Genomic DNA, 57,671 nt, shown 5'->3' with positions numbered 1-57,671 from the left:
TCGTCGTAGAGTTTTTTTGACTCACGATAGAAAGCTTCAAGATCGGAAAGTTCCATTGAAACTTCGTTACCAGATTCTTGTTGCACACGTTCAAGGTTGGCTATCAACATACCAAATTGCGTGCCCCAGTCACCGATGTGGTTGGCGCGGATCACTTTATGGCCTAAAAATTCCAAGGTACGCACAACAGCGTCACCAATAATGGTTGAGCGTAAGTGACCTACATGCATCTCTTTGGCAACGTTAGGCGCTGAGTAGTCTGCGACGATCGTCTTCTGCGCTTCTTTTGTTACGCCAAGGTGCTCATCTGCTAGGGCGATATCAGCTTGTTTAGCAAGAAACGCTTCACTGAGGAAAATGTTGATAAAACCTGGGCCTGCAATTTCCGTTTTGCTCGCAATGCCATCGAGGTCCAGAACATCCAATACTTTTTGAGCAAATTCTCGCGGGTTGGTACCCAGTTGCTTAGCTACGCCCATAATGCCATTGGCTTGATAGTCACCAAATTGCGCTTTGGCCGATTGGCGAACAGCAGCAGGACTGCCAGCTGGTGCGCCTGCGGCTTCAAGAGCCTGAGATACTTTGTCATTAATCAGTGCTTGGATATTCACACGCGTTTCCTTTAATTCTTGGAATTGCAAAGGTATGCATTTTATTCACCATTTAGTGCCAATACATATCTTAATTTTGTTCATCATTTGGCGCACATAATACCAATTTTATTGAGGCGCTTATAGGGACTAAATTAGGAAATTTTCTACTTTTCGAAGAGTTGTTGGTACTATTAGACGATAATCATCATTTTGGACCATTTAAATGCTTGAACCATTAAAGAATGCAGCGCTTCATCCTGAACAGCTTAAGCAGAATTTAGATAAATTTATGCATAAAATTCAAGAATTAACCAAAATTTTGCATATTGATTTATCCACAAATCAAGCTGACCACATTGCACTGCGCATTAATGATCGTAAATTAGCGTCATTAGCACATGCGGCATGGCTGGAGGAAGGGCGAGAAATATCGAGTGCTCAGATAAATGGCCGTCCTATCATCGTGATTGAATTTACGGTGCCGCTATCGGCTAATAGTTGGTCAATAGAATGTTTGGAATTGCCTTACCCTGCCGAGGGAAAAATTTATCCAGAGCAGAGCTGGGAGCATGTGGAATTTGTGGTGCCATCTGAGGCACAAACCGCGCAAGCCTATTTGCAGGATATACTGTCGGTTTACCCACGATTAAAAGAATGCTGGACAACATTAGACACTCAAGGTGTTCAAGTTAAATTGTCCAGTCCAAAAGGGGAAGGGGAGCGATTACATAACCCGACGGTTGCATTTAAGTGGCAAGGCGTGTGCATTAAACTGCATCCCCACTCTTTAAAAGAGATCGTAAAATCAGAGCAAAGATAAATTGCTCTGATGGCGATGAAGTACGGTTATCCTAAGTTATAGCTTTTAGGCCGAAGCTGGAACGCTTCAATTGAGCCAATTTCTTGCCCTAAACTGAGTTTCTGAACCGTTTGATGTGCGTTTCCTTGGCTGTGCATGATCAGTCGATTGGCGGTCCTTGGTTTTAGCTCATTGACCACAAAGCGGATCATATCACTGCGACTGAGTGATTTCAGTTCACTCAAAACCTGCTCTCTTTGATCAAAGCCGGCATCTTTATTGCCGATAGCAACCCAAAGTCTTTGCGCACGGCTGCGAAGGGTGGGGTCGGGCGTTGAAATTTGATTCCATAAACCGCGCTTACTGCTGTGCCACTGGTATTCGTTGAGCTCCAGCAACACCATGTAAAAAGCATTTAAAAATTCATCTACAGCGCTAATCAGCTCATAAGGGGCAGCATTCGGTGACTGGACGTAGAGTACGATGCCTGGGTGACGGTTTAATGGCATGTTGCCCGTTCCGACCATATAACCAAGTTGCTGCTTAGTGCGAATTTCATGAAAAAATGTAGCGGACATCAAGTGATTAGCTAATGAATATAAGGCGATGCTGCGCGGTGCGGCATCATTGCACTGATAATAGACCACCACAGCAGAATCTTCTTGATCGCAGTGAACCTCTTTTTGAAAAGTCCCACTCTCTCCGAGCATGACGAGTGGTCTTAATGATTCCTCGTACTGTTGATCTTTGACTCGTAATGCATTTTTAAGCGTATCTGCCATCGCTTGTGCATTACTTCTTAACCAGTCGCCATAGACAAACATCTCAACATGAAGTTGCGCTAATATTTGTTCAACGAAATCACTGAGCTCATCGACTTCTATCTGTTTTAAGGCACCAAGTAGCGTTTCATAAGGAGGGTTGTTGGGTTGTAAAATACCCGTCATTGCATTGAAAAGCTGCGAAATTGGACGATCTTTAGTGGTATTTTGCCAGTTACGAAGCAGTTGTTGCTTGATGGTGTTAAAGCGTTTTAGGCTAAAATCACGTTTAGCAAAGCGTGCGAGAATCATCTCCATTAACTGTGGTTGTTTTTCGCTAAAACCAGAAAGCATCAGGGTGACGCCGCCTTGATGAGCGTACATGTTGTAACTCATCCCAGCAATTTCTGCTTGGTAAGTTTCCGTGGCCAGCGAGTCTAAAAACATTTCCACACAGAGACGGGTTTTAACAATATTTCGAGCAGTGGCTACCGAGATGGGGCTATCAATCGCGATGTAAATTACCCCTTTAGGCACTCTAAATTCATGGTCTTGTAGATGCCATAAACGAAAGCCTGGTAACTCTTCAATGACTTCCGGGTGTAAAGACGTTGAAGGCTCTAACGGTTTTGGGTCTAAGTCGTAACAGATAAAAGGATTGAGTGGCGGTAAGTTTGTTTCAATGTCGCAAGGGGTTGCGAATGCTGCAAGTTGTGACGCCGATAATGGAGTAATTGAATAAGGTGTAAAATACCATTTCGCTTTCTTATCGTAATACCCATCTTTAGCAATTAACGTGGCGCGTAGATTTTCAGGAGTCAAATAATGAAGTGCTTGCTTAAGTAGTGATTCGTTGTAGCCCGCCATCATATAATCGCCATAGATGGTGTCTTGCGGCTGATAGTGCTGCATATTAACCACTAAATGGCTGACCATGTCTAATGGCCTTGTCGTTTCTTGAAAGCGAAAAGCCGATTCAAGCACCGCTCTTTTCTCAAGGTAACGCCATTCGTTTAGCCCCTGATCTGCGATTAATTTAATCTGAGTAAAGAGTGACTGGATGATGTTATCGACCTGTTTTACGCCTTCATGTGTCAGGCTAAAACTTATCGAAAACTCACGATAATTGCTGCCACTCGCGCCGCCTCCAGCCGATAAGGACGTGATCCAACCTTTCTCTTTTAATGCCAGCATTAAACTGCCTTCACCTTCGTAACCGATGAGATGGGCGAAATAAGAGAGAGGTTTGACATGATAAAAGTCATCCGTGCTTGGGGCAGGGAAGCTTAAAATCAGTTTGCGGATCTCTTTTCGTGGCTCGATTTGAATCAAGACGCCTCGGTGCGCGTCTAAAACAAAAGGCACCTCTATTTTTTTCGGGCCGAGCTGTTTATTTGGGATGGAGGAAAATTCATCTCTTGCCCACTGCTCTAACTCATCAAGTGTCTGTGGGCCTGCTAGCGAGAGCGTCATCAAATCAGCCGAGTAATTTTCATGGTGAAAACGGACAATTTCTTCACGGATAGAGACACCATTTCTATCACACAGCGTTTCTAAATTACCCACTGAAAATTTAGCAAACGGGTGTTGCGGATTAATGGTTTCTTTTTGAACCTGATAGAGCCTTCTCGAATCATCATTCTGTTTGAGTTTAAATTCAGAATCCACCGCTTGGCGTTCTTTATCTAGGGCTTCTTCATTAAACAAGGGGGCACAAAAGAATTGGCTGAATCGGTCCAAGGCTTTTTCAAAATGATTTGGGCTTACATCAAAGAAAAAACAGGTGTGCTCTGTACCAGTCCATGCGTTATTGCTGCCACCATGTTGATTAATAAAACTTTGAAACTCACCAATTTTCGGGTACTTTTCTGTGCCTAAAAACAGCATGTGTTCCAGATAGTGGGCAAGACCTTCTCTGTCTTCAGGGTCATCAAAATGCCCCACATTAATCGCTAAAGCAGCGGCTGACTTTTGTGCATCATCCGCTTGAATAAGTAATGTTCTCAGACCATTAGTTAACGTAATGTAGCGGTATTGGTTGGTGTCGTTAGGGCTTAAATGCACAGTGACTCTCCACAGAAAAGGCTTTTTTAATTATGGCGTTGAAACGGTTAGGTGCAAATTTCAAGCAATGATTTTATGAGCGAAGTGCCATTTTAGTCCTTCAGGAGACTTTTTAATAGACTGTTAACAGTGTCGAAGTCTTTGCTTGGTTGCCTGATATAATCGAGAATAAAGCCGCCTAGACGGCATAGATAATAACCACTAGGAATGAGTAATGAAGATTTTTATTATGCGTCACGGAGAAGCTGAACATTATGCAGCGAGTGATGCACAAAGGGCCTTAACCGAAAGAGGTCTTCGTGAGTCTGTTGCTGTGGCTCGTGCTTGTGAAAAGCAAGATCTTCGCCATGTAGATAAAGTATTGGTAAGCCCTTACTTACGGGCGCAGCAAACTTGGGCTGCGATAGCCTCTTATTTTAATGCCGATGATGTTGTGACTTGTGATGACATCACACCTTATGGGAAAGCGGAAGTGGTATTTGAGTATGTCTCTGCCTTGGCCGATGTAGAACAAATCGAATCAGTGCTGCTGGTGTCTCATTTACCGTTAGTTGGCTATCTCGCGGCTGAATTTGTTACCGATTTAGTCCCTCCAATGTTCCCCACATCCGGCCTGATTGGTATCGAATATGATAGAGAGTTGCGTAAAGGACAGCAGATCTGGAGTATTAATCCTTAAACCACCATTCAAAGTAAAAGAAGTTTACGTGATTTGAATAACTAGGCTACGTTAAGTGAAGGGTTATTGCCTTTACTAATGTAGCCATTATTTTGACTGTTTTACTGGACTAAAAATTGCATCGCCGAGTTAACGCATTGTCGCATTTATAGATATTTATCAACAGATTGCTTGCTAACCTATGAAATTTACTCTCCCATTTGCAGATAAATTGCCATCAATACCGCAGCGAAGTATGCCAGCAATCGGTGCGCCGGTTATGGTATTGGCCACGTTGGCTATGGTCGTTTTACCGATCCCGGCCTTCCTATTGGATCTGTTTTTCACTTTTAACATTGCCTTATCGATGGTTGTGTTACTCGTCACTGTCTATACCCGTAGACCGCTTGATTTTGCTGCTTTTCCTACGGTTTTGCTTATTGCAACCTTACTTCGACTAGCCTTGAACGTCGCTTCAACCCGTGTGGTTTTATTGTATGGTCATGAAGGCCCCGGGGCGGCTGGTAACGTCATTGAAGCGTTTGGTAGTGTGGTGATCGGTGGTAACTACGCCGTTGGTTTAGTGGTGTTTTTGATCTTGATGATCATCAACTTCATGGTAGTAACCAAAGGTGCGGGACGTATTTCTGAGGTGAGTGCTCGCTTTACCCTAGATGCTTTGCCGGGTAAGCAAATGGCCATAGATGCGGACTTAAATGCGGGTTTAATCGATCAAGACCAAGCGCGGCTGAGACGCTTTGAAGTAACCAAAGAAGCGGATTTCTACGGTTCAATGGACGGTGCGTCAAAATTTGTTAAAGGGGATGCGATTGCCGGGATCTTAATTTTGTTCATCAACATTATTGGCGGCTTATCGATTGGTATGGCGCAATATGGGTTGGGTTTTAAGGAAGCGATCCAAATCTACACACTGCTGACCATTGGTGACGGCTTAGTGGCTCAGATCCCCTCATTGCTGCTTTCGATTGGCGCTGCCATGATGGTTACCCGTCAAAATACCGATGAAGATATGGGAGAGCAAGTCGTCTTCCAACTGTTTGACAACCCTAAAGCATTGATGATTACCGCTTGTATTCTCGGCATCATGGGCATTGTGCCGGGTATGCCTCACTTTGCTTTCTTATTGCTAGCCGCATTAGCGGGTGGTTGCGCGTATTGGATGATACGCAAACAGAAAAAAACCGCCGATGAAAAGAAACTGCCTGCAAAAGTGGACAACGAAGCACCCACTCAAAAAGAGCTCTCTTGGGATGATGTTCAACCCGTTGATGTGATTGGCTTAGAAGTGGGCTATCGATTGATACCGCTGGTGGACCGAGATCAAGGTGGAGAGCTGCTCGAACGCGTAAAAGGTGTTCGGAAAAAACTGTCGCAAGACTTTGGCTTTCTCATCCCCGCAGTGCATATTCGCGACAATTTAGAATTAACACCCAATAGTTATCGCATTACCTTAATGGGGGTTGCTGTTGGTGAAGCGGAGATCCGCCCAGATCAAGAACTGGCGATTAACCCTGGTCAAGTCTATGGTGTTATTGACGGTGAACGCACACTCGACCCTGCATTCGGCCTTGAAGCGGTTTGGATCCGTGAAGAACAACGTGAACACGCACAAGCTCTCGGTTACACAGTTGTGGACTCATCGACCGTACTCGCCACTCATTTGAGTCAGCTTCTCACTAATAACGCCTCGCAACTGATTGGTCATGAAGAGGTTCAAAACTTAATTGAAATGCTGGGTCGCTCAGCGCCAAGGCTAGTTGAAAATTTCGTTCCAGATCAACTGCCGTTGGGTACAGTCGTTAAGGTACTGCAAAACCTACTCAATGAAGCGATTCCAATCCGAGATATTCGAACCATAATACAAACCTTGGCGGAGTATTCTGGGCGGAGTCAAGAACCTGACATCCTAACGGCGGCCGTTCGAATCTCATTGAAGCGTTTAATCGTCCAAGAAATCAATGGTATAGAACCTGAACTACCAGTGATAACACTAATTCCTGAGCTGGAACAAATATTGCATCAAACCATGCAGGCGTCAGGAGGAGAATCGGCAGGTATTGAGCCAGGCTTAGCAGAGCGTCTACAAGCTGCACTGAGCCATGCAACGCAAGAACAAGAATTGAAAGGTGAGCCCGCCGTGTTACTCACGTCTGGTGTACTTCGTTCAACTTTGGCGAAGTTTGTGAAAAACACGATACCTAATTTGCGTGTGCTCTCTTATCAAGAAATACCTGACGAGAAACAAATTCGGATTGTTCAAGCCGTTGGTAACTAACGAAACTGCTGTTAACTAATCGGGCTTTAGCCATTTAAACACGGATATCTGCTTTGAAAATAAAACGATTTTTTGCCAAAGATATGCGAACAGCGCTGCTGCAAGTGAAAGAAGAGCTTGGTGCGGAAGCGGTGATCATGTCGAATAAAAAAGTCGCGGGTGGTGTGGAAATCGTTGCCGCTGTGGATGGTGAACAGCCCACCCAGCAAAACAGTGCCAAGCGCTATAATTCGCAGCCTAGACAACAAGGTTACACCCAAGTCACCCCGTCTTTGAACAAATCCTCTCGTGAGTTGGATGATGATCGAGTCAGCCTGCAAAACAGCGCAGACACTGGGCGTTCAATGACCAAACGTTTCGCAAATATGTTAAAGCAGTACAGCGCACCAAGTGGCTCAGATTCGGACTATCACGCCGAAAATGAAGATTCGCTCTCTGCATTATTGCAACGTCAATCAGGTTCATCTAACACCAACTCAGGACACGGTAGTGCAGAGTTACGAGCCGATTCGCCATTAGCGAAGTTAATTGCAGAGGATAGAAGAGCGTCCACCCGTCAAACGCCGAAGTTAGATCCGTCGCGTTATGATCGTTACCCAACGCAAGAGGCGAGTGTTTCGAACCCAGAGCTGGAAAACATGCGTGAAGAGATGACCTCAATACGCCGCCTATTAGAACATCAAGTGTCAGGATTAATGTGGCAAGAAGTTGAGCGTCGAGAGCCTTTGCGTGCCATGCTCATTAAAAGACTTGAGCGCATGGGGGTTTCACAAGAACTGGCTGACCAGCTTGCGTGCTATATCCCAGAAGATACTGCTCCAACTAAAGCTTGGAAGGCACTGCTTGGCTTAGTGGCTGATCAAGTCCCTGTTTCCAAACAAGATATTCTGAAACGTGGTGGTGTGGTTGCGCTATTAGGCCCAACAGGGGTTGGTAAAACCACCACCATTGCTAAACTAGCCGCTCGCGCCGCTATGGAGTATGGCGCTGATAACGTCGCTCTAGTCACCACAGATACCTACCGTATTGGTGCTCATGAACAGCTCTCTATTTATGGCCGAATCATGGGTTGTCCAGTAAGAGTTGCTAAAGATTCCAGTGAGTTAGCCGATGTAATATATCAGCTAAGAAATCGGCGTTTAATTTTAGTTGATACCGCGGGGATGGGGCAGCGTGATGTTCGGTTATCAGAGCAGCTCGATACCCTGATGCAAGAGAGTGGCGAAATCATCCACAGTTACCTTGTTCTGCCTGCAACGGCACAAAGAAAAGTATTACAAGAAACAATCGAGCACTTTAGAAGGATCCCTCTTTCAGGGTGCATTATGACTAAGCTTGATGAATCATTGAGCTTAGGGGAATTTGTGAGTGTCGTGGTTCAAAACGCACTGCCCGTTGCTTACATCGCGAATGGCCAGCGTGTACCAGAAGATATTGTGATTGCCCAGCCGAAGTACATGGTTGCAAAGGCAAACGAATTGCTAGAGAAGTCGACAGAGAATGAACCTCACTATTGGAGCAGCGACTCCGAGAGATTCTAGGCGGCGGACAAATATGGCGAATAATATGATATATGACCAAGCGAGCGGTTTACGCCGCTTAACTCAACCGTCACTGACCAAAGTCATATCTGTGACTGGTGGTAAAGGTGGTGTGGGTAAATCTCACGTGACACTCGGCATGGCGATCTGCATGGCTCGTCAAGGCAAAAAAGTCATGGTGTTGGATGCAGACTTAGGTTTAGCTAACGTGGATGTGATGCTTGGCATACGCCCGAAGCGAAACTTAGGGCATGTACTGGCTGGCGAGTGTGAACTCAAAGATGCCATCGTCGAGGGGCCTTTTGGGATACGAATAATTCCAGCGACCTCGGGCACACAGTCGATGACAGAGTTGTCACACGCCCAACATGTTGGTTTAATACGCGCCTTTGGCAGTTTAGAAGATGAGATGGATATTCTGCTCATCGATACAGCCGCAGGTATTTCTGATATGGTCGTGAGCTTCTGTCGCGCCGCACAAGATGTAGTGATCGTGGTATGTGACGAACCGACATCCATCACCGACGCTTACGCGCTGATCAAGCTCTTAAGTCGTGAACACCAAGTGCAACGTTTTAAAATTGTGGCCAATATGGTGAGAAGTTATCGTGAAGGACGGGAATTATTTGCTAAATTAACTTTAGTGACAGAAAGATTCCTAAATGTGAGCCTTGAACTTGTTGCTTGCATACCTTTGGATGATAAAGTGCGACAAGCAGTAAAAAAACAAAAAATAGTGGTCGATGCGTTTCCACGGTCACCTGCGGCACTGGCAATCAGCTCGTTGGCAAGTAAAGCGTTAACGTGGCCAATTCCAAGAACGCCGACAGGCCATCTGGAATTTTTTGTCGAGCGTTTGCTAAATAGAACAGAAAGTGTAGGGGAACCATTCGGTGAATAAAGCGCTTACTTATGACCAACACGGAAACCTAAAGAGCCAACAAGCATTTTTAGAAAAATACTCTGTATTGGTTAAGCGTATTGCACACCATTTAGCAGGTCGCCTGCCACCAAACGTATTAGTCGAAGATCTAATACAAGCCGGTATGATAGGCCTACTTGAAGCACAAAAAAATTATGATGGGAGTAAAGGTGCAAGCTTTGAAACCTACGCAGGAATTCGAATTCGTGGAGCTATGCTCGACGATATTCGGCGTGGTGATTGGGTTCCACGCTCGGTTCATAAACACAACCGAGAGATAACCCATGCAATTTCAGTTCTAGAAGGTGAGCTAAACCGAAACCCAACTGATACAGAAGTTGCGAAGTATTTAGGCATGTCGCTGGATCAGTACCATACTGTATTAACTGACATTAATTGCTCACGGATTGTCGGAATCGAAGATTTAGGTATTTCTGATGATGCAATTTCTCCTCTGGATGACGATGAAGACAACTCGCCATTTAAGGGAGTCGCCGATGAATCGTTTCGTAAAGCATTGGTTGAATCAATAAAATCACTTCCAGAACGTGAAGCTTTGGTACTTTCGCTCTATTATGATGAAGAGCTAAACTTAAAAGAAATTGGTGAAGTTCTAGGTGTTAGCGAATCCCGCGTTAGCCAGATACTAAGCCAATCTATGCAGCGACTAAGAACGAAGTTAAGTTCTTGGACGCAAAATGACTAATATCACTGATTTCGAGCTCAGTGGAGGCAATTTTGAATAAAAACATGAAGATCCTTATTGTTGACGACTTTTCAACAATGCGCCGTATTGTTAAGAATCTACTTCGTGATTTGGGCTTCAATAATACCCAAGAAGCAGATGATGGCCTGACAGCGTTGCCTATGCTAAAGAAAGGTGATTTTGAGTTTGTGGTTACAGACTGGAATATGCCGGGCATGCAAGGCATCGATTTGTTGAAAAATATCCGAGCAGACGCAGAACTTAAGCATCTGCCTGTTCTGATGATCACCGCAGAAGCAAAACGCGAACAAATCATCGAGGCTGCTCAAGCAGGTGTGAATGGTTATATCGTAAAACCTTTTACTGCTGCTACGCTTAAAGAAAAACTGGATAAAATTTTCGAGCGTTTATAAAGCGTGTGGTCACAGACAAAAGGTGCTCTATTCATTTATGCGCGAAAAGGCTAATCGATGATTTCATTAGAACAAGCAAAAGAACTCGTTCAGCTACTGGAAAATGGACAGCAAGATCAGGCGAATCAACTCTTTAAAGAGACCTACGACAAAGCAAGCAATCCAATGCTGCAAGAAATAGGCACTTTGACAAGGGAACTGCATGAATCGCTCAAACAGTTCAACCTTGATGAACGGATGGCTGAGATTGCAAATGACGAAATTCCAGATGCAAGGGATCGTCTTCAATATGTAATTGATAAAACGGAAGTAGCTGCGAATAAAACAATGGATGCAGTGGATCGATGTATGCCGATCGCTGACAGCCTTCACGAAGGTTTGTTAAAAGTGCGTCCACAATGGAATGAGTTGATGCATGGGCGTATTGATCTCATTGAGTTTAAAGCACTTTGTCACCGTATTGATGATCTACTATCACAAGTTGAAGGCAACAGCAGCGAATTGCGAGGTCAGCTAACTGAGATATTGATGGCTCAAGACTTTCAAGATCTCACTGGCCAAATAATTCGGCGTGTTATTACGCTGGTTAATGAAGTTGAGAAACGCCTAGTTGAGATTCTCACTGCCTTTGGGGCTAACCAAATAGAACAAAAAACAGACAAGAAGAACCCATCTATCGAACCTGAAGGTCCTATTTTGAACCCTCATGAAAGAGCCGATGCGGTTTCATCTCAAGACGAAGTCGATGATTTGTTATCGAGTCTTGGTTTTTAGGGGTAACGTATGAGCTACGAATTAGACGACGACATTCTTCAGGACTTTTTGGTTGAAGCAGGTGAAATTCTCGAATTGCTCTCAGAGCAATTGGTTGAACTTGAGAACAACCCCGAAGACAGGGAGTTATTAAATGCGATTTTCCGCGGTTTCCATACCGTTAAAGGTGGGGCCGGGTTTCTTGCCCTCACCGAGCTGGTTGAGACGTGCCACGGTGCCGAGAACGTATTTGATATCTTACGCAATGGCCAAAGAAGTGTAACATCGAGCTTGATGGATACGATGTTACGAGCTTTAGACACCGTTAACGCACAGTTTCGCGCTGTTCAAGATCAAGAACCCTTAGAGCCTGCAGATCCCGCTCTACTCGATGAACTTCATAAATTGTGTCGTCCTGCTTCTGAAGATGAAATTGACGAAGTGGAGCCTGTTATTGCTGAAGTTGAAGTCGAGGAAGAGGCCGCTATCGAAGCGCCTGAACCGGAAGTCATTCAACCAGTGGCCTCAAAGGCTGTCGCGTCAAATTCTATCGATGAAATCACGCAAGATGAATTTGAAAAACTGTTAGACGAATTACATGGCAAGGGCACCGCGCCTAATGCTCATTCTGAAAATGCCGCACCGGCGGCCCCAGCGCCTAAAGCCCCAAGTGCATCAGTGGCTGCTAGTGGTGACATTACGGATGACGAATTTGAAAAGCTGCTTGATGAACTGCACGGCGTAGGCAAAGCTCCAACCGTTGAACCCGCTCCTGAGGTTACAGCGAAACCAACTACTCCGCCTAAATCAACAGCGGCACCTAAAGCTTCTGCTGGTGGTGGCGATGATTTGATGACGGACGAGGAGTTTGAAAAGCTTCTTGACGAACTGCATGGCTCAGGAAAAGGGCCATTGCCAGAAGAGTTGGAAATGGCAACCAGACCTGCTTCTGAAAATGTGAAGCCAGCAGAGCCTGTAAAACCAACAGAGACCGCAAAACCGAAAGCTGAAGCGGCGAAACCTACACCTGCTCCTCAGCCTAAAGTAACGGCTCCAGCCACCTCTTCCCCTGCGAAAGCTCCGGTTGCAGTGGCTGAGAAAAAAGAAGTATCAGCACCTGCTGTGGCTAAAAAAGCGCAAACTCAGCCGGAAACAACAGTCCGTGTTGATACATCAACGCTCGACATCATTATGAACATGATTGGCGAATTGGTGCTAGTGCGTAACCGCTTGCTGAGTTTAGGGCTTAATAGCAACGACGAAGAGATGGCAAAAGCGGTGGCTAACCTTGATGTAGTTACTGCGGATTTGCAAGGCGCTGTTATGAAAACGCGCATGCAACCGATTAAGAAAGTGTTCGGTCGTTTCCCTCGCGTGGTTCGAGACCTTGCACGTACCCTGAAAAAAGACATCGTGCTTGAAATGCGGGGCGAAGAAACAGACCTTGATAAAAACTTGGTTGAAGCGCTTGCAGACCCATTGATCCACTTAGTGCGTAACTCAGTTGACCACGGCATTGAAATGCCTGATGTGCGTAGCAAATCTGGAAAGCCAAGCACGGGTAAAATCATACTCTCAGCTTCGCAAGAAGGTGATCATATTGAGCTAGCTATCGTCGATGATGGCGGCGGTATGGACCCAGATAAGCTGCGTAGTATTGCGGTTAAACGAGGCATGATGGATGAAGATGCGGCGTCGCGTCTCTCCAATAAAGAGTGTTTTAACTTAATCTTTATGGCGGGATTCTCCAGTAAAGAGCAAATTTCAGACATTTCTGGTCGTGGTGTTGGGATGGATGTTGTAAAAACAGCCATCAATACACTCAATGGTTCAATTGACATCGATTCTGAGATGGGCAAAGGGACTAAGATTACGATCAAAGTGCCGCTAACACTCGCTATCTTACCGACATTGATGGTTGGGGTCGCAGGGCATCCATTTGCTCTACCGCTTGCGAGCGTGAATGAAATCTTCCACCTTGATCTTAGCCGGACGAACGTCGTTGATGGACAATTGACCATCATAGTACGTAAAAAATCGATACCACTCTTCTACTTACAGAATTGGCTAGCACCTAAAGCGGGTAAAATAGAACTGCGTAAAGGTCATGGACATGTTGTTATTGTTCAGATTGGTAGCCAGCGAGTTGGTTTTGTGGTTGATACCTTAATTGGCCAAGAAGAAGTGGTAATCAAACCACTAGATAAGCTTCTTCAAAAAACACCGGGTATGGCTGGGGCAACGATTACCAGCGATGGACATATTGCACTAATACTAGATGTGCCAGATTTGCTTAAGCAGTATGCTGCTGCTTCCCGCATTTAAATGAGCACACAATATAAGGACACCCATGGCGATTAGAGTATTAGTCGTTGATGATTCGAGCTTTTTTAGACGGCGTGTGAGTGAAATTATTAACTCTGACACCCGTCTAGAAGTGATTGATGTTGCAACTAACGGTAAAGAAGCCGTAGAAAAAGCGAGAATCTTAAAGCCTGATGTCATTACAATGGATATTGAGATGCCAGTTATGGATGGCATTACTGCTGTCCGTGAAATTATGGCTGCGAACCCGATCCCAATCTTGATGTTCTCATCGCTGACTCATGATGGTGCCAAAGCAACGCTAGATGCTTTAGATGCTGGAGCGTTAGATTTCTTACCGAAAAAGTTTGAAGATATTGCCCGTAACCGTGATGAGGCTGTCGCTTTATTACAACAACGGGTTATTCAAATCGCGTCGAAAAAAGGGATGCTGAGAAGACCTTTGGTTTCACGCCCAGTGCCGAGCACATCGTCGCCGTTTGCCAATAGAACAGCGGCTACAACGGCGAGTTCCCCTGCGCCGAAATCAATGGGCACATTGGCTCGCTTTAAAGCTACAGGTAAAAAATATCAGTTGACCGCTATCGGTACCTCTACAGGGGGCCCGGTTGCGTTACAAAAAATATTGACGAAGTTACCTGCGAATTATCCGCATCCGATCGTACTCATTCAACACATGCCAGCCACCTTCACTGCTGCATTTGCAAACCGGCTCAACTCACTGTGTAAAATTGAAGTGAAAGAAGCAGAAGATGGTGATGCATTGCGCCCAGGCGTTGCCTATTTGGCTCCGGGTGGTAAACAGATGATGATTGAGGGCCGTCCGGGTAGTGCTAAATTGCGCATTATCGATGGTGGCGAACGTATGAACTATAAGCCGTGTGTTGATATAACATTCGGTTCTGCGGCGAAGATCTATGCAGATAAAGTGCTATCAATGATATTGACTGGTATGGGAGCCGATGGTCGTGAAGGGGCTCGAATGTTACAAGCCGCAGGGGCAACCATTTGGGCTCAGGATGAAGAAAGTTGCGTGGTGTATGGCATGCCGCAAGCTGTCGCAAAAGCGGGGATCTCGTCTGAAGATTTACCGTTAGAGCGTATATCAGAACGAATGTTAGTTGAAGTTGGCCTCGCATAAAGGAAGTTCAATGATTGTATGGAGTATTGCAAACCAAAAAGGCGGTGTGGGTAAAACAACCACAACGATTACGCTTGCTGGTTTGCTAAGTCAGCAAGGCAAAAGAGTGCTGTTGGTCGATACTGACCCTCACGCCTCGCTTACTACATACTTAGGTTATGATTCTGATGGCGTGCCCGTCAGCCTGTTTGACCTATTTCAGCAACGTGAGTTAACAGAGCAAAGCGTTACCCCTCTTATCCTAAAAACCGATGTTGAAGGCATTGATCTCATCCCTGCCCATATGTCTCTAGCCACTTTAGATAGAGTCATGGGCAACCGCAGTGGAATGGGGCTGATTTTGAAACGTGCGCTTCTTGCATTGCGCCATAATTATGACTACGTATTGATCGACTGTCCTCCAATCTTAGGGGTAATGATGGTTAATGCATTGGCCGCCAGCGATCGTATCTTAATTCCAGTGCAGACTGAGTTTCTGGCTATGAAAGGGCTCGAAAGGATGATTCGCACCTTAGCCATCATGCAAAAATCTCGTAGTCGATCGTTTAAAGTGACTATCGTACCGACTATGTACGACAAGCGAACCCGGGCTTCTTTGCAAACGCTGAATCAACTTAAAAAAGATTACCCAGAGCAAGTTTGGAGCTCTGCTGTACCTATAGACACCAAGTTTCGTGATGCGAGTTTAAAGCGCTTGCCTGCTTCTCATTTTGCTGAAGGTAGCCGTGGTGTTTTTGCTTATAAACAGTTGCTGATTTATTTAGAGAGGCTAGCTATTGATGAGTAGTGGGCCATTTTTATCCAGTGAACAAGCACTCGATGACTACTTTACAGCGTTACTAGATGAAGAAGCGATTGAACTTGAGCTGAAAGCGGAAGAGCAAAAAGAATTGTCCCTTGCTGAACTTGAGCTAGCGCTTTCGACATCGGTGCAATCTGTACCGGAAAAAAGTTATTACCATGCTGAAGTGGTTGAGTTTGAGCTGCCGAATTTAGATGATGTGCAGCGCTTATTAAGCCAGCTAGAATCAAGTAATCCAGTGGCAGAGTTAGAGCTGGAAGAGATCATGGAGCAAAACACCGTTCAGATCGCTTTAAAAACTCAACCAGTGGCTGAAATTGTTGAAGAGATCCAAGAATGGGATATTCCCGCCGATACTTTGGAAACAGAACCTGAAGTTGAAATTCTGACTGCGGCAGACACTGTTGAAGAATTTGCTGTTGACGTGGAAGTGGTTGAGCAACCGACGGCTGAAGTCGAACTTGAAACGCAAGCGGGCTACTCTGGAATTGGTACATGGCAAAGCACTGCGAGAACACGAGATTTTCAAGTGCTCTATTTTGAAGTGAATGGTGTGACGTTTGCGGTGCCTCTTGATGAACTTGGGGGGATCCACCGTATGGCAACGCTCAATCATTTAATCGGTCGACCTGCTTGGTACCTTGGACTGCAAACGAATAAAGATAATCAGCTAGATGTTGTCGATACGGCAAAATGGGTAATGGCAGAAAAGCTCCATGATGATAGCTACAAAGAAGGTTATCAATACATCGTCATGCTTGGTGACAGTATGTGGGGGTTAGCAAGTACTCAGCTTATGGGTACAGAATTGCTAAGCTCAGAGAAGGTCCGCTGGCGAGAACAGGCAGGCAAAAGGCCGTGGCTTGCTGGAATGGTAAAAGAAAAAATGTGTGCTTTGATCCATGTTGAAGCATTGATAGCTATGCTTAATGCAGGGCTTGATGTAAAAGCACTAGAGAAATAATAATACATTGATGTCGGAATCGACTTAGAGAGGAAAAGGTATGTCTCAGACTAACGAAGTAGAAGTAAGAAAAGACAAGTCTAACGACGAAGTGCTTCAGTGGGTGACGTTCCAACTAGAAGAAGAAACATACGGAATTAATGTAATGCAGGTACGTGAAGTACTCCGCTATACAGAAATTGCACCGGTACCAGGTGCTCCTGATTATGTTCTTGGCATCATTAACCTACGTGGTAATGTTGTGACCGTCATTGATACACGATCTCGTTTTGGCTTAATGCAAGGTGAAATCACGGATAATACACGCATTATTGTGATTGAATCTGAGCGCCAAGTGATTGGTATTTTAGTCGATAGCGTTGCGGAAGTAGTTTACCTACGTTCTTCTGAAATCGATACTACACCAAGTGTTGGTACCGATGAGAGCGCTAAGTTTATCCAAGGCGTGAGCAACCGTGACGGTAAGCTATTGATCCTTGTTGACCTGAATAAACTGCTAACTGAAGACGAGTGGGACGAGATGGTCCACCTATAATGAGCGAAGCTATGTTGTTCAGTGCTCCTGTTATTCTTATAGGGAGCGCGGTTTTTGTTGTTGTATTTTTGTTGCTGGTGTTACTTCGTGTACGTCAGGGACTTGCCCAACAGATTGATCACCAAAGACAACAAGCCCGATCGTTAGATAAGGAGTTGCAAAAGGCGAATAGACAGCTGTTGGAAATACGCTCAGTTGCTATTGGTCTTGGCCAAAAAGTGACGGATCAGCAGGATCTCATCCAGCATTTAAACGAGCGAATTACTGAATTGGAACATGTTGATACGGATGGGCGTTTATACAGCCGAGCGACAAAAATGGTCCAACTCGGTGCTGACATCAATGAGCTTATTAAAGAGTGTGAGCTACCTAAAGCTGAAGCTGAGTTGATGATGTCCTTGCAGAAGAAAATTGCAGGGCATGAAAGCATCCCGCCACTGAGTAGTCACCCGGAAGGTCGCGAGCCGGTGCAAAGTACGAGGCGACCTGCCAAAAAATAGTCGAAAGAGCGAAACTAGAGAGGGAAGCCAATGGCTTCCCTCTCTAGTTTTGAATGTGGCTAAATGTAGCCACAAAGTAGTAAATGAGACAGAAAATAATTAAAAATTAACAGTTTCTTACCTAGTTTCGTGACTGGTAATAGTCTTATTATGTTTTGTATTAGGTGTGGTGTGCTAATATAGCGGCTCAAATTTCTCGATTTAGATGCACATGCTTGAAGTAAATAACCTGACCGCAATTCGTGATGAAAGAGTTCTGTTTGAAGCACTTAGCTTTGTGATTCATGCTGGCGAATTGGTGCAGATTGAAGGACGGAACGGCACAGGTAAAACGACCTTACTACGAATTATTACCGGGTTAGGTGATAGAGAGGATGGTTCTATTTTGTGGAATGGCATGAATATTGAGTCTAATCGTGATGATTACCACCAAGATTTACTGTTTCTTGGTCATCAAACTGGGGTTAAGCGCGATTTGACGGCATTCGAGAATCTTCATTTTTATCAATCAGTGCATAATGCAGAATCGTCTTCTCAAGAGATATATCAAGCCTTGGCTAAAGTAGGTTTAGCTGGCCGAGAAGACGTGGCTGCAGGCCAGCTTTCTGCCGGACAACAGCGCCGAGTTGCGCTGGCTCGTTTGTGGCTCAGTCAACAAAAGTTGTGGATTTTAGATGAACCGTTAACTGCGATTGATAAGCAAGGTGTCAAAGTGTTGGAAGCCTTATTTCTAGCGCATGCGCAACAAGGTGGCATCGTTGTATTGACCACACACCAAGATATGTTTGCTAACTATCCGCAATTGCGAAAAATTAAATTGGGGCATGAGTCATGATCGTGACCATGGGGATGATCATCCGTCGTGAATTATTGATCGCTTTTCGACGTCAAGCCGATATTTTTAATCCACTGTGGTTTTTTATCATAGTGATCACCCTATTTCCGCTGAGTATCGGCCCAGAGCCTGCTTTGCTCGCCCGTATCGCCGCAGGTATTGTTTGGGTTGCGGCGTTACTGTCGGCGCTACTATCACTTGAGCGTCTGTTTCGCGATGATTTTCAAGACGGGTCGCTTGAACAAATGATGCTGATCCCAGTGCCATTACCCATAGTCGTTATTTCAAAAGTCGTGGCTCATTGGTTATTGACTGGACTGCCTTTAATTTTAATTAGCCCATTGTTAGCCGTATTATTGTCATTAGATTTTAATACGTGGCTTGCGGTTGTATTGACTTTGTTCATTGGCACGCCAACGTTGAGTTTTATCGGTGCTATTGGTGTTGCATTGACCGTAGGCTTGCAAAAAGGTGGCGTGTTGCTGAGCCTACTGGTCTTACCCTTGTATATCCCGATTTTAATCTTCGCTACATCAGCTATTGATGCAGCATCGCTTGGCATGCTCTACAACGGTCAATTGGCTGTTTTGGGGGCAATGTTTATGGGCGCGATAACATTAACTCCATTTGCTATTAGCGCAGCATTGAGAGTCAGCGTTAACTAAATTAAGTACGAACGATATTTTCAGCAATGCATTTGAGCGTTGCGTATCAACAACACAATAAACTGAGCAGACACATGCTCAGAAGCAATGAAGTAAGAGTGAGACAATACAATGTGGAAATGGCTCCATCCCTATGCAAAGCCTGAATCCGCCTATCGGCTATGTGGAAAGTTCCTGCCTTGGTTTGCAGGGCTCGCTATCTTATGCCTGGTAGTCGGTAATATCCTTGGTTTAGCTTATGCTCCGGCAGACTATCAACAAGGCGACAGCTTCAGAATCATTTACATTCATGTCCCTTCCGCCATTTGGTCAATGGGCATTTATATGTCGATGGCGATTGCGGCTTTCATTGGTCTAGTTTGGCAATTAAAACTGTCAGACATGGCCGCTGCTGCAATGGCGCCCATCGGTGCGGTATTTACGTTTATTGCGTTAATTACTGGAGCAATTTGGGGCAAACCGATGTGGGGTACCTGGTGGGTATGGGATGCTCGTCTGACGTCTGAGCTCATTTTACTGTTTCTCTATTTGGGAGTGATTGCGCTTTACCACGCTTTCGATGATCAAAAAACAGCCGCAAAAGCCGCAGGTCTGCTGGCCATCGTTGGTGTGATCAATCTACCTATCATTCATTTCTCCGTTGAGTGGTGGAATACCCTGCATCAAGGTGCCACGATTACTAAATTTGAAAAGCCTTCCATATCCAGTGACATGTTGTGGCCACTGCTGCTCAATATTTTTGGTTTTGCTTTCTTTTTTGCTGCGGTCACTATGGTCCGCTTACGCAATGAAATTATCAGTAAAGAGAGCCATCGCCCTTGGGTTATCGAATTGGCAACCCTTCAAACACAGAAAGGTAACTGATCATGCATTTTGACTCTTTGAGTGATTTCTTGGCGATGGGCGGTTACTCCGCCTATGTATGGAGTGCATTTGGCATTACCTTTTTATCCATGTTTATTTTACTGATGCTCAGCATCAAGCGTGGCAAAACCTTGTTGCAAGATGTGCAAGCAAAGGTTGAACGCCAAGCCAGAATTGATGCTGCAAAGCATATGGAGAACACCTTATGACCCCAAGACGTAAAAAAAGACTCACCATTATTTTGGCATTGATTATTGGGGCTGGTGCCACCATTGGTTTGATGTTGTATGCACTCAATCAAAATATGGACCTTTTCTATACGCCGACCGAGCTTGTACACGGTAAACCCGATGGGACAAAGCCAGAAGTGGGTCAACGGCTACGCATTGGCGGCATGGTGGTGGTGGGCTCTGTGAAAAGAGATCCGGGTTCACTAAAAGTAAGATTTCAGCTCCACGATGTTGGTCCAAATGTGACGGTCGAATATGAAGGCATCTTACCCGACTTGTTTAGAGAAGGTCAGGGTATTGTTGCGCAAGGCGTATTGAAAGATGCCACCACAGTGGAAGCGTTTGAAGTGCTAGCCAAGCATGATGAAAACTATATGCCACCGGAAATTGCTGAAGCAATGAAGAAAACGCATGAGCCGTTAACCTATAGCTCGGAACAAAAACAAGGAAGTGCTCAATGATTGTTGAAATAGGACATTTTGCCCTTATTGTTTCACTTGGGCTTGCCATATTACTCAGCTTACTTCCACTTGTTGGTGCTTCTAAAAACAATACCATGCTGATGAATACTGCGCGGCCATTAGCATGGGGAATGTTTTCATTGCTATTGGTCTCATTTAGCATTTTGCTGTGGGCATTTTATGTCAATGACTTCACGGTACAATACGTGGCGAGTAATTCGAATAGTCAATTACCCTGGTATTACCGTCTAACAGCGGTGTGGGGGGCGCATGAAGGTTCATTATTGCTGTGGGTTTTAATTCAAGCGGGATGGACTGTGGCGGTGGCTACCTTTAGCCGTGGTATGCCTCAAGAATCTGTGGCGCGAGTCTTATCTGTTATGGGGCTGATCAGCGTTGGATTCTTGCTGTTTGTCATCGTGACTTCGAATCCATTTTTACGCACCTTACCCTATTTCCCAATTGATGGTCGTGACTTAAACCCGCTGCTACAAGATCCTGGGCTAATCATTCACCCACCCATGTTATACATGGGATATGTTGGTTTTTCAGTCGCATTCTCATTTGCGATAGCCTCTTTGATGACTGGGCGTTTGGATACTGCATGGGCCCGTTGGTCTCGTCCTTGGACAACTGCGGCGTGGTTATTTTTGACATTAGGTATCGCGCTAGGTTCGTGGTGGGCTTACTACGAACTTGGCTGGGGTGGCTGGTGGTTCTGGGATCCAGTAGAAAACGCGTCGTTTATGCCATGGCTTGCGGGAACGGCATTGATGCACTCACTTGCTGTGACAGAAAAACGTGGCACATTCAAAGCTTGGACAGTGTTACTGGCAATTTCAGCATTTTCGCTCAGTTTACTGGGCACATTCTTAGTGCGATCTGGTATTTTGGTTTCGGTACACGCATTTGCATCCGATCCCGCTCGTGGCCTGTTTATTCTTGGGTTTTTGGTGTTTGTCATCGGTGGCTCACTGCTATTGTTTGCCGTTAAAGGTGCGGCAGTGCGCGTCCGTGGCAATGCTGAATTGATCTCGCGTGAAAATGCGCTGCTCTCCAACAACATCTTATTAATCGCGGCATTGGTGGTGGTGTTGGTTGGCACCTTGTTACCTTTAATCCACAAGCAGATTGGCCTTGGTTCCGTATCAATAGGAGCGCCTTTCTTCAACATGCTGTTTGCATGGCTAATGGTGCCATTTGCATTTTTGCTAGGGATCGGTCCACTGATCCGTTGGAAGCGCGATAATTTTTCCAAGCTTTTGAAACCGATGTTGATTTGTGGCCTGATGGCGTTGATTCTTTCGGCGGTTATGGTGTACCTGCTAGCTGAACGCTTTAGCTTGATGGCATTTATCGGCTGGGTCATGGCGTTTTGGATCATCTTGCTACACGTTGTCGAGTTGCACCAACGTGCGACACATCGTCATAGCTTTATGATAGGGGTGACTAAATTACAACGTAGCCACTGGGCCATGATGTTAGGCCATGTTGGTCTTGCCGTTACTGTGATTGGTATTGCGATGGTGCAAAACTACAGTATCGAGCGTGATGTTCGTCTAGCACCTGGGGAATCTTTTGAAATCCAACAATATAACTTTTATTTCAAAGGGTTGAGAGATAAAGATGGCCCGAACTATGATGGTTATATTGCCGATTTTGAAATTACGCAGGATGGGCAATACGTGAATACACTCCATGCGGAAAAACGCTTTTATCGTACTGCCAAGTCAATGATGACTGAAGCGGCCATCGATCGTGGCATCACTCGCGATTTGTACATTGCAATGGGTGAGCGATTAGAAGATGGTCGTTCATGGGCGATCCGAATTTATTACAAACCATTTGTACGTTGGATCTGGGCTGGTGCTTTATTGATGTCATTAGGTGGTGCGTTAGCCATCAGTGACAAACGCTACCGCTTTAGAAAAAGCTCCCAACAGGAGGCGTAGATGAACAAGAAAATTCTATTTATTCCATTGGTGGCTTTTCTTGGTCTAGTTGCCGTCTTTGTTACTCAGTTGGTCAAAAATACCGAAGGTGATGATCCCACAAAATTGGAGTCGGTTCTGATTGGTAAGTCTGTGCCTGAATTTCGTTTGGAAGATTTAGCCGAACCCGGCAAGCTGTATGACCAAGCGATATTTAAAGGGGAGCCTTTGCTGCTGAACGTCTGGGCAACTTGGTGCCCGACCTGCTATGCCGAACATCAATATCTCAATCGGTTGGCGGGTGATGGTGTAAAAATTATAGGCTTAAATTATAAAGATCAACGAGATAAAGCGGTTCAATGGTTAAATGAGCTAGGTAATCCTTACTTGATCAGCCTGTTCGATGGTAATGGTATGCTAGGGTTAGATCTCGGCGTTTACGGTGCGCCGGAAACCTTTCTCATTGATGCCAACGGCGTTATTCGTTACCGCCATGTGGGGGATGTTAATCCAACCAATTGGCAAACAACTTTGCAACCTATGTATCAGAAACTTCTAGAGGAAGCGAAGTAATGAAGCGTTTTATATTATCGATCATTGCTAGCTTTGCTTTGGTATTTTCTGTGCAATCTGCAATTGAAGTGTACGAGTTTGATAATCCACAGCAAGAGCAGCAATTCAAAGAGTTGAGCAATACATTGCGTTGTCCAAAGTGTCAAAACAATACTATTGCCGACTCAAATGCTGCATTAGCACAGGACTTACGTAATAAAGTCTATGAAATGACCAAACAAGGTAAGTCTGAACAAGACATTGTTGACTACATGATTGCACGTTACGGCAACTTTGTGACCTATAACCCACCGTTGACTTTGGCGACTTCCATCTTATGGCTAGGTCCTTTGAGTGTGGTGTTTCTGGGTTTTGGTTTTATTGTATTACGCAGCAAACGTCGTAAAGCATCAACCGCTCAAAATGGTGAAGTTTGGGATGCCGAAAAGGAAGAGCGATTAAATCAGTTGCTCGCCGAAGACGCGGTTGATGATGAGAAGCATGGAGACAAACAATAATGACGTTTTTTTGGTTATCTACCCTCATTCTGACCTTCTTTGGTTGTGTCTTCATTGCACTGCCGATCCTCAAAAACAGAGCGAACAACGATGCAGCGCTGCGTGACGAATTGAACAAAGCGATCTTTAAAAACCGCCTTGCAGAGTTACACGAAGAGACGCAAGAAGGGTTGGTTGACAGCGAACAAGAGCTGATTGCTGATCTGAAACAGTCACTATTGGATGATATTCCTGCGCAATCGGTGCAAGGAAATTCTTCACATGTGTCACCGATGGTTGTTTTGATCCCCTCGATTTTATTGCTCGTTATCTTAAGCTATGGCTTTTACCTAAAATTTGGCGCGGCTAGTCAAGTGGAGCAGTGGCAGCAAGTGAACGCTAACTTACCTGCACTCTCAAAAAAAATGATGTCACCAGAAGGTGCTGCCTTAAGTGATGATGAGATGAATGATCTCACACTGGCGCTGCGCACTCGTCTGCATTATCAGCCTCAAGATGCGACCGGGTGGTTGCTGCTTGGACGTATTGGACTTGCTAACAGAGATATAGAAACATCGATTGGCTCAATGAAAAAAGCGTATGCGTTAGATCCAAAAGATGCAGATGTGAAGTTGGGCTATGCGCAAGCATTAATGTTGTCACAAGATGAGCTTGACCAAAATCAAGCACGTGAAATTTTAACGGCATTAGTACAACAAGATTATGTTGATCTACGTGTGTTTTCACTACTTGCGTTTGATGCGTTTGAACGCCAGGATTACCCAGCGGCGATGAAGTATTGGCGATTAATGCAGCAGATGATTGGCCCTGAAGATAGCCGTTATGAGATGCTTTCGCGCAGTATTGAAAGAGCACAAAGCAAAATGCAGCCTAAAGCTATCGATGGGAAAATGGTTCCTGTCACCATCTCACTCGGTGATGGTGTGACTCTTGAACAAAATGCAGTACTCATAGTCTCTGTGCACAGTTCTGATGGTGCACCTATGCCTGTTGCCGCAGCGCGTTATCCACTGACTCAATTCCCTATTAAGGTTGTGTTAGATGATAGCAATAGCATGGTTCAGGGGCGGAAGTTATCCGACCTTGCACAGCTTATTGTTCGAGTACGCTTGGATACGGATGGCAATGTTTCAACCAAACAAGGTGATTGGTTTGGTGAAAGTGCTCCCATGAGCCTCGGTCAACCTGTTGAAGTTGTGATCAATAAGCAGTATTAATAGCACTTATATACAATTAACGTATTGATAGGCCGATGTCTCATCGGCCTTTATACATGGAAATAAATAATGATAAGCCGCCTATCCCGACTGATATGCCCTATGCTGTTCCTTTTCGTATTATCAGGGTGTGCAAGCGCTCCGGATTCAACGTCAGCCGAATCAAATCAAACGCAGTCGGGCGATCCTTTTGAGGTTTTTAACCGATCAATGTGGACAATCAACTACGATTATATCGATCCATACTTGGTTCGCCCTGTTGCGATTGCCTACGTGGATTACATTCCACACCCAATTAGAAAAACGATCGCCAATGTTCTGTCAAACCTTGATGAACCTTCAAGCATTATCAACAACATACTGATGGGTAATGGCACGAAAGCCGTTGACCACTTTAACCGCTTTTGGATTAATAGCACCTTAGGCCTGTTTGGGATGATTGATATTGCGTCAGAAGCGGGCATCACCAAACACAATGAAAAAGCGTTTAGTGATGCGGTAGGTCATTATGGTGTTGGTAATGGTCCATATTTAATGATTCCTGGATACGGGCCCTACACGATTCGAGAAACCACAGATGTTGTGGATGGCTTGTATGTACCACTTTCTTATCTCAATGTCTGGGCTGGCCTAGGCAAATGGGCTCTGGAAGGATTGGAGACCCGAGCAAGGCTCGTTCCTCAAGAAGTGACGTTGGAAAACTCCCCAGATCCATATTCATTAACTCGCGATGTTTATTTACAACGCCAAGATTTTAAAGCAGAAATTGATACCCAAACGTACGATGAATCGGAAGAAGAGTATCTCGACGATTATCTGGAAGAAGGGTTTTAATCATACCCATGTAGGTCGGCCTTGTACTGCTAGCTAGGCCGACATCACACGTCCGCTAAAGTATTCGTTAGCGACGATGTATTCCGTATTGCGGATCAATTCATCTTGCAGCTCAGCCCAATGGGGCTTCTCATCTACATCACCTTTTGCGCTAGGCACTACGCCTCCGACCCTTATGTTGAAAGGGGTTAGTTCTTTTGCCCAACTCTGCGTGAAACCAGAAACCATAGAATTCGCATTTTCAATTCCCGCTAGGTCATACTCATCATTTTGAGAAATGACGTTCACAATCACACCTGGTTTGTTGTTAATACGCATTCGCTCAGCACTTGCTTGACCAAAAGTGAATAAAGTTGAGGCCATCATGGCGAGCTTCTGAAGAAAGACTTCAGCTCGTTGTTCACCTATCAAGGGGGGGAGGGATGCGTTTGGCCAATTATTGACCAGTACATCCGGTGCCCCATGATAGGTTTGATCAATAAAATCGAACAGCCGATGGATCGTTTCTAAAGAGTAATCTGGTGTGTGGTAATAATGAACATCCTGAGAGATCGCTTTGCAACGAGCAAAGGTTTCCATTAATCCAAATTTGTCTTGGTCACACAAAATAATTTTTGCACCTAAATGTGCGAAATGAACGGCCAGCGTGCTACCAAGCATCGAACTTGCTGAAGTGATTAATATTATTGCACTTTTTATATCCATTGGGTGCCTCACCCTATTGTTTGTTTTATTATTGTAGCGGGATTTAGTCTCAATAGGATGGTTGATTAACTGTGGGTAGGGTGTGAATAACATCAAATTACTCAGCCTAAGCGAGCGTGGTATGTGTTTTTTTTGGTCATACTCACATTCTGATCTAGAGAATGTCGTTTTGTGTTACATACAAGACATCAAACTTGGGTGCGGATCTGATCTCGCCGGTGGGCAACGGTGAGTTGAACCGACAGATCGGCAACTAAGAGCTCAACGTTTGAGGGGGAGGCAAGATGCCTTCGCTCATGTCCTGACAGATTAAGATATACCTCTTCGGGTAAATCATGCGTATCTTCAGGCAAATAGGCGAGTACTTCAGGAGTCAAGTAGTGACTGAGTTTCGCACTGGCGAGCCCTCCGTGATGGAAAAGCTCGGCCTGTTTTGCTGAAACAGCGTAAGAGCTTTGGTCGGAACGCAGTGCTTGAGGCTCCGTAAGCTCAAATCGCTTACGTAACAATTCATCACTAGTGGGTGGGTTTTCAATACGTTCAACAGGAGTGTTGTCGCGTACATCGTTAGAAAACATCGACAGTATGAGTGCAAAGTCCGCACGGCGTCCTTGCTGGACAGCATGGCTTAGCCCCGAGCCAAATTGAAGCTCGTTTATAATACTGGCTTTATTTAATGTATGTACTTGCATTTGCCTCTCCAACTGATGCACTTTTAGCGGCGAGAAAGCAGATAACTTTAGATAAAATAACAAAAAAGCCTGCGATAAAGCAGGCTTTTCATATGACTAAATACCAATCCAAGGGGAAAAGGTTATTTTGCTAGGTTTTCTGCAACGAATGCCCAGTTAACCAGTGCCCAGAAACCATTCATGTAGTCAGGGCGTAGGTTACGGTAATCGATGTAGTAAGCATGTTCCCACAGATCAACTGTCAGTAGCGGAGTCACACCTTCGTGAGTCAGTGGTGTGGCTGCATTTGAAGTGTTGATGATCTCTAAAGAGCCATCCGCATTTTTCACCAACCAAGTCCAAGATGAACCAAAGTTATTGATCGCTGAGTCAGTGAATTTTGCTTTAAAAGCTTCAAAAGAACCAAATGCGGCGTTGATTGCGTCTGCAACGGCACCTGTTGGTTCGCCACCTGCATTTGGTGCAAGGCAGTGCCAATAGAAGGTGTGGTTCCAAATTTGAGCGGCGTTATTAAACACGCCACCAGTTGAAGTTTTGATGATCTCTTCGAGAGATTTACCTTCAAATTCAGTGCCAGGAATAAGGCCGTTAAGCTTCACAACGTAAGTGTTGTGGTGCTTACCGTGGTGGAAATCTAGTGTTTCGGCTGAAATGTGTGGTTCTAGAGCGTCTTTAGCGTAAGGCAAAGCTGGTAATTCGAATGACATTGCTCGATTCTCCGTTGTGTAGAAAGAGTGAAAGTCTCTTTCAGTAGCTTCCAGATATTATAATGATATTCGTCGATACGACTGACTTGAAGGTATTTTAGCAAGTTTTTACTTTATTAAAAGTCCTAATATTGAAAATTGTTGTATAGGCAGGATATCCATAAATAATATGTGCTTTTTATTCTCTATTAATGATTTAGAATGTCAGTAACAAACCGCACTATCCCATTAAGAGGAAGCAATGGAAACTATTGATAAAATTAAACAGCAACTTGAAGAAAATGCCATTCTGCTATACATGAAAGGCTCTCCTAAGCTACCAAGTTGCGGATTTTCTTCTCAAGCTGCGCAGGCTTTGATGGCTTGCGGTGAGAAATTTGCTTATGTGGATATTCTGCAAAACCCAGATATCCGCGCTGAGCTGCCTGTATACGCACAGTGGCCTACTTTTCCACAATTGTGGATTGAAGGTGAGTTGATTGGTGGTTGTGACATCATTATCGAAATGTTCCAAAAAGGCGAACTGCAACCTTTAGTGAAAGAAGCCGCTGCACGTGCAGGCAATGAAGGGTAATACTGTATAAAATAACAGTTTTTCTTGATTTATTAAGGTCACATTGGTTAATGTGGCCTTATTTTTTTGCGTTGATTTGAGTTTATGACCCGTTTATTCATTGCTGAAAAGCCCAGCTTAGGGCGCGCTATAGCCGATGCTCTGCCGAAACCACACAAGAAAGATCAAGGTTTCATTCGTTGTGCGAATGGTGACATCGTTACTTGGTGTATTGGGCATTTACTCGAGCAAGTTGAGCCGGATGTTTATGATGAACGCTATAAAAAGTGGAATTTACTCGACTTACCTATCATTCCTTCACAGTGGCAGCTTAGACCGCGCAAAACATCGAGCAAACAGTTGACTGTGATTCGTCAGCTTTTGAAAGAAGCATCGCAAATTATCCATGCAGGAGACCCGGATCGCGAAGGGCAACTATTAGTTGATGAAGTGATTGATTATTGCAAAGTAAGCCAAAGTAAAAAAGAGCAAGCATTGCGGCTACTGATCAGCGATTTAAACCTTCCAGCCGTGCAGCGTGCACTGAAACAGATGCGCAGTAACCGCGAATTCATCCCTTTATCGGTTTCAGCGCTCGCGCGTTCAAGAGCCGATTGGTTGTATGGCATGAATATGTCACGGGCTTATACTTTGCTGGGGCAGAAAGCGGGCTATCAAGGTGTCTTGTCGGTTGGACGGGTACAAACTCCTATTCTAGGGCTTGTGGTACGTCGGGATGAGGAGATAGAAAACTTCATCCCGCGAGACTATTTTACATTACATGCGTTAATCCCTTATCAAACTGATCAAGTGGCGTTTGATATCCGTGCGCGCTGGAAACCCAGCGATGCTTGCCAGCCTTGGCAAGATGAAGAAGGGCGAGTCTTAAACCGCAAGTTGGTGGAAAATGTCGCACAGCGCATCGCAGGGCAACCCGCCACAGTGATTGAAGCCGAACAAAAGCAAACTAAGCAAGCCGCGCCGTTACCTTATTCCTTATCTGCACTGCAAATTGATGCAGCGAAGCGCTTTGCAATGAGCGCCCAGCAAGTGTTAGACACTTGCCAATCTCTGTATGAGAAGCATAAATTAATCACCTATCCGCGCTCAGATTGTCGTTACTTACCACAAGAACATTACGCTCAAGCTTCGTCAGTAACTCAAGCTATCGCGTGCAACGCCAAAGAGTTGTTAACGTCGGTCAGTGGCGCAAACTTAGCTCTTAAATCCAAAGCATGGAACGATAAGAAAGTGGACGCGCACCATGCCATTATTCCTACACCAAAGCAGACATCCGTCAATGCCTTGTCGGGAAATGAGATGAAAATATACCAATTGATTGCGCGCCAATACTTGATGCAATTTTATCCCGCCGCCGTGTACGCGGAAGCCAAGCTGGTGTTTGATATTGCGGGTGGCTTTTTTGTTGCGTCAGGGCGACAACTGGTTGACACCGGTTGGAAGAGTTTGTTAGGCAAAGTCGATGAAGAAGAGAACGGAGTCGATGCCGTTCCACCACTGAGTAAAGGGACGGTGCTGACGTGTCGAGAAGGGGAAATTCACGATCGAAAAACCGAGCCTCCTCGTCATTTTACTGAAGCGACTTTACTACAAGCGATGACGGGAATTGCTCGCTATGTTGAAGATAAAGAGCTGAAAAAAATCTTACGTGAAACCGATGGTTTGGGTACGGAAGCGACGCGAGCGGGGATCCTTGACACTTTATTCAAGCGGCAACTCTTAACACGTCAAGGTAAGCTGATTCTAAGCTCGCCAGCGGGAAGGGGTTTAATTCATGCGCTGCCAAATGAATCAACTTATCCTGATATGACCGCCCATTGGGAGCATCAATTGCAAGCGATGGCTGAACGTGGGCAAGCGTATCAACCCTTTATGCAAGTGCTGCAAGAGCGCATTATTCAGATCATGGAACAGGCGAAATCGGGCGCAGTGCCAGAGTCGCTTCGCTCATTGCCCAAAGTGGAGCGCCCTGCATTCAAACGAAAGACACGTAAATCCAGCAAAACCACGCGTTATCAACGTAATTCGGCTCAATAAAATGACATCAAAGAATCGGTCGCTAAGTAAGCTGAGGCCTGCGAATTAGGTAAGATATTCACCGACCTGACGAGCTAATTATCACATTTTCGATAAAAAAGGCTGGTATCCCAATCGGTTACATTGTCAGTCACTTTGCCGACAAGTGGTAGTAAACGCCACGCCTCGCGCTCTTGAAAAGGGTGGCTTGTTATCACGGCAAAACCAGCAATACAGCATCTTCCACCTTTAGAACGGATAAACTGGGCAATCGAGCTGACCGCTTCTTCACTGTAGGATTCAATCTTATAGAGATGGCTCATACATTTCTCCTCTCTAACCATGTCATTAATTACGACATAACCGCTGAATAATGGGAAGCATATTTGATGCCAGTTTCTAAAAAATACACCTTTGGTATGTGATGAATGGAGAGGGTACTTATCTAATGAATGGCAACTGGTGCGTGGAATAAAATATCAGCATGAGAAAATGATGTTAATCAGATACGAAAAGCCGCTGTAAAAACAGCGGCTTTTCTTAAAAGTGGCGGAGAGATAGGGATTTGAACCCCATCTCTTTGAAAACCTATATATATCAAGCTCTTGAATTTTCTAGCTTTCTACGTTCATCAACCAAATGTCACGTTGACGAATGTTAATCACATTCAGTATACGAAAACAATCGAACTTAGCAAGAGCATCAGGCATATAAGCCAAAATATTTTCTATTATCCTTACCCAGTCAACTAATCCTCTTAGTCTTAGCTATTACTGATTACCCCTGTGCGGGGGTAAAATTAACTTTAACCCTCATAGGGGTTAAGGTGCTAATATCCTCTGTAGGGGTTAATTTACATTGGAGGCAGATATGCTCATAACAAGTCCGAAGCAACTGGGAATATACTTGCGTGATGTTCGCAGGAATCAAAGGCGCAACCAAACCAAAGTCGGCGATATTGTTGGTCTAAAACAGACAACGGTGTCGAAACTTGAACGTGATCCTGCCTCGTCCAGTATTGAAAGTCTGATGCGCCTGCTGTCATCACTAGATCTTGAGCTACATATTAAAGACAAAGCTGTAAGCCGTGAACAAGCAAAGCTTCGTGATCCTGATGATTGGTAAAATCCTATGCAACTAAGCCAACGTTATAACCAAGTTGTTCTCTCACGAGTAAGCAAATCGATGCTTGTGCGGCCAGCTTATTTCTGCCCTGAAGTCAGATTGGGATCGCTGCTGAAAACAAAAGGCAAAAAAGTTTGAGCCTCCTAATAAAAGAGGCTTTTAAGTTCACTCTATTTGCTAACTGGCATTCAACCCATTATATACGACGTCTAGAATATCTCCCGCTAAGGTTCTCGTGTTTTCTATTGCATCTCCGCTAATTTCATGCATAGGGGTGTTCAGTGTATCTCTGATGGCGCTTAATCGAGCTTCAAGCTCTCTGGTCATGATTCCATGATCCCTTAATGCAGCAGTACAGACAGAAAGGTCAGATTTAGCGTGACCCAGTTCTCCGATCTGCTTTTTATATCTATGCCTGATTTCTTCTTCAAAGAATGGTCGTAAGCTTGTAAGAATATCAACATTTGTCTCCCTATTAACAAACGCCTTAATCCTATCAAAAGCTATATCGTGTTCAGTAGCCATCATGTCGTCTATATCAACCTCTTCAATAGAGCATGTATCGACACCATGAACTAACTTAAGTGACTTAGCACAGCGTCTAAATTTCTTCACAGCCTTAGAAGCCATTCCTTTATAGTGAGTGGTGATAACTAACTGTTTTACGGTTCGTTGAAGCTCATCAAGTTTGTTTAGAATCAGCGCTATTCTTTCATTGTCAAAACTAGTAACAGGGTCATCCATAATTAGAACTGCTTTAGCTTTCTCTTCTGGAGCTAGAGATATAACCTTGGCAAGGAAAATACATAGAGCCAGTGCTCTTCGGTCAGACTCACTGAATACAGTGTTAATTTTATCCGCTGGGATATCCACGCTCTTAAATCGAACTTTCAAGTCATAAATGACCTGCTGCCCTCTGTTGTTAGGTGTTTTGATTATTTCGAAATTGCTAGAACCTAGCTGACGGAAAAGGAGATTAATTAGGTCAAAGTGGGCATCTAAGTAAGCACTTTGAGATTGTTCGAGCTGCCGTTTCTGCGTTTGATAAGCTGTTTCCAAAGCGGTGACTTGTGCCTTTTTTTGTCTGTAAGAATCACAAAGCGGTTCAAGATGAATTCTCTTTAACGATAAGTTAGCTTGAGCTTGCTGTCTGTTGATATCCGTTAACTGCGTGTTTAGCTGTGCTACATCAAGTGAATTCTTATAGCCATTAAATATTGCATTTATTTGCTCAGTAATTTCCCAGTATTCATATATTGCTTGATTGTAAGCCGTTGAGGCTATGAGCAGTTGATCAAAGCCAACGGCTTCCGCTTGCTCATATGGGGTGGCAAACTTATGTTCTAAGCGAGGAAGCCAAAATGCGGTCGCTTCTTGGCTTCGTGCCATTACCGATTCAAACGAGGTTAAGATAGCTTCATGTTTTTGCTCTAATGTAGCAGTCAATGGAGCTAAAGCGTGATTACCAGTAATTTGAGGTTCAACGTACATCTCAAATATTTGCCGATTGGCTAGGTGTTGTTGGTTTAACTGCTCACGAGTATTTAAGACACCAAATGGCTGCCGTAAACTATTAAGAGTGGTTCTGGTCTGAGAATTAAACCTATCGAATTCAGCGTTAAACGCCTGCTGATAAGCTGCAATTAGACCTCGTGCAGTATCAGTTAACTCTTGTCCGCAAAATGGACAGTCATCTTTTACCTGCGTTAACCCCTGCGAAGCCCAGCCTTTGAAAGTAGACGCGTTGTTAACATGACTATCCATGTGATTCTGTAAAACATCCAATGAACCTTGGTGTACATTTTGAAGGCTAGATGATAGTACTGCATTAATACGTTCAATTGCAGGAGTAAAGTTAACTTGAGTTCCTACGGCTGCGAGTACATTTCGACGTTTTATGCTGTCAATGTTTTGGATTGTGGTTGATAGTTGTTGTTTGGTGATTTCTAGTGCACCAATACTTGCCTCTAACTGTTCTTCTGTCTGAAGAGGCAATACTGTCGCGACATATTGAGCTACATCCCCAACTGCGTGAGTGTTAAGTTGGCCTTCTATGTTATTAAGGTTACGACGCTCATCTCTTAACTCTCTATTCATGTCCCCAAGTGCAGTGTAAAGTGCAGTATTGCTCTCTCCTAATATAAAGCTCGTCATATTCTCTGAATTTGGACGCTCTTGCTTCTGACCAGTGATGACATTGCGATGAATAAAGCTGTGGTCAAAGACATATAGTTTTGAGCAGTCAGGAGCTTTTACTTGCCACTGCTCATTTTCAAACTTTGAAGTTACATTACCCGCTACTGTAGAAAACAGAAATTCAGCTTTAGGTGGCTTTGCGGGATCGTTAGGGATGGTCTTTCGATTTAATATAAATTCAGGCGAGTCTTCAGCTAGGGAGTGTATAACATCACACAAAGTACTTTTTCCGTAACGGTTTTCTCCATAGATAATGGTCACATCTGTCAACTCTATGCCGCTAGCTCTTGTTTGCGTGTAATTACCCACGCCTTGAATTAATTTTATTCTTTTTAGCATATGTCACCTCAGCTTTTAATTAAGTGATTATGTCTAAAGCTAAAGTGCATGTAAATGCACATGAGGTAGACAATGATCTTCAATTTTAGAGTTATAACCAAGGAACTAAACTTGGTTCTATCCAATAGTGAGTCATGGCAATCAGCTTAGTGCATTCTGGCTAATGACTTTACCTACACAGCAGTCAGAATGGCAGAAACAGACTATGCCATAGTGCCAGTGTATTTATCTAAGTAAGGATCAGGTTATGAAGCACTCAGCAAAAACAGGCGAGAATGATGCTTTAGAAGCTCAGCATAAGACAGATTTTCTCAACTTGCTGGGTAAAGATATTGAGAAAAACTGCCAGAACCTAGTAATTGTTGCACCTGTGCTCAAACAGGAAATGAACGAGATCATCGGTGACTACAAAATCGACCTCAATGGAGAGTTCTATACTCAATCAAACTCATTGCAAAGCATATGAGTATTCCTGCCTACGCGCTTCAAATCTCGAATCGCCGCAGACTCCGTGGCGATTCTCAAAGGCCTATCAGAAAGAATTGTATTGTTCAGAATATCGATATCGCAGCGATCAGTGTGTGTAAATTCGATCACCCCGTATGGAGTCTTGAATACACCCTTTCGACCAGTAGTCATTACTGTCAGACGATCAATAGGAATCTGAGAAATTACACCATATTCTGAAAGAGCAGACTCAAGCGAGATGTAATTGTATTCACCACGACGTAGACTTTTCGCCACATATTCAATGGTATAACCACCTCTGTAGCGACTTAAAGCAAACACGTAAACGCCTCGGCAAACTCGTTCTAGTACCCCAAACTTGATTAAACGCGGTAAACTTTGCTTAAAAGCTTCTTCACTGTCATCAAAAAATACTCTTCGCAAGTTGCGCTTGGTATATACGTAAATGCGTTGCCCATCAAATTTATGCAGACGTTCTAACGCCGTTTGAATATCCATATTGTTAAGTTTACTAAGTAGACGACATGAGTAACCATAGCATACTTTAATATCCACTTGATGAGTCATTGACAGCATCACAAATGGAGTCAGTTTCTTCTAAAAAGTACGTAAGCTGCTTTTCAAGTTCATGATTTGCACGCTTAAGTTCTGAGATATTGGATTGAGACTCATGTAACTTACTCTCTAACATTCGATAATTTACTGAAAGATCGGTATATTCATCCTGGACAGTGCTTAACTTATGTTCAGAATTGTCCAGTGCCTCTGTCATTGACTGTAGTTTAGACGAACTTTCAGTTAGTTTGATACAAGTGTTCTCATAGCGTTCTGAGAGTTCAGTCAGCTGAGACTCAAGCCTCTCCACATCGTTAAGTGCGTATTCTCGTTGTACTGTTAGTGCTGAATGCGCTTTCTCGACTTTTGATAGACTGGCTTGGAGTCCACAAATGGTATCTTGCTGGTTTTCTAACCTGTCACTTGCTTGATTGAGTGAACTCGTAAGTTGACTGATATTTTTTAGTAACTCAGATTTCTCGTGTTGTGATTCGACTAGCTCAAATTGCAGAGCTTCAATTTTCTCCTCTAGTTCATCATTTGCATCTGTAGCCCTTTGGAGAGTCTGTTCAATATCCAAAGCTTCTCCCTCAGAATGCTCTTTTTGTTTGATCGCGTGTTGGCTGATTGCCTCTGCTTCTCTAATGCGTGTGTAAGTAATTGACTCAAAATGTGTATGAATACTGTTATTCATAGCGATAACAATATCTCGAAGTGATGTGGAGATATCATGTTCCTTTCTTTCGAGAAGTTCTTGAATTTCCGCTGGTAGCTCATATGAGGTTCTTACTTGAGTTGTTGCTGATGGGGTGTCATTTTGAGCTTCTGGAATCCTACCGTCAGCAATGAGTCTTTCCAAATCAGCTTGAATCGAAGAGCTTTTTCCTCTTTGTAAATACTCTCTAATTCGCCACCCGCTAGGCTTCTTTCCTCTGCTAATCAGCTCATTAGCGGCTTGGATGAGGTCTTCATCAGTGTAAGTTTTCGGCCTTGCCATGCTGTTCACCATTATTATTGTTTTTTTAATGAAAGTTAGTAAGTTAGTAAGTTAAGAACTTAACTAACTTACCTTTCAAACGTATCGCTTTCTGACTTTTGGTCGGTCTTATTGCGCTCAAGATTACTTTTGCGCAGTTCTACTGATTCCAACAGCAGCTTTGCTTTTACCTGCATGCTGGGTGGCAGGTTCAACATATCTTTCATGGCGTTATCCAAGAATGATTCAACCATTCGTGATTGACCTGATTCTTTAGCTTTCAAACCCAAGAAAACTGACTGACAGAACTTGCTTAAAGGACGGATGATGTCATCTTTTAAGCTTTGAACTAACTTTTCTAAAGCGTGCTTTTCAGCACGCAATTGAACGATTTCTTTTTTCTCAGCAGAAATATCTCGGCTATTTTGCCTTTTTAGTTCATTGATCATTTCGTTTTCGCCTGTAGAAATAGCAACTTGCGTTTTAATGTCGTCTAGTTCACTTCTTCCAGCTTCAATATCACTCGCGAGTTCCTTGCGTTGTATTGCTTGTCTTTTGAGCAAGTAGTTATTTAAGTTGTTTTTTCTCTGGCTTTTCGGAAGTTTTGCTTGCTGATCCATTTCTTTACGCTGCTTTGTTCTCCTTTCTGTTTCAGTAGAAAACTCAACTAACAACCCCTTTGAACGACACAAATGCTTATTCGCAAAATCCTGAACCATTCGTTGAAAGTAATGCCCAAGGTCTTGCGTCTCTTTACGGGTCAACTTTGAGTTACTAGGAAAGAAATCCTTTACCCCTGTAACTTTTTCTATGTATTCGCTCACAACTTGTATTTGGCGTTTGTGAAGATCAAATTTGTTGGTTTTCTGATTCAATGCAGATAAAAAATAATGTGTGTGGCACCCTGTGTTTTGGTTTTTATCCCGTTCATCGTCATGGCAAATAATTGTTTTAATTTCGTAGTCTGGGAAATAATGAACAAGGAATAGCCGAGTGAACTCGATATAATCCGATGCATTCACCAGATCACTACCAACCTCCCATCTGTGAGGGATCTTAAAAATCCCTTCTTGGATGAATATGTTATTAGTTGGCGCTCTGTGTTGTAGCTGATTGTGAGCGTTCAGATAAGTCTCTAGCATCTTGAGACGCTGTTTCTTGCGCTGCATTGTCAGAAGAGAAAACTTCTGAATAGATGAGTACGAAACATGACCATCAGTTTCTAAAATACTCTGCAAAAACTTAGCAGCATCCGTGTTACCACTTTTAATTTCACTATCTATTGCGTTTTTCATTTTGCGGCGATACTGGCGCTGCTGTGTTTGAAGCTTTAACTGGTTGTGAACACGTGGCTGTGGAACAATCTTATACAAGAGTTCAAGCCGCTCAGCTTCAGTCCAAGATTCTATTGGAGAAATATGGTTGTTTATCCACATGAAATTGTGTTGACTTAGCTCCTCGTTCCACTCAAGTTTCTTGGATATTTTGGCATTAGTTTGAGGAGTAATCCTCAGTGAATGCGCAAGAGAGTGTTCGCATTTCACACGACTTTCTGTAGTTGAAGAGTAATTCATTCGTCGGTGGAATAATCTGATTGTTCTCATTCTCGACCTCCAAGAGGTCGAGTTAGAGAGTCAAGAGAGCCTTCTCTTGCCCGCAGCTTCCGTGCATCTTTTGCGAAGCAAAAGTGTGACGGAAGCGTAGCGGGTTGCCATGTCGTCACATTTTCAAAATGTACGACTTTATGTTTGGTCTCAATGGCCACTGTGCTCATCTGTCGCTCTCCAGCATGCCTTCAAGAAGTTGAATGAGCTGTGGTTTGGACTGAAGTTTTTTCAACAACACTAACGAAGAGTGAGGAATAGCAGGTAAAGTCACTGTTGGCTTTATTTGCGGTAGGCCGAATATCTCCTGAAGGTGTTGCGCAGCCTCTCTTGCGTAGTTTGGTGAATCTTCACGAATCCATCGACCATAATGTTTGTCGATCATTGTTGTGCTTTTATGCCCCATTTGAACCGCGAGCCAGTCTTTGCTGATCCCTGCCGTTAGGCACTGGGAAGCAAATGTATGACGTAGCTGACCAACACCTCTGTGAGCCACCCCCGCTTGTTCTAGAAATTTGAAGAAGAATCGCTCAGTGAATTCTTTAGCATCAGTAAAAGGTTGATTCGTTTTCGTATTTAAGAAAATGAAACTGACAGAGTCTTTCGTGAATGTTTTATTGTCGCATTCAAGAATATTGATTGTTTGTGGGCGGCGCTTTCCTGTAAGTTTCAGCTGCTCTTTCAATAGTTTTAAAGCAAGTGGATTTAAATCAACTTCACGTACAGAACCTTTCGTTTTCGGGCATTTATAAATGTTCAATACACAAGCTCGACGGACATAGAGCACTTCGCGTTCCCAGTTTATATCTTGCCAAGACAACGCTATCAGTTCACTGATACGAAGACCTGTCAGCAGATTCAGCATTACGGCATTCTGTCCCTGGGTGCAGACATTCTTGCACTCATGCATCCGTGCTAATTCCTTTTTTGTGAAAGGGTTTGGCTCAGGATCAACAGTTTTGAAGTTCTGTACTCCTTTCATTGGATTTCGTGCAATTACGCCATCACGTACCGCTTTCAAAGAAATGCGACGTAAGATTGTCAGATGTTCGTTGATGGTTTTGTTTCGAAAGCGCTCGTGCCAACTTACCAGAAGCGTATTAATCTGAGAGTGGCTAACTGCATTGATGGGGAATTCTCCTAATTCCTTGTTTATATTCTTTGCTCTGCTGAGGTCGGAGGCTAATGTCGAGGGTGCTGCACAATATTTTCCGTTTTTTATCGAATGCAAGTCATTCGTCAAAACGGAAGTTACGGCTAAAAATTACAGTCGTCAACCATGTAAGATATTGAAAATTAACAATAAAATATTTACTTTTGACATCATTTGTCTATAAGTAGAAAGAATCGATGTCGAATTTGAGATTATTTATCAAACCTATACGCATTGAGTTTATCGAGATTTTTGACCTAGAAAATTTTTTGAAAAAAATGTTCCGATCGGTCAAAAAATAACCAGAAAATTGGTTGATTGGGGAAGATTGCGGAAAGTAGCAATCTCTGAAATGCTAAGACGATTGGGTTTGGCTTAATTGACTGAAAGAGATGTTTGGTGTGGTGGCATAGTGAACTTTAGTCAATTCCCGAAGAGGGAGCCAAAGTTTAGAGATCATGGCGTATGGACTAGCTTTCCATTGCCCCAAATGAGTTTCAGATATGGTTCACAAAGTACGGTTCGTGTTTCACGAACTGAATATCTGAAAGGATTGTTGAAACCATAGTTAACGACTTGACATATGATGCTTAAAGTAACGATGTCCAAGTCTAGACTGTTGTATGAGTTGTCTAGACTTGGAAAGGATATCTATGCCGTTTAATCTATTAGGTTTATTTGATTATCCAATCGCTTCAAAAGAAACTTGATGTCATTAGATACCCCTTCAAGTTCCAAATTTACGATTTCCTTAAGATGGGTATTGAGCAATTTTAGCTGGCCGCACCATAGCGCAAATAGAAACTCTAAAGAGGCTTCTCCTTGTGGGTTATCCCAATTTTGCAGGACAGAGACTATTATATCTGTCATTTGCCGACTGTAAATCTCATCAACGCCATAGTTAAGCTCAATAGGTCTAGCTGCTCGCAGCAAACAAGCTTGAATTACACCGTCGTTAAAGCGATCAAAACAGACTGGACTAATCAATGTTGAATGATATGTCGTAGCCAATCCATTGTCACTTTTACTCCTCAGATCATGTAAAATAGCTTGGATAGTCCAATATACATCAGCTTGGCTAGATTTTTGTGTATCAAGTCCTAATCCAGCCCAAAAGGCAAAGGTTTCCCTCAATTTTAATGACTCACCGTTAGCTGATGTTAAAAATAAATCATTTGGAGAAACAGCGTCTAATATGTTCGTTCTTTCTGCCAACAAGTTAGGTAAGGGATCATGATGGTCTACATCTGATAACGGATCATCAGTATCACTAAAGGCGGAAAGGTATTCTTTTTCTATGTCCCAAACGGATTTGTGGCTTTCGTTGAATCTAGGCAGGCTGCAACTTCGTAGTACGACTAGTTCAAATCCTCCCAAGCATAGATCTTTTTCAAGCTGCTCGAATGCCGCTTGGCTAGGCAATTTTGAGAACCCAACAAAGTAAGTGATTGTTGCGAGATTTGAAATTCCACGAAGCTTTCTTGCCGTAGCTAATAATTTCCTTCCTGATGTAATTGCACCAGCAACTACAAATATTGAACTACGATCTTTTAGCTCCTCCTCATTTATTTCAGAAAACTTAACCCAGTCAATACTATCATCATTAATTTGATTTTCAATCTCTTTGGCCAATGCCAGAGAACCATCATCATCTAATGAAATAACCGTTTTAACATCTCTAGAAAAGTGTTTATTAAGTTTCTTTTTCATTGATTTTTTGAAACTTTCCGCACTGGAATTAAGCAATTTATTTATATCAATGTAAAAATGTTCCTTTTCCCAATCTTCATTAGGAGAAGTGTCAAATTTTAGTAAACCTTTAACTGCAAATTCCCTAAAGAAATTTTGACGCTTTAAATCAAAATCTACTTTTTTTATAACTAACAGTTCATGCTTAGGAGTCTCTGGGAGGAACTGTTCGCCTTCAATCCTAATAACTTTTGACCCTTGTTGACAGAACTTACAATGTTCTTGTGGGACCGATACTATACCTTGTTCAACAACACCTGAGATATTAAAAAGCCCTTTTTGTTCACTAGGAATATTTGAATAAAATAAAGTCAAGATATTTTCTTGTGAAAAAGCTGTATCTTTAAGCAAAGTGTTAGCTAAACCACCACTTGTAGTTGCAGATATAATAACCAAACTATCAGGACTTGTTACAAATCCGTATGGTTGCTCAAATACCGAATACGATTCAAAGCTTTCTATTATTGGTTGTTTATTTTTAAACTGCTTTGATAACTGTATAGCAATACTAACTAAGAAAGAAATTGATGAAGTGTCAACATATATTCTTGAAATGCTTTTGGATAAGTAAGGAAGTAAGCTAATTGCTAAAAAAGCGACTTCCACACCAGACGTAAATAAGTTTGATGCACGAATAAACTTGTCACAATGATCTCCTGATGGCTTTTCAAAGTGATAACTAGGAGAAGAGGTTATAAGACCTTTTCTACTCTTGAATATGTGATTGGCACCCGTCGTTAACATCTCTTTTTTAAACTGAACCTCTTCAGTCTTACTTATGTCATGAATGCTTCCATCTTCACTAATTGATAGGAAATCTAACTTTTCACTTATATTACCAATAAATGATTCAAATTCAGATATAAACAATGAGTTTTCAATGATTTTATTTTTGAACTCTTCTGTCAAATCATAGCCAAGAACTACAACATCACTGGGTACTAAGTTCAACATTACATCTTCTTTTATCTCTTTAATCATTGATGATGCATCAATATCAAAGTGACAAAATAATACCAATGTTTGCTTTGATGAATTAGCTTTCTTATTGAACCTAAACGAAAAATAACGACTCATAGTGAATTACCTTCCAATTCCGTTTTGTCAACAAGTGGTATTAAGATAGTGATTGATACGCCTGCAGCGTTTGCTTTCTGAGTTATATTGTTATTGCATTTTTGTCTTGAATCCCAATCCATAAACTCGTAACTGTCATTTTCTTGCTCAATAAATGGTTGATTAACAAAGTCGCGATATAAGGATAACCTATTACTCCTCACTCTCATAAAACCATTTAAGAGGGTAAGATTTGCCATTACTGCTGGTAATCCATTACCTTTAACTAGATTGTTGGAAGAAGTACTTCTAAATTTGAAGCATTTTTTTAATATTTCGTACTCATTTGAAATAGTAAGTTGCTCAAAAGCACCATCTTTAGGGTTATCAGCAAGCCAACGACCGCTATATCCTAAACCAGCATCTATGATGCTAATCTCAATAAATCGATTTGTTGATCTAGAAGTTTTTCCTAACGCTGATAAGTAATCTTGCAATACTTCGTTATTACTAATTGAGTTTGCTACCGCATCGTCAGATAAGTTAATACCATATGTATAAATAACTCTAGTTGCGGGTTTTAGCCATATATTTCTATTTTTACCTCGGCTACCATGTTCATGCGTATTGACGAATAATTCATAAAATAAACGTCCTAGTTCGTTAGCATCCTCTTTTCCAAGTAGTTCGCTACCTCCCGCGACAATGGACGATTTCCTTACCATAGAGCTAATTATATTTGTAATCTGCTCTAGGCTTTGCGGTGCAGCATGCTGTGTTGTGGAAGATAGATAAAAATTTCTATCAAATCCTTTACTACTATGATCAACAAAAGAATACCAACAAAGTCGTCCAAGGTTTTGACCGTAAGAGTGAGTTGATTGTTGTTCTATTGCTGCTTTAGCTAAACTGTTAACTTTTTTCCTCACGTCCATTTTTTGATCGAAATTTAAAGAGACTTTTTTTGCCATCATTGCAGCAGTAAATTTATGTGGATATTTAACTATATGTTCCAGCTGTTCTTCGACTTCCAAAGAACTAGGTTTAACAATCAGTTCTCGTTTCTCATTATTGCTAGCCCACGTATTTACTGCCTGAATTGCCGCAGCGTATCCTCCAAATGCGAAACCCTTTGAAGAGATCGGTAGCTCTAACTCGGGATTACTTTGTCCTTCACATATTTTGGATATGACATCCTCTATTTTTTCTATATTAAGTGAAGCAGGCAGTGTGATCATACTTAATTTCCTTTATCTTCATGAGTCTGACTAATTGAAAATCAGCATTAACAACTCATCATGCTAACCGTGCATTGAAACGCATATTGTATAGTATTTAGTTGTTTTTTGGATATAGCATTTCTTAAAATAGACATGTTGGAACAACATAAACTACCTTTGAATTTCAGATTCATATTGAAGTTAGTTTCAACTTTATAGTTCCAAAGAGAAGTGCTGGAGGGCTGCGGTATCGGGCGTTAGACTCTTTTTCCTTTACCCAAAATCTCTTTAAAAGCGGCTCGTTACAGCCGCTTTTAAAGAGATTTAGAAACTTTGTTAGTTATAGTTAGTTGACTCAGTAGCTATAATTTTTAGAACTTCCGCTGCAATCCGCATAGCCTTTATGCCAGCAGGTATATCGAGCTTATCGGAATACTTAACCCATACTTCGCCGTCTTTCGCAACACGTATCATGACAAATGTATCGTTGAGAAATGATTTACTGACGCCTAACTGTTCATGAATGTCTTCCATACTAAAGCTCCTTCCTAGCCTAGATTTATTGCAATAGAGTACGGTGTATTACGGCGGTCTATACTGAGTTGCATTTTGTTTTCAGCTAGAAATTGCATAAGAAATATAAGCTTATCTTCCCGCTCTATTTCTTGGGTATCAACTTCGTATCCAAGAGCATCTTTGACAGAGTAGAAGGACTCAACATTCGAGTAAATTTGATCAAGGAACAAGGGATAATCGAAGATCGTTTTAGAAGAGTCACGCTGCAAAGCTGATCTGAGTCTATATACTGCTCTAATCTGTTCAATTGATATCCCGCAAGTTAACAGATTGAAGAAGTCATAGTTATTAGTAAAATCAGCATGTTCAATGGCTTCTAGAATCGCTTTAAGCTCAAAATTTGCTAGTTTACGCATACTTCACCTCCACTGATGGAAATTTATTAACTGCTTCATTCAATTGCTGAATTTTCGCTTGCTTTCCGTATCGTCCGAAGGTGATGTTGGGATGAGCATGACCAACAATCTCAGCTACTATGTGCTCAGGTGTGTTAGCAATCTTTAACTCATCGATAAAAGTGTGTCGGAATGAGTAAGCCGTTGGTCGAGCATTGGGCTTCATTCCCATTGTGGTTTGCAGCTTCCCGAGGTTGGTACGGTATCGAAATGACCAATCTTTGTTTTCTCCGTGCGGCTTATAGTCAAAAAGCTGTTTCTGTTTTTGTTCTCGGCGCTCTTGCACATAATCAAGAAAACCCTCTTTTATCAATTTATTGTGCAAAGGGATAGTGCGGAAAGCATTGGATGTTTTTAGCCGCTGTTCAGTGCCAGAGTCGGAAACAGTGATGCATGGGACACCTTCAATTATTTGAATGTCACTGGTCGTTAACTGGCAAACTTCGGAAGGGCGGCAACCGTGGTATAGCTGTATCTTGGTTGTCCAATTAAATTGTGCGTCTTTTTTACGATATTCGGAACTAGAAAATAACTTTTTAAGCTCTTTTAACTGCCAGCGGTCACGCTGCTGTGATGCTTTAGCTACACGACTTTTCGGCGCTTTAATCGCTTTGAAGACATTTTTCTCAATGAGTTCAATTCGTTCACAGTAATCAAAGAACTGCTTATTGGCTGCAATGTATTCTTTTACTGTCTTTGCACTTAATCCTTTTTCAATTAAGTGATCTCTGTAAGTGTTGGCAGCTTTCGCAGATAAGCAGATCTCCTGTTTGGCTAGATAGTTCAAGAAGTTAGTACACCGTTGATTTAATTGAGTTAGAGTCATAGGCGTTACTTGTTCCAGACGTTTACTACGAATAAAGTTATTTAACTCTGTGGTAAGTTCTTGTGCTCCAATCAAACGACTGTTTACGCTTTCTTCAGGAGCAGGAGCAGGAGCAGGAGCAGGAGCAGGAGCAGGAGCAGGAGCAGGAGCAGACATTACTCGGGTCTCTATACTCCTTGACGTACATTTTGACTGTGGGTTGTCTACATGCGGAAGATTAGAGCAGAACTGTTGGCGAATCTCCGCCACCTTTGTAGATAAGCTAATCTTAAAATCTGTATAAAGGATGTTTTCTGCTAAAGCTTGTTCATGTAGCGTGTGAATCGCGCTAGCAAGCTGAGCATTTCGTTTGGTCGCTAATCGACGATATTTAGTGAAAAGAGAGAGACGAATCTCTCTCGGATAACCCAGAGAAGTTTGTAGAATGGCGGGTGTGGAAATACGTGTATAAAACACGTTATTGCTCAATTTAATCAAATACATATGTATCACCTACTTGTATTAGGTGACATTTGATCGTCTTAAAACGAGAAAAGCCCTTGATAAATCAAGGGCTTGAATGTGGCGGAGAGATAGGGATTTGAACCCTAGGATAGCTATTAACCATCGCCGGTTTTCAAGACCGGTGCTTTAAACCACTCAGCCATCTCTCCGTGTGGTGCGCATAATAGCGAGGCAATTTTACTTTGTAAAGTCTTGAGCTGATCGTTTGCTGGTTTTGTATACAATTGACGATAATTTTCCACTAATGGCTTGATTCTTAGCGCCTTGTTGGAGAAAAATGTACATTAATGCGTGCTTCGTTATGGCGCATTTTTTATTTGGTTGCTGGCTTAACGGTGAATTCTTACGATGTTTATACAGAAATAATCGGTTATGTATTAGCAACGGTTTACCAAGAGCCTGATGCTCTCTTGTAGTATCAGGCTACCGGAGTTTCATAAATGGAATGTTATTTCTTTTTTATGCCTTTATGTTCATATAATGCTTGAACCTCTGGGAATGACGGGTAACAAGCTAAAACTGGCAGGGAAATGGTACTAAACCTGAACCATAGCCAAAAGATGGCTTTCTTGACCCTGCGCAAGGTGAGGAGTAATTTGCAGCTTCCTGTGTTTAAGGCACTGCTTCCATTTCCAATCATTAAGTACAGAGTGTTTGCAGGAGTTTATCTTGCACTCACCTATGCTGATGATTGAAATCAGTCAATAAAAAGAACCATGCTAGAAGAAACGACAACCAATGACCCTCATGATGCTCAACCTGAGGGTACTGAACGCATTTATCGCCAACGTTTTGATTCCAAAATAGGGTTTCAAAATGAATACGATATTCTTGCTATTGAAGAGCCTTTACAAATCAGTTTGCAATGGAATGATACGATTACTAACAAGCTGCATATCGAAGAGTGGAGCATGACAATGCGAACGCCCGGTGACGATGCTCATCTCATCGGTGGCTTACTTTACACGCAGCAAGTGATCGATTCATATGACCATATACTCAATATGGAATTGGTTGACGACGAATCACGCCATGGCCAGAATCACTGGTTGGTCACGCTCAATCATCCATACACTGATGTGATTCAGCATCAGGCCCGTCGTTATATGAGCCAGTCGAGCTGTGGCATTTGCGGTATGACATCCATCCGAGCCTTGAGTTTGAGGCGAGAAATTCGTGTTGATGATAGCCCGAAATGGCTCTCTTCTGATGTTGTTATTGCGCTTCCTAATCTGCTTCTTGTTCATCAACCACTGTTTGCAAAAACGGGGGCGGTGCATGGTGCGGGTTACTTCGTGAATGGCGAGTTGATTGCCGTTGCGGAAGATGTGGGCCGCCATAACGCAGTGGATAAGTTGATTGGTCGAATTTTGAGTGAGCAGCGTTGGCACCCGCAAGGGGTATTAATTCTTAGCGGCCGAGTGAGTTTTGAGTTAATGCAAAAAGCGGCCATTGCTGGCATTTCAGTGGTGGTGGCTGTTGGTGCGCCATCACGTTTAGCGCTCGATATGGCGCGTCAGTTCGATATGACACTGATTGGTTTTATCAAAAAAAATCAGTTCAATATATACCATGGTCATGCACGTTTGCAGTCAGTGAAAGAGTGAGAAGAAGAATATGAGTATTAAACAATATACCGGTTCGGCTGGTGGTTGGGGAGCGCTAAAAAGCACCGCGCATCATCTATTGAAAAGTCATAATGTTGCCAAAAATATTTCCAATCTTTTAAAAACCAACCAAGACCATGGTTTTGACTGTCCGGGCTGTGCTTGGGGTGAAAAACATGTCCCAGGGCGTTTTCGTTTTTGCGAAAATGGCGCTAAGGCCGTCAACTGGGAAGCCACTTCTCGACGCGTTGGGGCGGATTTCTTTAAGCAATATTCGGTCACTTGGCTCAATAAGCAGAGTGACTATTTTCTCGAATCTCAAGGGCGTTTAGCGGAACCAATGCGCTATAACGCTCAAACGGATCACTATGAGCCAATCAGCTGGGATGAGGCGTTTGCACTGGTTGCACAACACCTCAATCAACTCGCTAGTCCAAATCAGGCGGAATTTTATACATCAGGCCGCGCGAGTAATGAAGCTGCATTTCTATACCAGTTGTTTGCGCGCCGGTTTGGTACCAATAATTTTCCTGATTGCTCAAACATGTGCCATGAAGCGACGAGCGTCGCCTTGGTTCGCTCGATTGGCATTGGTAAGGGAACTGTGACTATTGAGGATTTTGAAGAATCCGATGCGATTCTTTTATTTGGACAAAACCCAGGAACGAATCACCCTCGTATGTTGGAAACACTGGCGTCAGCCTATAAGCGTGGCGCTCGGGTTGTTGCGTTTAATAATTTAAAAGAGCGAGGATTGGAGCGTTTTACTAACCCGCAAAATCCTTTTGAAATGTTAAGCAATGGTTCAACACCGACCACTAGCCATTATTTCACTCCTAAATTAGGCGGAGACATGGCGGCGGTTCGTGGCTTGGTGAAAATTCTTCTTGCTCGTCATCAGCAAGCACAGGCCTGCGGTGAATCGATATTCGATCTTGATTTCATTGCCCAGCATACCGAAGGGATGGAGTCTTATTTAGCCATGGTGCAGGCTACGCCGTGGTCAAGTATTATTGAACAATCTGGGCTCACGCAACAAGATCTAGAGCTGGTGGCAGATATTTACCAAGACGCTAAACGCGTGATCGTAACTTGGGCAATGGGGGTGACTCAGCATAAGCATTCGGTGGCAACCATACAAGAGTTGGTCAATCTACAATTACTGTTTGGCCAAATTGGTAAGGATGGTTCTGGGGTATGTCCTGTCCGTGGTCACTCAAATGTGCAAGGTGACCGCACGGTTGGAATTAATGAAAAACCGCCTGCATTTCTACTCGACAATATTGAAAAAGTACTGGGCTTTACGCCACCAAAAGCGCATGGCCATAATGTAGTTAATGCAATTGAGGCGATGCTACGGGGTGAAAGTAGAGTCTTTATCGGTTTAGGAGGAAACCTCGTTGCTGCTGCGCCCGATACCGAGCGTGTCGCACAAGCAATGAAAAACTGTAATCTGACCGTAAACATTGCGACTAAACTGAATCGGAGCCATGTCAACCCGGGCAAGGATGCGTTGATCCTGCCTTGTTTAGGTCGGACAGATATTGATATTCAGGCTCAGGGGCCACAGAAAATTACCGTTGAAGACTCATTCTCCATGGTTCATGCCTCTTCTGGGCGAATTGATGTTACAGGAGAGATGATGCGCTCAGAGCCTGCCATTATCGCAGGAATGGCAAAAGCGACCTTAGGGGAGGGAAATCCAATCGATTGGCAATCCATGGCCGATAATTACGATAACATTCGAGATTTGATTGAAAAGATTATCCCAGGATTTGCCAATTTTAATCAGCGGCTCAAAGGGCCTGGCGGTTTTTATCTTGGTAATTCAGCGCGTGAATTTAATTGGAAAACGCCCACAGGAAAAGCGCAGATAAGCAGCAATGCACTTCCTGAATCTATCGTTCCGCTCAAAACTCAGCAGATGACCAAGAAACCGATTTTTGTGTTGCAGACGATGCGTTCGCACGATCAGTACAACACCACGGTTTACGGTTTGGATGATCGTTACCGAGGTGTATTTGGCGAACGTAATGTCATCTTCATGAATGAAAAAGATATTGAGCAGCTGCAATTAAAAGCGGGTGAACGAGTCGATATTGAGACACTGTGGGATGATGGTATTAAACGTGAAATTTTGGGCTTCAAAGTGGTCGCCTATGTAATTCCTCAAGGGAATGTAGCGGCCTATTTCCCTGAGGCAAATGCACTCATTCCATTGAGCAGCAAAGGCGACTTTAGTGATACCCCGACATCAAAATCTATTGCCGTTGTCATTCACCCAACCAAAGTTGCACCACTGTTAGTTCAAACAGACTAAAAAATCAGATACTAAAGCAAAAAAGAGAGCCGAAGCTCTCTTTTTTTAGGTGTATGGTCGGACTGAGAGGATTTGAACCTCCGACCCCCGACACCCCATGACGGTGCGCTACCAAGCTGCGCTACAGTCCGATTGGCGTAATCTAATCATTTATCCCTTTAGCGTCAAGAGATAATCTTGCTAACGACCTGATTTAATTATCTTTGGCGTAAAATCTCTGCAATTCAGTTAAGCCTTGCATCAGTACAGGTAACGCTGGGCTAGAGTCTTTCTGACGTTGATAGTTTTCATCAAACAGCTTGAAGTTGCCAAATTTATCAATGAGAGTCGTTTGGGTATCGGTAATCAAAGCTAATTCACGGGCATCACCGGCTAAGATCCACTTCCTTTTGTTTTCATCAAACAAGTTTCTACCACTGCTAAATTCAATAGGGTTGGATGAAGCACCTAACAGATCCTGTAAAAGCGTGACTGAAAAATCTAAGTGACTTGAACGGTGTGAGTATTCTCCTGCCATTTTTCCAGGCCAATGGATGATCATCGGCACTTGTAACTGGTATCGGCTGTAATTGCTGTTAGCACCCCAGCTGTTGGTTTTTGTCTCGTTAAACTCCGCGCCATGATTTGAGGTGATCACAATCAGCGTATTGTCTTGCAATTGTAATTCGTCAATCTTAGTGAGCAGCAGGCCTATTTCTTGGTCGGCTGCATTGACCGAGTTATTGTAACCAGCACGCAGGCGATCGCTGGCACTACCTTTACTTGACCGAGGGTCAAAGTCATTAAAGTTGTCAACGGTCGTCAACTCCAAATAGCTGAACCAGGGTTGTTCGGTTTGCTCGGATACCCATTTATGCCAGCGTTGTATAGTTTGGTTATCTGTGCTCGATTCTTGATCAAAAGGAGCTTTAGAGACCGTTAAAGTGCGGAAAATCGTCTCTTCGTATAAGGTGTCGTCAAAATTATCGCCACTAAAGAGGCCAAACTGATAATTCTGTTTTTTCAATACATCTATCAGTATCGGAGGGGTACCTTGTGAACGAATGGCGTTGGCATAACTGCTTGGTAATCCATAAAACAAGCCAAAGATCCCAAACATGTCATTACTCGAGCTGTAATGATTATTAAACTTCAAATTTTCTGTCGCAAATTGGTAAGTGTTGGGCATGATTTCAGCTGTCAGCACATCACTTCTTAAATTATTGACACTCACTAGCAAAATATTGAGATTATTTGCTCTGCGGCCAAATTGAAGAGGCTCAAGAGGATAACGAACAATGTTAAGGTTCTCTTCATTATCCTTCAAACGCTTTAAGTACACATCACGATCAAATAGACCGTGTTTTTCCATGAACGATTTTGCCGTCATTGGATACGAGAGCGGGAAGTTTGATTTTTGGCTGGTCACTGATGTTTCTAAATACGCATCAGACCAAACGTAAATAAGGTGGCTGGTAATAAAACTAATGAAAAATACCGCCGCAATGGGCCGGCCAACGTGTTTATGCGATAGTTTTCGCTGCTTACGCCAAACCCACTCCGAAAGCCCAAGTTGTAAGAGGAAAATGAGCGGCATGACCACAAACAGATGCTGTAAGTCGGCGGTGATAGCGCTGGTCTCATCGCTAAAAAGCAGTTCCCATACAATCGGTGTTAAGTGCAGGTTGATTGCTTGATAAGCTTGGGTATCGATTAATAAGAGTGTGAGTCCTAACGTTGCAAAACAGACCGCCACGAAGCGAAATAGTTTGCGCGACGGAATGATGAATGTCAGAGGGAATAAAACCAGCAGATAGAGTGCAAAGACCAAAAATCCAAAATGGCCGACCCAAGACACAGCTAAATAAAACTGCCCCAACAAGGTTTCAGGCCATGGTGATTGTACGATATATCGAGTACCAATAAGCATTGCTGCAATGATATTGAAGAAAGCAAACCAATGCCCCCAACCAACCAACCGTGATACGCGTTCACCGTATGTATTTTCGCTATCTGCCATGTAATTTTCTATCTATGCATTCTATTAGTGAGTAGTAGTTTCTAAAGACGACATCAATGCCTGAGCAAATTTTTCCGCAATCGCCTTACGCTGTGAAGCGGCAACGTTTTGGTTTAAGACATTCGTTGCAATGTTTCCCGCAATCATGAGAGTAAGCTCAGGGGAAGCACTATGTTTAGCGAGGATGGCAGCAACTTCTGTCAGGATATTTTCAATTCTTTCGTCGCTGTATTTAGATGTAATAGGCATAAAGACTCTAATGATGATAGTAAAAGCGGCTTATGATAACCTACAATGCCTTACAACTGAAACCAGAACGATGATAATTTCACTATGAGTCTTCACCTTTCCAACGTGATTTTGCACCAATTAAGCAAAAACGAGCAAGATGAGTTGGTGGTTAAATACCGCTCTCAATCTTTAGATAATGATACGTCTGCCGAAAATTTAGTGGCTGAGTTGCATCGCGTGTTTAATTCGAAAGCGAGCAAAGGTTTTGGTTCGTTTAAGTCGGACAGTGATTTTCAAACTTGGTTGCAAGAACTTCGTCAAGGTGAGCGTGATTTTTACGATTTTTCACAAATCAGTGCTCAACGGCTGAAAGATGAATTATCAAAGTATCCGTTTGCTGATGAAGGGATCTTAGTGATGGCCGAATATCAGTCACTGGCTACTGATTACCTATTTATTGGGCTTTTACCTCTCAACCAAAGTTTGAAAGTAACAGAGGGGCTCGACATTAGCGCGACAGATTATCTTGATATCAACAAAATGGATATCGCGGCGCGTCTTGACCTCTCAAGTTTTGAAACGGACAAAAACTCAAACCGCTACCTTGCCTATATCAAAGGTCGCGTTGGTCGAAAAGTGTCGGATTTCTTTCTTGATTTTCTGCAAGCCGATGTCGGGTTAGATACCAAAGTGCAAAATCAAGTACTGATGCAAGCGGTACAGGATTTTTGCACGGATTCTAAGCTAGAAAAAGATGAAGCGATCGGTTACAAGAAGCAGGTTTACGATTACTGCAGTGAGCAAATTAAAGCCGGTGAAGAGGTTCATATTCGTGAGTTGTCTGGTGAATTACCTGCTAGCCAAGACGGCACGGGTTTTTTCGAATATACGCAGGCACATGGCTATGAACTGGAAGAGAGCTTTCCTGGTGATCGTTCTACCGTGCGTAAACTGACCAAGTTTGTCGGTGCAGGGGGCGGTTTGAATGTGAGCTTTGATAGCTTATTATTGGGAGAGCGTATTTTTTATGATCCTGAAAGCGACACGTTAACCATCAAAGGCACGCCACCGAATTTAAGAGAACAGTTAACGCGTCAGCGTTAATCGTTTACCACTAAGAGAGCTTGATATGGCTCTCTTTTTTGTCTTTTCTCCCGATGTACAACTCAGCACGGTCCAAACTTTAGGTTTATGCTTGTATTAATTACAAATACAAATTGGTAATCACAGTGTTTGGGCAAAAGAAATCAAAACGATTCAGCGTGAGATCGTATGGAGTGATTCTGTTTGGTTGGTTAATCTCCGTTGGTCTTGTGTTTTGGCAAAGCCATTTAAGCTACCAAGCCATGCATGCGGTGAAAGAGTTACATTACAGTGTTGAAGAACTTAAAAGTTCACTCTATTTTAAAGAGCCTTATCGTTCGACGCGAGCGAATGATATCGCGCTGAATGTGCAGCTACTCTATTCACTTAGGCTACAGCTGGAAGTTGAGCACCGAGATTTTTCATGGCGACCAGATATTCAGCAATTGCTCCATGTGACTGATCGCTATATCACACTGACCAAATCGTATTTGTCGATTGAGCTTAATATTCAACCCTTGGTTGAACGCCTACAAGTGCTGCGCGATAATCCCACTAATTCAGAACAACTCAAGCAAATGTATGTGGTGTTAGGCGCTTATGTATTTGAAGCGATGTTCAGTGACACTGAGCAAAATCCGGGCATCTATCGAGCATTAGATAAACTCTATGTGGATGGGCAATCTTTACCAGCCATTCAGAAAAAAGAGTTAGAGCAGACATTAGCACAAGCGTCTGATTTACTGAATCAATACGCCCAAGGTGCACGTTTGGTCGACAATTTAATCAATCACTCTATTTACAATCAGCTTATCCATGTTGAAAATCAATACCATCGTCTTTTAAACATCTATGCTTATCTTGTCACGGGGTTAAGTGGTGGTGTTATGCTATTGCTGGGTTGGTTGATGTTTCGGTCATCAGTTTTAACTCGTTCTCATGTTAATAAAGTTCCCAGTGCTGCGAAAGAGGATGCGTCATCTGAGATAAATCCCAGTCGTGTTTTGTCTACAGAAGAACCACAGGTGGAAACATCGGATCTTTCTGATGATTTGGCCATCGATATTGAATCCATGCTCATAACTCTCAATGGCGATGTTGAGTCTGTCACTCTACTGTTGAGCGTATTTATACAAGATCATCAGCATGATGCCACTGAATTGAAAAGATTGGTGCATTCTGATTTGGAGGAGGCGCAGCGCCGAGCACACAGCCTGAAAGGCGTCGCGGGCAATCTTGGTTGCCGTTCTCTCAAGCAGATAGCGTCAGAAATAGAGTTGCGACTTAGTCAGAAGCAACGACCTACGGAGAAGCAATTGGAGTTATTAACGACGCAATTAGCGGCTGCTATAGCCAGTGCGCAACACTACCTTTATCAAAGAAAACGATAAGCCAGTTCTATCGTGTCAGCTTTAAATGGTGATTCTGCTTGTAGTAAAAAAGAGCTCAGTTGAGCTCTTTTTTAATGGTTTTTTAGTTTAATGACTTTTGCAATACTCTGCTAGGCTGACTGTTGGTTGAGAACCGGTGTTTGTTCAGCACTGTCTGCTGGTGCAGTAGGTTCACATTTATCAACAAACCAACCCATGTAAGAGGTAAAAATGGTCACCAAAATACAGACAAAGCTTAGCCACATAAAGGGGGCATATGAGAGCGTTGCAACGCCTAGAATGCTCGCCATGTAGATGCCATTATCGCTCCATGGCACCATGCCGGAGGTGAGTGTGCCACCAAATTCAGCGTTACGTGATAGGTTCTTACGCTGATAGCCTAAACGGTCATAGTTCTTGGCACAGATTTTAGGGGTCAGGATGAGTGAAACATACATGGCTGAGCCAAAAACGTTGCCCATAAATGCAGTACCAATAGTACTGGTTGCCAGTGAACCTGCGCTTGTCACGCGGCGCTCAAACAGTTTTGCGATGGTTTCAAGCACACCCACTTTATCTAGCAATCCACCAAACCCGAGACCAAAGACAATCACGGCAACAGAACCAAGCATAGAGGACATGCCGCCTCGGTTTAAGATTGAGTCAATGAAGCCAACGCCAGATTCAATATTGTAAGGTGCCCATGCGGTATTGAAAGCTTGCAAGAAGTCTACGTCTTGGATCATCACAGCCCAAATGATGCCCAGCAAAGAACCAAAGCTAATTACAGGAAACGAAGGCATTCTCATCGCAAGCAAGCCAAGTACAATCAGCACTGGCACAAAAGAGTATGGGGTAATGTAAAACTGCTGTTCCATCGCCTCAATCACGCTTTGTACTTGAGACATGTCTACGTTACCTGCATAGTGGAAACCAAATAAGGTAAACATGATACCCGTGATCACGTAGCTGATAAGCGCTATCGGCAGCATACCTTTAATGTGCTCCATCACTTCAACGTTAGACATCGAAGACGCCAGAATAACGGAATCAGATAATGGCGACATTTTGTCACCAAAGTAACAACCTGAAAGTACTGCGCCAGCGGTGATTGGTGCTGGAACGCCAAGACCCTGACCAATCCCCATCATGGCAATCCCCGCGGTACCAGCTGCACCCCATGAGGTTCCAGTTGCTAAAGCAGTGAGAGAACAGATGATCATCGTTGCAAGAAGAAAAATAGAAGGATGGATTGCTTGAAGACCGTAGTAAATGATGGTCGGCACGATCCCGCCGGAGATCCAAGTACCAACTAATGCGCCAACAGCTAAAAGTATCAACACGGCACCTAAACCATTAGAAATACCATTCAGTGCTGCTTTTTCTAATTCTTTATATTGGTGACCTAAACGAACACCGAGCACAATAATGATGAACCAGCCAATGTATAAGGCCAGTTGGATAGGGAGATCGAGTTGAGCTGTAAACGAAAACGCGAGTAACAAAAACAAGCCTAGAGCAATAATTACTTGAATTAAGCTAGGTAGGCGTTGAGGGGCTTGCGTCATAAAAGAGCCTCTTGTCAGATTTATGATCTAAGGACAGAACGGTGCCCTTATTGAGTTCGATCGCACTTTACAATAGTTAGCATAATATATCGACATCAAACACCTCGGATGTGATTTATGTCGTTCAAGTGGTTAATCTTCGATGTTAAATGTTGATAATAGTTAAATTTAATGGTTATAAATGTTTTGTAGTGTGGGCTTTTTGTGTAACAAGAACGTGATTATTTAGCGTTTCGTTGATTATTGAATGCTGAATCATAGTGCGGTTGAGTGATTTTTAGGCTTAAATGTGTTTTTTACAAAACTGGCTACGCAGAAAGAAAAAGTTACCACTTTTACTAAGAAAGTCTTGAGATTTTATGCTGAACCACTTATAGATGAAGCAATAAATTTTCATTTTAGATACATGGAGAGTGAGCGCGATGAGAGTAGGTTTAGTGGGTTGGCGTGGTATGGTCGGTTCTGTACTGATGCAGCGTATGGTTGAAGAAAATGACTTTGACTTGATCGAACCGGTTTTCTTTAGCACATCTCAAATTGGTATTCCTGCCCCAACGGTGCCTTCTAAGAAAGGCAATCATCATACAGGGTTACTGCAAGATGCTTACGATATTGATAGCCTCAAACAATTAGATGCCATCATCACCTGTCAAGGTGGTAGCTACACTGAAAAAGTGTACCCAGCGCTGCGTCAAGCGGGTTGGAAAGGTTACTGGATTGATGCTGCATCTACCTTACGGATGGATAAACAATCAATCATCACTTTAGATCCGGTCAACTTGACACAAATTCAGCACGGCATCCATTCAGGAACCAATACCTTTGTGGGCGGTAACTGCACAGTCAGTTTAATGCTTATGGCATTAGGCGGCCTTTATGAGAAAGGTTTGGTCGAGTGGATGAGCGCAATGACCTACCAAGCAGCTTCGGGTGCTGGCGCTCAAAATATGCGCGAGTTGATCTCGCAAATGGGAGTAATTAACGATGCGGTGAGCTCTGAATTGGCTAATCCATCGAGCTCAATTCTTGACATCGACAGAAAAGTGGCTGAAACCATGCGATCACCTTCTTTTCCTACCGAGCAGTTTGGTGCACCACTAGCGGGTTCATTAATCCCTTGGATTGACGTCAAACGCGACAATGGTCAAAGCAAAGAAGAGTGGAAAGCGGGCGTTGAAGCTAATAAAATTCTAGGGCTTCAATCGTCACCGATCCCGATTGATGGAACCTGTGTTCGTATTGGCGCAATGCGCTGCCACTCACAAGCATTAACCATCAAGCTGAAGAAAAATGTTCCGCTTGATGAAATCGAAGAGATGATCGCTACGCACAATGATTGGGTGAAAGTTATTCCAAACGAGCGCGATATTACCGCACGTGAATTGAGCCCTGCCAAAGTCACTGGTACCTTGTCAGTTCCCGTAGGACGTTTGCGTAAAATGTCTATGGGTGATGATTTCTTAAATGCGTTTACGGTGGGTGACCAATTATTGTGGGGAGCTGCTGAGCCGCTTCGCCGTACTTTGCGGATCATTCTGGCTGAAAAACAGTAAAGATGGATCTCGGTTTAAAACTACCTGAGTAAAAATACAAAAGGGGCGCTTTATGCAAAGCGCCCCTTTTTTTATGCTTTTTGTCTTTAGCATTTGTCTGTAGCAACTGTGACGATGTTAACGCGGTTATGCAAGGCCAGGAAATAAATTTCTGAGCCCATTGGCAATAAACTCAATACCGAGTGCGCCTAGTATCAAACCCATGATCCGCGTAATCACGTTGATACCCGTTTGACCTAAGAAGCGGACAATATAGGGCGCTGAGCGAAACAGCAGCCAAGAGCTTAAACTAAATAACACCACAGTGATTATAATACCCACGGTATCGAACATGCTTGGGTAGCGAGAGCCATACACTATGGTTGAACTGATGGCACCCGGTCCTGCCATTAAAGGCATAGCGAGTGGCACAACCCCAATTTGTTCACGGCTAATGTATTCAGATTTCTCTTGTTTGTTTTGTTTATCTTCACCCAATTTACCGCTCATCATCGAAAACGCGATGCTCAGCAGCAATAGGCCACCAGCTACTCGAAACGAATCTAAAGAGATACTAAACATATCCAGTAACATCTGCCCAGCAAGCAGTGCGGTAATCAAAATTATTGCCACAGCAATATTCGC

At 43.2% G+C, this 57,671-nt stretch carries 53 protein-coding genes and 2 tRNA genes (2 of these 55 running past the window's edge); 33 read left to right on the top strand and 22 right to left on the bottom strand.

Annotated features, from left to right (window positions below; all coding sequences use genetic code 11):
- A protein-coding gene (gene argS / locus AACQ79_RS05460) for an arginine--tRNA ligase (RefSeq protein WP_029388093.1) crosses the window boundary here: on the bottom strand, positions 1-611 show its 5' end (the start). Its footprint begins 1,126 nt before the window's first position; the window shows 611 of its 1,737 coding nt (coding positions 1-611); it begins with the start codon at positions 609-611; its stop codon lies off the left edge, out of view.
- A 205-nt stretch (positions 612-816) separates the two neighbouring features.
- Between argS and AACQ79_RS05455 the strand changes: the two genes are divergently transcribed.
- Positions 817-1,413, top strand: coding sequence for a VOC family protein (locus AACQ79_RS05455; RefSeq protein WP_017049126.1), 597 nt, complete (start codon positions 817-819; stop codon positions 1,411-1,413).
- Between the two features lie 26 nt (positions 1,414-1,439).
- Here the strand turns inward: AACQ79_RS05455 and AACQ79_RS05450 are convergent, their stop codons facing one another.
- Positions 1,440-4,217, bottom strand: coding sequence for an insulinase family protein (locus tag AACQ79_RS05450; protein WP_170898710.1), 2,778 nt, complete (start codon positions 4,215-4,217; stop codon positions 1,440-1,442).
- Positions 4,218-4,431: 214 nt separating this feature from the next.
- Here AACQ79_RS05450 and sixA point away from each other — a divergent pair, with 214 nt between their 5' ends.
- From sixA to AACQ79_RS05335, 23 genes are all read left to right on the top strand, one after another.
- Positions 4,432-4,896 (top strand): phosphohistidine phosphatase SixA, encoded by a 465-nt coding sequence (gene sixA / locus AACQ79_RS05445; RefSeq protein WP_017042529.1) that lies wholly within the window; start codon positions 4,432-4,434, stop codon positions 4,894-4,896.
- Between the two features lie 181 nt (positions 4,897-5,077).
- On the top strand, positions 5,078-7,171 hold the full coding sequence (gene flhA, locus AACQ79_RS05440) for a flagellar biosynthesis protein FlhA (protein ID WP_013856364.1): 2,094 nt from the start codon (positions 5,078-5,080) through the stop codon (positions 7,169-7,171).
- A gap of 53 nt (positions 7,172-7,224) precedes the next feature.
- The gene (gene flhF / locus AACQ79_RS05435; protein ID WP_088732741.1) at positions 7,225-8,712 is read left to right on the top strand and encodes a flagellar biosynthesis protein FlhF; all 1,488 of its coding nucleotides are present in this window, start codon (positions 7,225-7,227) and stop codon (positions 8,710-8,712) included.
- A 13-nt stretch (positions 8,713-8,725) separates the two neighbouring features.
- Entirely contained in the window at positions 8,726-9,613 is an 888-nt protein-coding gene (locus AACQ79_RS05430) for a MinD/ParA family protein (RefSeq protein WP_010318888.1), read from the top strand.
- On the top strand, positions 9,606-10,340 hold the full coding sequence (locus AACQ79_RS05425; protein ID WP_010318887.1) for an RNA polymerase sigma factor FliA: 735 nt from the start codon (positions 9,606-9,608) through the stop codon (positions 10,338-10,340). The genes AACQ79_RS05430 and AACQ79_RS05425 overlap by 8 nt, the downstream gene beginning before the upstream one ends.
- 44 nt (positions 10,341-10,384) lie before the next feature.
- Positions 10,385-10,753 carry a chemotaxis response regulator CheY gene (gene cheY, locus AACQ79_RS05420; protein WP_033197405.1) on the top strand — a complete coding sequence of 123 codons (369 nt, stop codon included), beginning with the start codon at positions 10,385-10,387 and terminating at the stop codon, positions 10,751-10,753.
- 57 nt (positions 10,754-10,810) lie between these two features.
- Positions 10,811-11,527 carry a protein phosphatase CheZ gene (locus AACQ79_RS05415; RefSeq protein ID WP_017045236.1) on the top strand — a complete coding sequence of 239 codons (717 nt, stop codon included), beginning with the start codon at positions 10,811-10,813 and terminating at the stop codon, positions 11,525-11,527.
- Positions 11,528-11,536: 9 nt separating this feature from the next.
- Positions 11,537-13,831, top strand: coding sequence for a chemotaxis protein CheA (locus AACQ79_RS05410; protein WP_017048523.1), 2,295 nt, complete (start codon positions 11,537-11,539; stop codon positions 13,829-13,831).
- Positions 13,832-13,856: 25 nt separating this feature from the next.
- A complete protein-coding gene (locus AACQ79_RS05405; RefSeq protein ID WP_017045237.1) occupies positions 13,857-14,972 on the top strand; it encodes a protein-glutamate methylesterase/protein-glutamine glutaminase in 1,116 nt (371 codons plus the stop codon).
- A 10-nt stretch (positions 14,973-14,982) separates the two neighbouring features.
- Positions 14,983-15,759 (top strand): ParA family protein, encoded by a 777-nt coding sequence (locus AACQ79_RS05400; protein ID WP_026027244.1) that lies wholly within the window; start codon positions 14,983-14,985, stop codon positions 15,757-15,759.
- Positions 15,752-16,738, top strand: a complete 987-nt coding sequence (locus AACQ79_RS05395; RefSeq protein ID WP_170898708.1) for a chemotaxis protein CheW — start codon at positions 15,752-15,754, stop codon at positions 16,736-16,738. The genes AACQ79_RS05400 and AACQ79_RS05395 overlap by 8 nt, the downstream gene beginning before the upstream one ends.
- 40 nt (positions 16,739-16,778) lie before the next feature.
- Positions 16,779-17,273 (top strand): chemotaxis protein CheW, encoded by a 495-nt coding sequence (locus tag AACQ79_RS05390; RefSeq protein WP_013856372.1) that lies wholly within the window; start codon positions 16,779-16,781, stop codon positions 17,271-17,273.
- Entirely contained in the window at positions 17,273-17,773 is a 501-nt protein-coding gene (locus tag AACQ79_RS05385) for a DUF2802 domain-containing protein (protein WP_202598892.1), read from the top strand. Before AACQ79_RS05390 ends, AACQ79_RS05385 begins: the two co-directional genes overlap by 1 nt.
- Before the next feature lie 211 nt (positions 17,774-17,984).
- Positions 17,985-18,608 carry a cytochrome c biogenesis heme-transporting ATPase CcmA gene (gene ccmA, locus AACQ79_RS05380; protein ID WP_026027245.1) on the top strand — a complete coding sequence of 208 codons (624 nt, stop codon included), beginning with the start codon at positions 17,985-17,987 and terminating at the stop codon, positions 18,606-18,608.
- Positions 18,605-19,273, top strand: a complete 669-nt coding sequence (gene ccmB, locus AACQ79_RS05375) for a heme exporter protein CcmB (protein WP_013856375.1) — start codon at positions 18,605-18,607, stop codon at positions 19,271-19,273. Before ccmA ends, ccmB begins: the two co-directional genes overlap by 4 nt.
- 111 nt (positions 19,274-19,384) lie before the next feature.
- Complete coding sequence (locus AACQ79_RS05370) at positions 19,385-20,137, top strand: heme ABC transporter permease (RefSeq protein WP_019280903.1); 753 nt, start codon at positions 19,385-19,387, stop codon at positions 20,135-20,137.
- 2 nt (positions 20,138-20,139) lie between these two features.
- On the top strand, positions 20,140-20,346 hold the full coding sequence (gene ccmD, locus AACQ79_RS05365; RefSeq protein WP_013856377.1) for a heme exporter protein CcmD: 207 nt from the start codon (positions 20,140-20,142) through the stop codon (positions 20,344-20,346).
- The gene (ccmE, locus tag AACQ79_RS05360; protein ID WP_013856378.1) at positions 20,343-20,828 is read left to right on the top strand and encodes a cytochrome c maturation protein CcmE; all 486 of its coding nucleotides are present in this window, start codon (positions 20,343-20,345) and stop codon (positions 20,826-20,828) included. The genes ccmD and ccmE overlap by 4 nt, the downstream gene beginning before the upstream one ends.
- Positions 20,825-22,780, top strand: coding sequence for a heme lyase CcmF/NrfE family subunit (locus AACQ79_RS05355; RefSeq protein WP_017045241.1), 1,956 nt, complete (start codon positions 20,825-20,827; stop codon positions 22,778-22,780). The genes ccmE and AACQ79_RS05355 overlap by 4 nt, the downstream gene beginning before the upstream one ends.
- Positions 22,781-23,332 carry a DsbE family thiol:disulfide interchange protein gene (locus AACQ79_RS05350; protein WP_013856380.1) on the top strand — a complete coding sequence of 184 codons (552 nt, stop codon included), beginning with the start codon at positions 22,781-22,783 and terminating at the stop codon, positions 23,330-23,332.
- Positions 23,332-23,829: a cytochrome c-type biogenesis protein gene (locus tag AACQ79_RS05345; protein WP_017042542.1), complete on the top strand. Its 498-nt coding sequence runs from the start codon at positions 23,332-23,334 to the stop codon at positions 23,827-23,829. Before AACQ79_RS05350 ends, AACQ79_RS05345 begins: the two co-directional genes overlap by 1 nt.
- Positions 23,829-25,046 (top strand): c-type cytochrome biogenesis protein CcmI, encoded by a 1,218-nt coding sequence (gene ccmI / locus AACQ79_RS05340; RefSeq protein ID WP_170898706.1) that lies wholly within the window; start codon positions 23,829-23,831, stop codon positions 25,044-25,046. The genes AACQ79_RS05345 and ccmI overlap by 1 nt, the downstream gene beginning before the upstream one ends.
- Positions 25,047-25,115: 69 nt before the next feature.
- The gene (locus AACQ79_RS05335) at positions 25,116-25,880 is read left to right on the top strand and encodes an MlaA family lipoprotein (protein ID WP_094145357.1); all 765 of its coding nucleotides are present in this window, start codon (positions 25,116-25,118) and stop codon (positions 25,878-25,880) included.
- Positions 25,881-25,913: 33 nt separating this feature from the next.
- On the opposite strand, the gene AACQ79_RS05330 is transcribed toward AACQ79_RS05335, so the two are convergent.
- The 3 genes from AACQ79_RS05330 to sodB form a co-directional block, all read right to left on the bottom strand.
- A complete protein-coding gene (locus AACQ79_RS05330) occupies positions 25,914-26,540 on the bottom strand; it encodes an SDR family oxidoreductase (protein ID WP_370685854.1) in 627 nt (208 codons plus the stop codon).
- 233 nt (positions 26,541-26,773) lie between these two features.
- Positions 26,774-27,277 carry a VC2046/SO_2500 family protein gene (locus tag AACQ79_RS05325; RefSeq protein ID WP_170898704.1) on the bottom strand — a complete coding sequence of 168 codons (504 nt, stop codon included), beginning with the start codon at positions 27,275-27,277 and terminating at the stop codon, positions 26,774-26,776.
- A 122-nt stretch (positions 27,278-27,399) separates the two neighbouring features.
- Positions 27,400-27,984, bottom strand: a complete 585-nt coding sequence (gene sodB / locus AACQ79_RS05320; RefSeq protein WP_010318866.1) for a superoxide dismutase [Fe] — start codon at positions 27,982-27,984, stop codon at positions 27,400-27,402.
- Positions 27,985-28,225: 241 nt separating this feature from the next.
- Here sodB and grxD point away from each other — a divergent pair, with 241 nt between their 5' ends.
- Together grxD and AACQ79_RS05310 are read left to right on the top strand one after the other, a co-directional pair.
- Positions 28,226-28,558: a Grx4 family monothiol glutaredoxin gene (gene grxD / locus AACQ79_RS05315; RefSeq protein WP_094128991.1), complete on the top strand. Its 333-nt coding sequence runs from the start codon at positions 28,226-28,228 to the stop codon at positions 28,556-28,558.
- 84 nt (positions 28,559-28,642) lie between these two features.
- Positions 28,643-30,595 carry a DNA topoisomerase III gene (locus AACQ79_RS05310; RefSeq protein WP_013856386.1) on the top strand — a complete coding sequence of 651 codons (1,953 nt, stop codon included), beginning with the start codon at positions 28,643-28,645 and terminating at the stop codon, positions 30,593-30,595.
- Between the two features lie 74 nt (positions 30,596-30,669).
- Here AACQ79_RS05310 and AACQ79_RS05305 read toward each other — a convergent pair whose 3' ends face one another.
- Entirely contained in the window at positions 30,670-30,897 is a 228-nt protein-coding gene (locus tag AACQ79_RS05305) for a hypothetical protein (protein WP_026028272.1), read from the bottom strand.
- 547 nt (positions 30,898-31,444) lie between these two features.
- Here AACQ79_RS05305 and AACQ79_RS05300 point away from each other — a divergent pair.
- Positions 31,445-31,699, top strand: coding sequence for a helix-turn-helix domain-containing protein (locus AACQ79_RS05300; protein ID WP_065771941.1), 255 nt, complete (start codon positions 31,445-31,447; stop codon positions 31,697-31,699).
- A gap of 177 nt (positions 31,700-31,876) precedes the next feature.
- Here AACQ79_RS05300 and AACQ79_RS05295 read toward each other — a convergent pair whose 3' ends face one another.
- On the bottom strand, positions 31,877-34,234 hold the full coding sequence (locus AACQ79_RS05295; RefSeq protein WP_170898702.1) for an AAA family ATPase: 2,358 nt from the start codon (positions 34,232-34,234) through the stop codon (positions 31,877-31,879).
- Between the two features lie 247 nt (positions 34,235-34,481).
- Between AACQ79_RS05295 and AACQ79_RS05290 the strand changes: the two genes are divergently transcribed.
- On the top strand, positions 34,482-34,700 hold the full coding sequence (locus tag AACQ79_RS05290) for a hypothetical protein (protein ID WP_170898700.1): 219 nt from the start codon (positions 34,482-34,484) through the stop codon (positions 34,698-34,700).
- Here the strand turns inward: AACQ79_RS05290 and abiEi are convergent.
- The 10 genes from abiEi to AACQ79_RS05240 all read right to left on the bottom strand — a co-directional run bounded on the left by abiEi (position 34,673) and on the right by AACQ79_RS05240 (position 45,465).
- Positions 34,673-35,200, bottom strand: coding sequence for a type IV toxin-antitoxin system AbiEi family antitoxin (gene abiEi, locus AACQ79_RS05285; RefSeq protein ID WP_170898698.1), 528 nt, complete (start codon positions 35,198-35,200; stop codon positions 34,673-34,675). The genes AACQ79_RS05290 and abiEi overlap by 28 nt on opposite strands.
- Positions 35,201-35,246: 46 nt before the next feature.
- On the bottom strand, positions 35,247-36,254 hold the full coding sequence (locus tag AACQ79_RS05280) for a DNA-binding protein (protein WP_170898696.1): 1,008 nt from the start codon (positions 36,252-36,254) through the stop codon (positions 35,247-35,249).
- A gap of 68 nt (positions 36,255-36,322) precedes the next feature.
- Complete coding sequence (locus tag AACQ79_RS05275) at positions 36,323-37,837, bottom strand: hypothetical protein (RefSeq protein WP_170898694.1); 1,515 nt, start codon at positions 37,835-37,837, stop codon at positions 36,323-36,325.
- A 166-nt stretch (positions 37,838-38,003) separates the two neighbouring features.
- Positions 38,004-39,068 carry a tyrosine-type recombinase/integrase gene (locus AACQ79_RS05270; RefSeq protein ID WP_249339182.1) on the bottom strand — a complete coding sequence of 355 codons (1,065 nt, stop codon included), beginning with the start codon at positions 39,066-39,068 and terminating at the stop codon, positions 38,004-38,006.
- A gap of 582 nt (positions 39,069-39,650) precedes the next feature.
- The gene (locus tag AACQ79_RS05265; protein ID WP_170898691.1) at positions 39,651-41,816 is read right to left on the bottom strand and encodes a hypothetical protein; all 2,166 of its coding nucleotides are present in this window, start codon (positions 41,814-41,816) and stop codon (positions 39,651-39,653) included.
- Positions 41,813-43,033 carry a hypothetical protein gene (locus AACQ79_RS05260; protein ID WP_170898689.1) on the bottom strand — a complete coding sequence of 407 codons (1,221 nt, stop codon included), beginning with the start codon at positions 43,031-43,033 and terminating at the stop codon, positions 41,813-41,815. Before AACQ79_RS05260 ends, AACQ79_RS05265 begins: the two co-directional genes overlap by 4 nt.
- A 318-nt stretch (positions 43,034-43,351) precedes the next feature.
- Positions 43,352-43,549 carry a hypothetical protein gene (locus tag AACQ79_RS05255; protein WP_170898687.1) on the bottom strand — a complete coding sequence of 66 codons (198 nt, stop codon included), beginning with the start codon at positions 43,547-43,549 and terminating at the stop codon, positions 43,352-43,354.
- 14 nt (positions 43,550-43,563) lie between these two features.
- Entirely contained in the window at positions 43,564-43,947 is a 384-nt protein-coding gene (locus AACQ79_RS05250; protein WP_170898685.1) for a hypothetical protein, read from the bottom strand.
- A complete protein-coding gene (locus AACQ79_RS05245) occupies positions 43,940-45,295 on the bottom strand; it encodes a tyrosine-type recombinase/integrase (protein ID WP_170898683.1) in 1,356 nt (451 codons plus the stop codon). Before AACQ79_RS05245 ends, AACQ79_RS05250 begins: the two co-directional genes overlap by 8 nt.
- Before the next feature lie 79 nt (positions 45,296-45,374).
- A tRNA-Ser gene (locus AACQ79_RS05240) sits at positions 45,375-45,465 on the bottom strand.
- Between the two features lie 567 nt (positions 45,466-46,032).
- Between AACQ79_RS05240 and AACQ79_RS05235 the strand changes: the two genes are divergently transcribed.
- Both AACQ79_RS05235 and AACQ79_RS05230 read left to right on the top strand, forming a co-directional pair.
- A complete protein-coding gene (locus AACQ79_RS05235; protein WP_094146882.1) occupies positions 46,033-46,923 on the top strand; it encodes a formate dehydrogenase accessory sulfurtransferase FdhD in 891 nt (296 codons plus the stop codon).
- Between the two features lie 10 nt (positions 46,924-46,933).
- Complete coding sequence (locus AACQ79_RS05230; protein ID WP_170898681.1) at positions 46,934-49,243, top strand: FdhF/YdeP family oxidoreductase; 2,310 nt, start codon at positions 46,934-46,936, stop codon at positions 49,241-49,243.
- 54 nt (positions 49,244-49,297) lie between these two features.
- Here the strand turns inward: AACQ79_RS05230 and AACQ79_RS05225 are convergent.
- From AACQ79_RS05225 to AACQ79_RS05215, 3 genes are all read right to left on the bottom strand, one after another.
- Positions 49,298-49,374: transfer RNA gene (locus tag AACQ79_RS05225), tRNA-Pro, on the bottom strand.
- 62 nt (positions 49,375-49,436) lie between these two features.
- The gene (locus AACQ79_RS05220) at positions 49,437-51,242 is read right to left on the bottom strand and encodes a DUF3413 domain-containing protein (protein ID WP_017049110.1); all 1,806 of its coding nucleotides are present in this window, start codon (positions 51,240-51,242) and stop codon (positions 49,437-49,439) included.
- A gap of 24 nt (positions 51,243-51,266) precedes the next feature.
- Positions 51,267-51,491, bottom strand: a complete 225-nt coding sequence (locus AACQ79_RS05215) for a YejL family protein (RefSeq protein WP_013856392.1) — start codon at positions 51,489-51,491, stop codon at positions 51,267-51,269.
- Between the two features lie 84 nt (positions 51,492-51,575).
- Between AACQ79_RS05215 and yejK the strand changes: the two genes are divergently transcribed.
- Together yejK and AACQ79_RS05205 are read left to right on the top strand one after the other, a co-directional pair.
- Positions 51,576-52,577 carry a nucleoid-associated protein YejK gene (gene yejK / locus AACQ79_RS05210; protein WP_081245451.1) on the top strand — a complete coding sequence of 334 codons (1,002 nt, stop codon included), beginning with the start codon at positions 51,576-51,578 and terminating at the stop codon, positions 52,575-52,577.
- Between the two features lie 173 nt (positions 52,578-52,750).
- Positions 52,751-53,947 carry an Hpt domain-containing protein gene (locus AACQ79_RS05205; RefSeq protein WP_170898902.1) on the top strand — a complete coding sequence of 399 codons (1,197 nt, stop codon included), beginning with the start codon at positions 52,751-52,753 and terminating at the stop codon, positions 53,945-53,947.
- A 110-nt stretch (positions 53,948-54,057) separates the two neighbouring features.
- Here the strand turns inward: AACQ79_RS05205 and nhaC are convergent, their stop codons facing one another.
- Positions 54,058-55,494: a Na+/H+ antiporter NhaC gene (nhaC, locus tag AACQ79_RS05200; RefSeq protein ID WP_094164181.1), complete on the bottom strand. Its 1,437-nt coding sequence runs from the start codon at positions 55,492-55,494 to the stop codon at positions 54,058-54,060.
- Positions 55,495-55,916: 422 nt separating this feature from the next.
- On the opposite strand from nhaC, the gene asd reads away from it, so the two are divergent.
- Positions 55,917-57,047 carry an aspartate-semialdehyde dehydrogenase gene (asd, locus tag AACQ79_RS05195; protein WP_026028273.1) on the top strand — a complete coding sequence of 377 codons (1,131 nt, stop codon included), beginning with the start codon at positions 55,917-55,919 and terminating at the stop codon, positions 57,045-57,047.
- Positions 57,048-57,173: 126 nt separating this feature from the next.
- On the opposite strand, the gene AACQ79_RS05190 is transcribed toward asd, so the two are convergent.
- Positions 57,174-57,671 carry the 3' portion of a YchE family NAAT transporter gene (locus tag AACQ79_RS05190; protein WP_010318853.1) on the bottom strand. It continues 141 nt past the right edge of the window, so only the last 498 of its 639 coding nucleotides appear in the window; its start codon lies beyond the right edge, outside the window; the stop codon is at positions 57,174-57,176.

Origin of the sequence: Vibrio sp. 3-2(1) (assembly GCF_963887575.1) — a bacterium.
Classification (GTDB): Bacteria; Pseudomonadota; Gammaproteobacteria; order Enterobacterales; family Vibrionaceae; genus Vibrio; species Vibrio anguillarum.
The sequence above is the reverse complement of the archived record's forward strand: the minus strand, read 5'-3'. Positions and strand labels throughout refer to the sequence as shown.

What these genes read in the sequence shown, in the direction of transcription:
- AACQ79_RS05455 (WP_017049126.1), top strand. Translation starts at nt 817, where the DNA reads ATGCTTGAACCATTAAAGAATGCAGCGCTTCATCCTGAACAGCTTAAG.
- sixA (WP_017042529.1), top strand. Translation starts at nt 4,432, where the DNA reads ATGAAGATTTTTATTATGCGTCACGGAGAAGCTGAACATTATGCAGCG.
- flhA (WP_013856364.1), top strand. Translation starts at nt 5,078, where the DNA reads ATGAAATTTACTCTCCCATTTGCAGATAAATTGCCATCAATACCGCAG.
- AACQ79_RS05430 (WP_010318888.1), top strand. Translation starts at nt 8,726, where the DNA reads ATGGCGAATAATATGATATATGACCAAGCGAGCGGTTTACGCCGCTTA.
- cheY (WP_033197405.1), top strand. Translation starts at nt 10,385, where the DNA reads ATGAAGATCCTTATTGTTGACGACTTTTCAACAATGCGCCGTATTGTT.
- AACQ79_RS05415 (WP_017045236.1), top strand. Translation starts at nt 10,811, where the DNA reads ATGATTTCATTAGAACAAGCAAAAGAACTCGTTCAGCTACTGGAAAAT.
- AACQ79_RS05410 (WP_017048523.1), top strand. Translation starts at nt 11,537, where the DNA reads ATGAGCTACGAATTAGACGACGACATTCTTCAGGACTTTTTGGTTGAA.
- AACQ79_RS05405 (WP_017045237.1), top strand. Translation starts at nt 13,857, where the DNA reads ATGGCGATTAGAGTATTAGTCGTTGATGATTCGAGCTTTTTTAGACGG.
- AACQ79_RS05400 (WP_026027244.1), top strand. Translation starts at nt 14,983, where the DNA reads ATGATTGTATGGAGTATTGCAAACCAAAAAGGCGGTGTGGGTAAAACA.
- AACQ79_RS05395 (WP_170898708.1), top strand. Translation starts at nt 15,752, where the DNA reads ATGAGTAGTGGGCCATTTTTATCCAGTGAACAAGCACTCGATGACTAC.
- AACQ79_RS05390 (WP_013856372.1), top strand. Translation starts at nt 16,779, where the DNA reads ATGTCTCAGACTAACGAAGTAGAAGTAAGAAAAGACAAGTCTAACGAC.
- AACQ79_RS05385 (WP_202598892.1), top strand. Translation starts at nt 17,273, where the DNA reads ATGAGCGAAGCTATGTTGTTCAGTGCTCCTGTTATTCTTATAGGGAGC.
- ccmA (WP_026027245.1), top strand. Translation starts at nt 17,985, where the DNA reads ATGCTTGAAGTAAATAACCTGACCGCAATTCGTGATGAAAGAGTTCTG.
- ccmB (WP_013856375.1), top strand. Translation starts at nt 18,605, where the DNA reads ATGATCGTGACCATGGGGATGATCATCCGTCGTGAATTATTGATCGCT.
- AACQ79_RS05370 (WP_019280903.1), top strand. Translation starts at nt 19,385, where the DNA reads ATGTGGAAATGGCTCCATCCCTATGCAAAGCCTGAATCCGCCTATCGG.
- ccmD (WP_013856377.1), top strand. Translation starts at nt 20,140, where the DNA reads ATGCATTTTGACTCTTTGAGTGATTTCTTGGCGATGGGCGGTTACTCC.
- ccmE (WP_013856378.1), top strand. Translation starts at nt 20,343, where the DNA reads ATGACCCCAAGACGTAAAAAAAGACTCACCATTATTTTGGCATTGATT.
- AACQ79_RS05355 (WP_017045241.1), top strand. Translation starts at nt 20,825, where the DNA reads ATGATTGTTGAAATAGGACATTTTGCCCTTATTGTTTCACTTGGGCTT.
- AACQ79_RS05350 (WP_013856380.1), top strand. Translation starts at nt 22,781, where the DNA reads ATGAACAAGAAAATTCTATTTATTCCATTGGTGGCTTTTCTTGGTCTA.
- AACQ79_RS05345 (WP_017042542.1), top strand. Translation starts at nt 23,332, where the DNA reads ATGAAGCGTTTTATATTATCGATCATTGCTAGCTTTGCTTTGGTATTT.
- ccmI (WP_170898706.1), top strand. Translation starts at nt 23,829, where the DNA reads ATGACGTTTTTTTGGTTATCTACCCTCATTCTGACCTTCTTTGGTTGT.
- AACQ79_RS05335 (WP_094145357.1), top strand. Translation starts at nt 25,116, where the DNA reads ATGATAAGCCGCCTATCCCGACTGATATGCCCTATGCTGTTCCTTTTC.
- AACQ79_RS05330 (WP_370685854.1), bottom strand. Translation starts at nt 26,540, where the DNA reads ATGCTTGGTAGCACGCTGGCCGTTCATTTCGCACATTTAGGTGCAAAA.
- AACQ79_RS05325 (WP_170898704.1), bottom strand. Translation starts at nt 27,277, where the DNA reads ATGCAAGTACATACATTAAATAAAGCCAGTATTATAAACGAGCTTCAA.
- sodB (WP_010318866.1), bottom strand. Translation starts at nt 27,984, where the DNA reads ATGTCATTCGAATTACCAGCTTTGCCTTACGCTAAAGACGCTCTAGAA.
- grxD (WP_094128991.1), top strand. Translation starts at nt 28,226, where the DNA reads ATGGAAACTATTGATAAAATTAAACAGCAACTTGAAGAAAATGCCATT.
- AACQ79_RS05310 (WP_013856386.1), top strand. Translation starts at nt 28,643, where the DNA reads ATGACCCGTTTATTCATTGCTGAAAAGCCCAGCTTAGGGCGCGCTATA.
- AACQ79_RS05305 (WP_026028272.1), bottom strand. Translation starts at nt 30,897, where the DNA reads ATGAGCCATCTCTATAAGATTGAATCCTACAGTGAAGAAGCGGTCAGC.
- AACQ79_RS05300 (WP_065771941.1), top strand. Translation starts at nt 31,445, where the DNA reads ATGCTCATAACAAGTCCGAAGCAACTGGGAATATACTTGCGTGATGTT.
- AACQ79_RS05295 (WP_170898702.1), bottom strand. Translation starts at nt 34,234, where the DNA reads ATGCTAAAAAGAATAAAATTAATTCAAGGCGTGGGTAATTACACGCAA.
- AACQ79_RS05290 (WP_170898700.1), top strand. Translation starts at nt 34,482, where the DNA reads ATGAAGCACTCAGCAAAAACAGGCGAGAATGATGCTTTAGAAGCTCAG.
- abiEi (WP_170898698.1), bottom strand. Translation starts at nt 35,200, where the DNA reads ATGGATATTCAAACGGCGTTAGAACGTCTGCATAAATTTGATGGGCAA.
- AACQ79_RS05280 (WP_170898696.1), bottom strand. Translation starts at nt 36,254, where the DNA reads ATGGCAAGGCCGAAAACTTACACTGATGAAGACCTCATCCAAGCCGCT.
- AACQ79_RS05275 (WP_170898694.1), bottom strand. Translation starts at nt 37,837, where the DNA reads ATGAGAACAATCAGATTATTCCACCGACGAATGAATTACTCTTCAACT.
- AACQ79_RS05265 (WP_170898691.1), bottom strand. Translation starts at nt 41,816, where the DNA reads ATGAGTCGTTATTTTTCGTTTAGGTTCAATAAGAAAGCTAATTCATCA.
- AACQ79_RS05260 (WP_170898689.1), bottom strand. Translation starts at nt 43,033, where the DNA reads ATGATCACACTGCCTGCTTCACTTAATATAGAAAAAATAGAGGATGTC.
- AACQ79_RS05255 (WP_170898687.1), bottom strand. Translation starts at nt 43,549, where the DNA reads ATGGAAGACATTCATGAACAGTTAGGCGTCAGTAAATCATTTCTCAAC.
- AACQ79_RS05250 (WP_170898685.1), bottom strand. Translation starts at nt 43,947, where the DNA reads ATGCGTAAACTAGCAAATTTTGAGCTTAAAGCGATTCTAGAAGCCATT.
- AACQ79_RS05245 (WP_170898683.1), bottom strand. Translation starts at nt 45,295, where the DNA reads ATGTATTTGATTAAATTGAGCAATAACGTGTTTTATACACGTATTTCC.
- AACQ79_RS05235 (WP_094146882.1), top strand. Translation starts at nt 46,033, where the DNA reads ATGCTAGAAGAAACGACAACCAATGACCCTCATGATGCTCAACCTGAG.
- AACQ79_RS05230 (WP_170898681.1), top strand. Translation starts at nt 46,934, where the DNA reads ATGAGTATTAAACAATATACCGGTTCGGCTGGTGGTTGGGGAGCGCTA.
- AACQ79_RS05220 (WP_017049110.1), bottom strand. Translation starts at nt 51,242, where the DNA reads ATGGCAGATAGCGAAAATACATACGGTGAACGCGTATCACGGTTGGTT.
- AACQ79_RS05215 (WP_013856392.1), bottom strand. Translation starts at nt 51,491, where the DNA reads ATGCCTATTACATCTAAATACAGCGACGAAAGAATTGAAAATATCCTG.
- yejK (WP_081245451.1), top strand. Translation starts at nt 51,576, where the DNA reads ATGAGTCTTCACCTTTCCAACGTGATTTTGCACCAATTAAGCAAAAAC.
- nhaC (WP_094164181.1), bottom strand. Translation starts at nt 55,494, where the DNA reads ATGACGCAAGCCCCTCAACGCCTACCTAGCTTAATTCAAGTAATTATT.
- asd (WP_026028273.1), top strand. Translation starts at nt 55,917, where the DNA reads ATGAGAGTAGGTTTAGTGGGTTGGCGTGGTATGGTCGGTTCTGTACTG.